We start from the raw sequence: 57,671 nt of genomic DNA on the forward strand, positions 1-57,671 counted from the left end.
TTTGTTTCTGTGCATGCACGCCATTGCGATCATACTCCGTACTATGAATGTGTACGCACAGTGGAATGCCCAGTAGCTCTTTGATCAAGACACCTGCCTGGAAAGTGACCCAGTCATGCGCATGGATTACGTCCGGTTGAGATTTCCTGGCTACCTGCACTGCTAGCAAGGCATATTTGAGCAACTCAGCATGCAGGTCTCCATGGTATTCTCCAGTAAGTTGTAGTTGTTCTAAAAGCTCAGATTCCTCAGTGGGCTCCAGTTTTTTGATTACCTGCTGTCTGGTGCGGGCAATTTCAAACGTTTCATAGCCGATGTATGGTAGCAGGCGGCTGCCTAACTCTACCTCTTGAATGCTTTTGGTATAAGCCTTTTCCTGCTTCCAGAAGTCTATATCAGGCGTGAGTGAGGAGGCGTCTATAAGTTGGATGTTTTTGCTCACCTGAGCTGAGGATTTGGTAGGGAGTAGAAAGGCTACCTGATGACCATTAGAGGCTAGCGTTTCTGCCATTTCCTGGCATGCTACTCCGAGACCACCGGAGATTCTTGGGGCATATTCCCAGCCGAGCATGAGTATTTGCATAGTGTATGCTTGCTATAAAGGTTTTGTGTCATTTGACCGTGGGGCTACGGCCTGCTTTTGGGATAAAAAGTTAGGGATAATTCCTGAAGGTAAAAGGATATCAACTGAAAAGCTTAATGGTATTTTACCCTTAGGATGTCAGCTTTGATTTTTTGTTGGTTGAGAAAGTCGATCCAGAAAAGCTGCTGAGAGGACAGGTGGTCGTTTGGAGATTTGATTTCGTAAAAATGATAAGTTTTGTCATTCCAGATAAATAAGTCTGGAAATCCCGCTCTATTGTCTTTTACATTTTTAGACATCTCTAGCAGCACGTTGAGGAGCCCTTTGAGGGGTAGGTGCCCGATGCACGCCCTGATAGTGGGTAGCAGGCTGTCATGCCAGCTGACCAGTCGGTTGTTGATGCCCTGTTTTTCAGTATATACCTCCTCCAGGTGAGTGATGATTTTCTTTTTTGTGCGAAATGCTTTGGTTTTTTTTAGAAGGGCTTCTTTTCTATTGGTATAAAAGTCTTCTGTGTGCAAATCACTAGGTGTGCGCTGGAGCGGGTGATGAAAAGTGGCGTGCTGCTGGTCATAGAGGATGTCCCAAAAAAACAGCCCAAAAAGCCCTTTCCAGAGGTGGTTTTCAGTGTGTTCTCCTTCAAATCCACGCTCCGCATAATACGCCAGCGCATGCGCCTCCACACGATGGCCTACAGGGTTGGTGATGGTGATTTCGGGGCTTTCGTTGATTCGGGCAGTGGTGGTGCGGTAGTTGCGTTTGCTTTTCTTGCCCAGGTAATCTTTGGCGAAAAGCTCTTCGGAGGCATTGTAGGGGTTGTCTAGTGCTACTTCGGCTATTTCGCGAGCAGCTTCCACTTCGCCTAGTTTTTCCAGTATTCGGATTCTACGCTCTCGGGCAGGGTGCTTCCTGGCCAGACTATAAAAATTTAGCGCATCTTCGGAGAGGCCTGCTTTTTCAAAATACTCTCCCAGCCGGAGCATAAACCGGTCTCCAATTTTCCTTGATTTGGGGTGCTGGAGAAATACACTCCAGTTGACTGCACCGGCGAGCTCCAGTATTTCTTCGGGGAGCATGACACTCATGGCGTGGCGGATGGTATAGTCCCATTTGTAGAGCTCAAATACGGAACGGGCTTCTTCCTGAGAATCAAACCACGGAGTAAAATCGTGATTGTCCAGGTTTTCGAGCTTTACGTTGCCTATGTCCCGAATCACAAACTCAGTCATCATGCCGTGTGCATGCCCAAAAAAGAGAAGTTTGAGGTATTCGATTTGCTCCTGGACCAAAAAATGAATGGTGGTGTGCTCGGAGCGAAGTAGTTCATAGTCAGCGTGCTTTTCCGCTTCGGCAAGCTCCAGGAGGATGTCATCCTTTTTCATTTTATTGTATTCCCGGTCAGGATACAACCTGTGTAGCTCTGCTTTGGTAAACAACCTGAAGAGCAGGTAATCATCCGGAGGATCGAGTGAAATAAACTCGACCTCTACCAGCTCTTCGGTAGCTTGTGGGATGCTTTCGATTTCTTCATAGCTGAGTTTTTCCATCCGGAAATATTCGCCTTTGCGGTTCATCATGCGCACAAACAAACAGCGGGCGTCTTCCGAGAGAGACTCAAAGGTAGCTATGAAGGATTCATCGTCTGGACTGAGGAGGTGAGCTGATCCGGTCCGAATAAAATCCAGCAGATACTGAAAGTAGTCCAGGTAATACTTTGGGGGTAAAATGACTTTTCCGTCTTCGGAAATGGTTTTTTCAGGCTGTTGCTTCATCTACTCGTTCAAAACACCGCATTTTTGCAAGGCGCTTACAAAGTAACACACTAGACGATGAATCTGCCCAAAATCTCTGTGATCATTCCGGTGTACAATCGGATTACTTACCTGAAAGAGGCTGTGGAGGCTGCAGTCAATCAGACGCTGGCACCGCATGAGGTCTTGATAATAGATGATGGCTCTGTGGAGGAAATAGCTGCTGATATAGATAAGTTGGCGAAGGAATATCCCTATTGTAAGGTGCTCCACCAGCCAAAAAACCTGGGCGTGTCTGCAGCCAGAAACCGAGGGCTGCGGGAAGCTACGGGAGACTATGTCCTTTTCCTGGATGATGATGACCTATTGGCCCGAAATTATTTCAATAATGCCTTAGAGCTCATGCTGGAAGATCGTTCGATAGATGTGTTTGTAGGGCTCTCCACACTCGTGGGTGATCCCGGCAGGCGCCTAAAGAAACTTCAGCAATTCAATGCTAAGCTCGCCAGGGATCACCAGGATGTAAAGGATCCGCTTTATTTTCTGAGGTATTGTCCGGCGATTCATGCCATGCTGTTCAAGCGAAGCGCATTAGCTGGTCACTATTTTCCAGAAGGCGTGGACTATGGTGAAGATCGTCTGTGGCTCTTGCAATTAAAGGCGGCAGGAGTGTCCTTTCATCCAGAAGAAATGGTCGTGGCCTTTTACCGAATCCACCGCGAGCACCATCCTGTGGGTGCTCCTGAAAAATTTGTAGAAGCTGCACGTGAAATGGTCGATCACCCTGCGCAGCGCGCACATTTGAATTTGCTGGAAGCACACTTTGCTCGGAAGGCTGGAAAGCCATTCCGTTCCCTGATTTCCATTTTTAAAGCACTTCGATATCCTTCGGTAGTGTGGCAGGCGCTCAAATTGCTCTGACTGTCTCATAACAGAACATTTTTGTTCGATTTCGAACAGTGGCTTGTAGTCAAATAGCTCTGGATGTTGATTTTAAGCCCTTTTTACACTGCGGCATAAAATTGGCATTGAGAGATCATCATCTCGTTTATAGCTTATCACCTTATGAAAAACCTACTACTTACCCTGTCCACATTGTTTGCAGCATTTTTTGCTCATGCTCAGCAAGTGACTGTAGGGGATATTTACCCGAATGATTTGGAGACGGTGGCATTCACCCTGCCGTCAGAAGCCAGAGTTTCCATCGATGGTACCGGTGGCGTATTTCGCGATGACTATAAGCTCCTAATGTTTTATGGGTGGATTCTAGATGCCAGTTCCAGAGAAGTAGTTTGGCATGTATACGATCACCTCAAGGAACATGATCTGGCACGAGAAAAGGGCTTGTATGATTTTTCTGATGAAATCACATTGCCTGCAGGAAGCTACGAGCTGTACTTCACGGGAGGCTACGATCATCGGGGTTGGGGAGATAGCTGGACCATTAGCGATTTTAACGACCTCATCGATGAAATTTTTGACACGCGCTATAGAGAGAAGTACAGAAGCAGCATGCGTGAAGACTTGTATGTGACTGTGTCCGCTCCAGGCTTGAAAAAAGCCAGTATGGAAGATTTTCTTGCCGCCAAAACCGATCAGGCAGCTATTTACTTTGTCAAAGCTCGTGATGGAGAGACTTTTAAACAGGGCTTTACGCTGAACCGTGAGGCTACCCTACAGGTGTATGCTTTGGGAGAGGGAGATCGGGACGAAATGTATGACTATGCCTATATCTATGACGTGGTAGGCAGGAAACGCGTATTTGAGATGAGCTATCGCAATACCTCACACGCTGGCGGTGCTGATAAAAACCTGAAGGTGGATGAGGAGATCACCTTGCCCAAAGGTAGTTACATGCTGGCCTATCATACGGATGGTTCGCACTCCCACGAGGAGTGGAATGCACTTCCTCCAGATGATCCCCAGTTTTGGGGTGTGGCACTCTTTCCAGAGTCAGTAAAAGACCGTGAAGCATTCGCTGAAAACTTCAACCCACCTGCATTGGCTCGGCCGGTGGCGGAGATTGTAGGTGTGAGAAACTACGAAACTCGTTCGCTGGGCATACGCCTCAGTGAGGAGGTGAAGCTCAATCTGCTGTGCATTGGTGAGCGTGGGCACAGTGATAATATGGCGGATTATGGCTGGATACTCGATGCAAACACCCGTCAGCTGGTTTGGAAAATGAAGGAATACCGCACATCGCATGCCGGTGGGGCCAGCAAAAACCGAATGGTAGAAGAAGACTTGACATTGCCAGCGGGGGATTACCTGCTGTACTACAAAACAGACGGTTCACACGCGTTTAATTCCTGGAATGCTACTCGTCCTTATGATCCAGATCGCTGGGGAATCACCCTATGGGCTGCGGATGAGCGTGGACGCAAGGCGGTGAGCACTTTTGATCCTGATGCTTACCGTTCACAAAAGGTGATAGCGGCTATCTCTGATGTGCGTGACGATGATTACTTAAAAGACGCCTTTGATATCAAAAGGACCACTGAGGTGGTGATCCACGCCATAGGAGAAGGTGATGATGATAAGATGTATGACTATGGATGGGTCCGAAATATGGATACTGGCCGTATCGTCTGGGAGATGGACTACCGCAGTACAGAGCATGCGGGTGGTGCACGAAAAAATAGAGAGATAAGAGAAAAAATTACACTGGAGCCCGGAGAGTATCGGGTGTATTACCGAACGGACGGCTCGCATTCTTCCGAAGATTGGAACGATGAGCCGCCTTCAGATCCAGAATTTTACGGCATTCAAATCTTTTTAGCTGAGTAGTAGAATTTTTAGCTAATTGCGCAGGAAAGAACGCGGGCATTTGTCCGCGTTTTTTCTTTTACTGCATCATTTCCAATATCCCCATTTCCAATCCTCTCAGCTCAGCGAGGCTTTTGAGTCGGCCTATGGCGGAGTATCCCGGGTAGGTTTTTTTCTGTAAATCATCGAGCATTTGATGACCATGATCCGGGCGCATTGGAATGGAGCGCTGCTGCTTTTGCATGATCCGCAGGGCTTGCATTACAATGCCTGCCATGTCTGCATCACCTTCCAGGTGAGGAGCTTCTTCAAAATTGCCGTATGCATCACTTTTGGTATTCCTTAGGTGTAAAAAGTGGATGTGCTCTTCGAATTGCTTCATCATACCGATGAGGTCATTGTCAGGACGAGCTCCAAACGATCCTGTGCAAAAGCATAAGCCGTTGGCCGGAGATGGGACACAGTTGATGATGTCTGCGGCATCCTCTGCCGTGCTCACAATCCGCGGAAGACCGAGGACAGGAAATGGCGGGTCATCCGGGTGGATGGCCAGCTTCAGGTTGCATGCTTCAGCTACAGGTACTACAGCTTCCAGAAATGCGAACAGGTGCTGTTTCAGCTGGTTCCGGTCGATGTTGTCATAGGTTTTGAGTGCCGCTAAGACCTGCTCAGGAGTGAATGCATCCTCACTGCCAGGTAAGCCCAGCAGGATGTTTGAGAGTAGAGAGTCTTGCTCGTCTATTGTGAGGTTGTTGAGGTAGTTTTCCGCGGCGGAAATTTCCTGTTCACTATAGTCTTTTTCAGCGTTTGGTCGCTTGAGTAAGAAAATGTCAGCAGCCGCAAAAGCATCACGCTCAAACCGCAGGGTAGTGGATCCATCAGCTCTCCGGTGGTAGGGGGCTGTGCGGACCCAGTCGAGCACTGGCATGAAATTGTAAGTGATCACCTCCAGGCCTGCAGCTGCCAGGTTTCGAAGTGACTCCTGGTAGTTGGTAATGTAGGTAGTAAAATTTCCCGTTTGCTTCTTGATGTCTTCATGCACTGGCAGGCTTTCTACTACCTTCCAGGTCATGCCCGCACCTTCCACTAGTGCTTTGCGCAGCTCAATTTCTTCAGGAGTCCAAACGTCTCCTACGGGTATGTGATGAAGAGCTGTTACTACGCCTACGCAACCAGCCTGACGGATGTGTTCCAGACTGACCGGGTCATTCGGGCCATACCAGCGCATGGTCTGAGTCATTTTGAAAATTATCATAATTGCTCGTTTACCACTTTGGGCGGATGCCCGGTGCAAAGGGAAATTTCAGGGATTGGTAATACTCCAGGTCGTGCTGTGGAGCCTCCATTGCTTCCGGGTAGGGAAGTCCCGATTTGCTCTGGAAATAGCTCATGCAGGCGTCTTTCCACCAGATGGCTTCTTGCTCCTGGATGTCCAGAAGCATAGACACACTTTGATGTCGCTCATGATCTATGTATGGTTTCAGTTGCTTCCATTGCGCTTGCATACGCCGAACTTCCGCTACGCCGTTTTGGTAGTGGTAGGCAAGCGCTTCCCATAAGGTTTTGCCAGACTTCATTTTACACGTCCAGGGAAGGTGATGAAACCACAGCAAAAACTTTTCTGGACAGGAGTCAGGATCGTTGAAGGTACTTGCTACTGGTGGAAAGTACTGCGATGTGGCATTGCTGCCAGTGGATGTGCGGTCAAATCCTATACCGCCCTGATTGGATTTGTGGTAGTAGTATGGAGTCCAGTCGGCCCGCGATAAGTTGTCTACCCATGGAGCAGGCCCATAATGATGACTAGTGCCCATCAGGTGGTGGAGTCCCAGAGGAGTCATGTAGCTGACAGCAGTTTCCCAGGAGTTGAGCATCAGCTCGCTAATGGTCTCTACTACCTTGCGTTCATTTCCGAAGGTAGCACGTATCCATTCATCAGCGATTTGTTGGGCGTCTAGCTGAGGGTTCCATGCCAGCCGTCCAAAGGCGTACCAGTTGGACTGTGCCATGGGATGGCCGGTCCAGTTGATGTCAGTACCAATATTGGCAACTCCCGCCATACCGGTAAGTTGGTAGTCGTGCAGGGTGCCATCTATTACCGAAGCTACGGTGGAGCTTTCACCTTTGGCGTAGGTGTCAGATTGCAGGCACTCTTCATACATTGGAGCGAGATACACCAGCTGTGTGGCTTGCCCGAGGTATTCCTGAGTGATTTGAAATTCCATCATTAGCGGTGTGTTTGGCATGGCGCCAAAAAGCGGGTGAAATGGTTCCCGCGGTTGAAAGTCAATGGGGCCATTTTTTACCTGTATCATCACGTTTTCATGAAACTGTCCATCGAGTGGTTTGAACTCGTTGTAGGCTTGTTTGGCTCGGTCGTCAGGTTCTTCATCGCTGTACACAAATGCTCGCCACATTACGGTGCCGCCGAAAGGCCGGAGTGCATCTGCAAGCATATTGGCGCCATCCGCGTGGTTACGCCCATAGTTTTGTGGCCCAGGTTGGCCTTCAGAGTTCGCCTTTACGAGAAAGCCTCCAAAATCTGGAATCATGCTGTAGATTTCTTCAGCTTTCTTTTGCCACCAAGTTTGTACTTCAGGGGCTAGTGGGTCAGCAGTTTTTAGCCCACCGATCTCTATAGGAGCACTAAACCGGGCGGTGAGGTACACCCGAATGCCATACGGGCGGAATACATCGGCTAGTGCTTTTACTTTTTCGAGGTACATCGGCGTGAGTACCTGGGCATTGGCATTTACGTTTGTGAGCACAGTGGCATTGATGCCAATAGAAGCATTCGCTCGGGCATAGTCGATGTAGCGCTGATCGATATATCCTGGAAGGCGGTGCCAGTCCCATATGCTAAATCCGGCATAGCCTCGCTCGGAGGAGCGGTCCAGGTTGTCCCAATGGTTGAGAATTCTAATTTTGGTTTTGGGTGCTTCTATGATGGACAAGCTGCCGAGAGGTTCACCCATTTGTGTGAGGCGTAGGAGGTGGTAGGTACCATATAGTAAACCGATGGATGTGTTGGCTGTTACGGTGACCTGGCCCCGGTTTGCCGAAATGTAATATCCTTCAGTTCCCAGTTGGTTCGTGATGTTGGCGGGGATATCGAGGTTTTCTACGGTAGCTATGACTAGTGACGCCTTAGAGCGACTGGTTTCATTTGGGATGATTCCCAGCATACTACTGGCTGCCAGCGCTAGCTCTTTGCGAATTACAACGGCAGTGGGGTCATCTGCTATACAGTGGAAGCTGGTGAAGTAGTCGAGATAATGATCTTTTAAAGAAGAATCGGTAATAGGAGCATATCTGAGCCAGAGATCATAGCCGTTTTCGGAATATCCGTCTAACGCACCTATAAGTATTAAAACGTTGAGAATTGTTGATCGAAGAATGAAGGTCATGTGAATTTATCTATTAACACAATCGATTGCGTAAATATAGTGATTAATTCGAATGTATGCTTCTGTCACATTATTCCGCTAGCCAGGTCGATAAATTGAGCGGGGATAGTCGGAGGATCTGAGTCCGGTTTTTTGCAGCTCTTTGAGCACATCTTTAGCGATCCAAATACCAGATCGGGTGCCTTGCATCAGTATGTCTTCAGCACAGGCAATAGCCGAAATTTTCAGGTCTTTGTTACGCTTTCCGATGCTGCGAAGTGCCCAGCTGATCGCTTTTCTGATGTGATCGCGATCATCCCTGGCATGTGCTTTGATGAGTGGGTAAAAGTCTTCAAAAGTCTCGTTTTCGGCTTTTTTATCGGCCATGCAATAGGCCGCCAGCGTGGCAAATGCTGCCCGTTTTTCATAGAGCGGTTTCCGGTGAGCCCACTCGCTGATTTTGGGTAATGCATGCTTGCTTTTTGCAAAAAGTCCCATGCAGAATGTGTCGCAAATCTCCCAGTTGTCAAATGTGGTGATCCAGCTATCCATCAGCTCAGGGGTGAGGTCTTTGGGCGGATACACCTTTGCGCCAAGCAACCGCGCCTCGTAGATATCTGATGCTATGAGCTGAAGCGCCAGGTCCGCATCTTTGGGGACTTTGCGTGCCAGGGCGTTGAGATCACTCATGTAGATGCCGAAGGCATTGGTAGCCACAATGCCAAACTTTTTCTGCTTGAAGGCAGCCTTCTCCGGGTTGGCCAGGGCATGTAGCTCTGCGATGATCGTTTGGTAATCCATGATATGAATTTAGTCATCTTACTTACAAATTTGAAGATAAGCTTACTACGCTTTTGTGGGCTACAGGCCTTTTCTAGCTTTGCGGCTTGCTAAAAATAATCGGAGCCAATGATCTTACAAGCGGAGCAAAAACCAATTGAAGAAATGCGGTCTACGAACATCCTGCCACAGACCTCTTACTGGGCAAGGGTGAAATACCGACAGGGACTTACGCCCGGTGGTTTTCAGGTAAAAGCCTCCAGCGAGGTGCTGAGCCCTGATGGTGGGGTGGCTGGAAGCGTGGAGGAAGACTTGCTGGTGCTGATTCAGTACGTTAGCGATACCCAGTGCTTCGCATATGTGCCTTACGGTCCTAAGCTGGAGCCGGTCTTTGAAAATCATGGGGTGTTTTTGGAAGAACTATCGGAAGTGATACGTCCGCATTTGCCACCAAACTGCGCACACATCCGCTATGATTTGCTTTGGGAAAACCAATGGGCCAGTGAGGAGGAGCACTATGATGAGGCTGGCAACTGGCTAGGTCCGCCTCCGGGACATACGCAGGAGTTTCGCCTCAATTTCAACACCCAAAACTGGAACCTTAGGAAGAGCCCGGGGGACTTGCTGCCTAAAAACACGTTTTTTCTGGATCTGAAGCAGACTGAAGAGCAGCTGCTGGCCAATATGCGACCCAATACGCGCTACAATGTGCGAAGATCGCTGTGGCGTGGGATAGAAGTGAAAGCTCATGGTATAGAAATGCTGGACACGTGGTATGCGCTCTATCAGGAGACTGCTCTGCGGCAAGGGATGGTACTGCACCCCAAAGCTTACTTTGAGCAGGTGCTGGCTGAACGCAATCAACCCGGAGTAGAAGTGAAGCTGCTTATGGCCGAATATGCAGGTCAGTACCTCGCCAGTATGCTGCTGGTGCTTTCTGGTCAGCGAGGTGTGTATCTCTTTGGTGCTTCTTCCGGGGCTAGGCGTGAGCTCATGCCTAGCTATGCGTTGCAGTGGGAAGCCATCAGGCTGGCAAAAGCCCATGGATGTGTGGAGTATGACCTCTTCGGTTGTGCGCCAAATCTGGATCCATCTCACCCATTACATGGTGTGCACTTGTATAAAAAAGGCTTTGGCGGTCAGCTGTTTCACCGAATGGGCTGCTGGGACTATCCACTGGACCTGGAGCGCTATGAATTACTCAAAGCGCAGGAGCTTCAAAGTTAATTGGCTTCATATCGCTTGCGAATGGCCTGGGGTACCTCACAGTCTTCGGTGCGGCGTGTGTCAGCAAGAGCAAAAATCTTCCATCCATTTGCTGTCTGTATGAGCTGGAAGCTGTCTACACCACAGTGGCTAAATGTATTTCCCAGATAGAAAGCATACTCTACCCACACGGAAGCCAGCTGGTCGTCTTGTTGGATTTGTATGTCCCAGATGGGCTCATGCCATTTTTCAGCTTTGGGCTTACCGATGATGCTGATGAATTTGCTGGCTGGAAATGACTTGAGTGAGGCCTGGCCGTTTTCGTTAGTTTTTACTCCATGCAACATGGCATCCGCCGTGAAGCAACTGGCGGCCAGGGTGCTGTCACACAGCGTCATTGCCTCGAAAAGGTTTCGAATAGGCTTCAGGATGGCCTCATCTTCGGATTGAGCTTTGCCGGATAGGGAGAGGGCAACTAAGCAGGTGAAAACAAACAATCTAATCATGGTGAACCTTCAGTTTTTGTAGAAAGTAACCTGATGATGGCAGCTTTTACAAGCAAAAAATGAGTGATGCCAGGTCTCACCTGTTGAGCGGCAGTTTGATGGCTACAATGCTCCCATCTGAGTCATGATGTCTGCGATCAATACATTTTTTTCTTGAATCTGGTCATTGTACTGATCGGTGCCTTCGAGTATGGATTTTTGGATTAGCCGATAGGTGTCCAGTCGCAGTTGGTTGTAAGTGGTGAGATTGGTAATGTAGCTGGCAAATTCGGGCTCCAATTCATACTCGGTTGTGAGGTCCTGGAGGATGCTTAGGTTTTCCTCCCAGTGGTTGATTCCTCCGTTGGTGATCAGTTCGAGCTGTACTTCTGGAGGCGTATTGGCATGATCAATGGAGTAGAAGCGCAAGGCTTGCTGTTCGTTTTTGTCGATCAGAGCTAATTTTTGGTTGATGTCCTGGTCTGCTTGCCCTTGTTCCGCAAAAATGTACGTCACTAGCACTCCTCCGAGTATCAGCATCCAGAGTCCGCCTATGCCGGCCGCTTTCCAGTTGGATTCAAACGGGGCGTTTTGCTCCGAAGCAGCTTTGAGTTCTTTTCCCTGAAGCCATTGTACTATGCCGTAGATGATGGCGGTATAGATCGCGGGGATGAGTTGTTGCGGGATATTGTCTACCGTGCTTTCCGGTAGGGAGAAGAGGCCTGCAAAAATGGCTGCTGTGGCTATGATGCCCAGAATGAGTGCGATTAACCCTTCGCGCTCTTTGCCCAGGCGGCGGTAGTTGAGGCGGATGAGGTGGCCAGCAGCCGCCGGTCCACCCAGAAAAGTGGCGATGGAAATGCCATTTTGTGTGTAAAGCTTTCGGTTGGTGTTTGGTTGGACCATAGGTTAAAAAAGTATATGGGAAAAATACGATATCTGGGGAAAGTAGGCAAATGTGTGGATTGACTTAATTCTTCCGAATCATACGTGTCAGTTGCTTGAATGAGAGGTGGTGTAGTCTCAGAAACGAGGTAAAATTATAATGGTTGATAACTAAACACGGTGGTTGGAAATATAATTGAGTTATATTGAATGTCATATGGAGGGATTTAGTTATAGTTTTATAACTACTTAAATATTAAATAATAACGAAATGCGTTTTATAAAAAAAAACACCACATGATTTTGATTTTAAAGTTTTCATTTACGATTTTGGTTGTAAAAAAATAATTACACCGCTTTATGGAAAGAATGATTAAAGTTATTAGCTCGGTTATCGTTATATTGTGCTTATTCAGTTGTGAATCTAATGTTGAGCCTGAGGTTTTTTGGGAAGATGAGTCTAAATCTGAAATTACCGTAAATGCATTGATTGCGGATGATGAATTAAAGGAAGTAGCAAAACTTATTGGCACATTTGTTAATAACCCTGAAGTCAAACGAGAATTGATTTCTTATGCTACTGAGAAGTCAGACTTTGAAGTATTTCAGCCATTTGCAACAATGTTCGGTGAGGAGAATGGTAAAACTTCTTCAGTTATTGGTTCTTTATTGAGAGAAAAGCTACAGCGGGAATGTTCTGGATGTCGTACGTCTACTCAAGAATTAGAAAATCTTCTTAAAGAAGGCTATGTTATTTCCGCTCCATATCTAGCAGAAGATTTTGCTCATGTGGATGAGCCTATCACTGTTTCATGGTATAATGGGGGAGAAGAGGGGGTTACACCTGGTATACTCACTTCAAAAAATGGTCGTTTGAATAATAGTGTTATAGCCGTGGATGATGAATATGCTTCTCAGAACCCTACAATTGTTATTATTCCTTGGGATCCAGTGTGTGTTCCATACCCTACTTGTCAAACTTGTACACCAACTCCAGGGAGGCCTTGTCCAGAATTATGCAGGTATTCTTGCCCTCCAGGTAATGGAAGAGATATTGATTGCAGGACAATTGGTGATGCAACACTTCAACTTAAGCTCCCTGAATTTAGGTTGAAAGATAATTTACGTGGTTGGCCTAATGGTAATTATTTATACCTTCATGTAGTTGGAGGTGAGTTTTCTCGCAACTCTCAAGGAGAGGTAATTAATACTTCTCCCCAAATAAATACAATTTGGAATAAGAAGTTGGTAAGTAGAAAAAATGTTCGAGATAAAAAGTGGGTAAGTTCAGGGGCGTCGTTTATTTGGAGTAATTGGAAACAAAGTCAACATGAACTTAGGTTTGTTGTAGATTATACAAAAGGGAGTAGAGATCAGAAAACAACCGTCAAAGTGAAAATGGATGCTAATGGTAATTTTGATGCGGATTCTGAAGTTGAAGCCACTACAGTCTCGAAAAATGCACGCAACATGTTTACTGTGGGATTTGATCGATGCTCTACTTTGGCTTCAATAGAATCTAGTGGTGATCAAGGGAAGCGTAATGGCTTGCGAATACATTATTTTGGAGAACTAATGTTTACTTTAGATACTGAGATTTATTGATCAAATGAGAGTAATTATTTGCTTGTTTTTATCTATTATCAGTCCTGCACTTGTGGCTCAATCTGATCATCTCTCCATAAGAGTCGGGGGCTTTCAGCCGGATGCCGTTTTAACGGACGAGAAGGGGTGGAATTTTGAGCTGCAGTATGAAAAGAAGGTAGTAAAGAATCTTGTTATCGGTGCGGGAGTGGGCGTGGGATTGTTCGACGACTTTCCTTCCTACATGAAGCCCACCCAGCAACTGTTTTCAGGAGTGCCACCCAAAGCGGATGAGGTGATTAGGCGCTTGACCTTTCCCGAGTATTTTAACTTTGAATTTGATCAAATCGCTACGAATTACTTGAATCTTTATTGTTCTTATCAGCTGGTGCAGGTTTTTGGATATCAGTTGAGAATAACTCCAGGGATTAATTTCCTGAATCAGCAAACTGCTTATTTTGCGTTAGATGAGGCCAAATTTAAAAATGGAACCATCGATGAGTATAAGGTGGCATATCGAGTAGAGACCTTTCGCGATTTAGCCTGGAGTGCAGAGGTAAGTATCCAAAAACAGTTTACCCAGAAAACCAGCGTATTAATTTATGGACGGTTTACTCAAATTTTTCGAGTTCAGGATTTCGCAACAGACTACACCTTATTTGGCGTAGGACTAAAAAGAGAAGTGTATTGGTAATCCTCTAGAGGTGATACGGCCCTAAATATTGGAATCCATAAAAACCATCCACTTGCCTTGAGCGTCTTTTTGCCAGCAGATCATGTATTTACCACCATAGGAGCCGCTGCACTGTCCGATTTCGAAAGCAAACGTGGTATTGACCATCTCGCGGTGGAGCGGAGCCAGGTGTAGGCTGTATTCGGGCCGATTCATGTAAGCATATTCAGCTATGAGGGCAGTGCGGTCGGTAATTGGAGGTTTGTGGTTGTAATAGATGGCCTCAGGCAGGTATAGGTTGTTGATGAGCTCGGCAGCATGGTGTGCGTTGCAAAGCCTAATCCAATCATTTCGCCGCTGATCGATGGCCGAATCCCAGGCAACCTCAGAAGCTACCAGAGTAAGTTCAAGCTCACGCTGGTTTGCCTGGTCGGTGATGAGTAGCTGTTTGTAGTGATGGTCTGCCTTACGAGCCGCTACGATGGCGTAGGTATATTTTTTATTTGCCGCCACGCTAAAGCGTGTCCAGCTTGTATCCATGTAGGTTCTCTGGTTGGAGAGGCCAGTGCTGTCCAGTAGGAGGGCGTTTTCAGTATATGAAGGTGTAGACGTGCTGTCTATGGAGGTGAGAGGCTCCATCGGGGCGGTTGTTGTTGGCAAGTCTATGGATGATGATTCTTTGTTTTTAGGCTGACAGGCCATTAAGATTAGGAGTAGAACTGGAAGCAGTGTTTTCATGACTTGGGTAGTTGGTTTTAAGTAAAAATAGGTGGTGGAACAGGGTTAAAACAAACTTCCCTGGCTGCCATTGGTAGCTTCTTTGCCAAACTGCAGTTCAGGGAAGGAGGCCTCCTGGATGCATTCAGGGTCATTTAGGGAAATGCGCTTGCGCCCACTCTGATGAAAAAGCTTTTTGACCGGGAAGGCCTTAAGCTCTGTTTCGGGGAATACTCTTACGTTTTTTTTGAGTTGATCGGCGGTCAGATCTGGCTCTAGCCATGCTTCTGCGCTTTCCTGGTCTAGTATGGCCAGCTGGCGCGGACCTTCGCTGGCTTTGGGCTTATTGTGTACGCGCCGGCAGAGCGGATTGGCATCTGTGGTCACCAGCCCTACCGTATCGCGAGTGATGTCTTCAGTTTTGCTCTGCCAGGTACGCCAGATGCCTGCGATCAGCATCGGTTCTTCAGACTTGAGGAGGATGTGGAAATTGTAGGAGTTTTTTCCCTGCCAGTGCCAGTCGTAGTAGCCATCCAGCACCACTACACAGCGCCGTTCCAGAGCAGATTTGTAAAAGGGGTTGTCCAGGTCGCGGTTGAGCTTGGCGTTGTACATTTTTTCGTCAAAAAGCGTCTCGATGCGGCAGTTCAAATACCGGCTGGCATACTTGCCAAAGTATTGCTCAGTGTCTTTCACAAAGTGGGGAATCAGGCCCCAGTGGTAAAACTGAAAGTCAGTCGGTTTGTCGCTAGTGACGACAGGCATGCGCCAGTGCTCAAATGCGGTGGTGTGATACACCGGACCTAAGGTAAATTCTTCGAGCTGTCGCTCTAGTTTGTCTATTTCGGTAGCATCCTTGCCGATATGGTCAGCATATTTCTTTTTCTTCTGCGTGAGGTAGCGTACGTCGTAGCACATTTCGGTGTTTTTTGGCCTACAGCCAAAATAAGGATTATCCTGCAAATAATTTTAGGAAACTAAATACCAATAAAATTAGTAATACTATAAATATTAGTAATTTTACCTTATGAAACTTGATCCGGGATATTACAAAGTGAAGCGAAAGTCCAGGTTTGTGGGGGGGGTGACTTGCCACTACCTGAGGGTGTATGTAGAGGGAAAGAAGAAATATATCCAGTTTGATCATGGACTGCCGCAGGAGGCGGAAGACCAGGAGGATGAAATCATCCATGGCTACATGATTGTCAAAAAGATCACTCGGCCTGTGGAGGTGAAGAAAATACAGGTAAGCGTGGAGTGGCAAGATGAAGACGGGGACAGTTTTGTGATGCGAGCGAAAAATAGCTATGTCCTCAAGCGCATTTTTGAGTACTTCCCCAGAGTTTTAAAAGCTTTTAAAGTGTAATGCTCTGGCAGCATTTGCTGCCAGAGCGTGTTGCATTTATTGGATCACCACTTTATGCGTACTGATGGTGTCTTGCTCATTGAGCAGCTCCAGCAGGTAGGTGCCTGCAGGTTGATTGATTTCCAGTTCTAGTGCTCGAGGGTTTTCTGTAAGGGTGTAAACCTTCAAGAGCTGACCTCCTATGTCGTACAGATTGGCAGAGGTTAGCGGTCTTTGAGTTGAAAGGCTTAGTTTTCCGTTAGTTACCGGGTTTGGGAAAAGCTGTATTTCTGCAGATTCAGCATTGAGGACATTTGGATCTACAGGTTCCCAGGCGGTCACATAGTTGCGGAGCCACTGCAAGGCTGGGCGTTCGTTGGTCGCATCGTCTACCAAATACGCTTTTTGTTCGTTTCGCCACAGGCCAGGCCTCCAGCCCCAGAGCGTGACGCCTATGACCGCTTCATGTTCCCAAAAAATGGGGAATATGCGTTTGTACTCGTCAAGCTGTACCTGATCTGATGGTCCATCTATATCCATTTCGGTAACCATGATGGGCAGGCCTGTATCGGCCAGTTTGTCCAGTATGCTGCTCATCACGGAGCTCTCCGCAGTGGTTGTGAATGCATGGGCTTGCACACCGATCACGTCAATTAGTCCTTTGGACTGGAGTAATTCCACGATCACTTTGTATTGTGATGATCTACTGGAGCTGTTCATGATGTTGTACTCATTGATCATGAGTTTTGCATTCGGAAATCGCTCTTTGGCCAGCTCAAAAGCTGTAACGATCCAGTCATAGCCAGTAATGCCTTTGCCTCCGAGTGCTTCCATGTAATTTCCTCCACCACTGCCTTTTTTGTTTGGAGGGTCGTTGATTGGTTCATTGGCTACTTCCAGGTAGGCGATATTAGGATAGCGAGCGGCTATGGTGTCCATCCATTCTTTGATTTCCTCTAGCTGCTCTTCTCGCGGCAAGTCTTCGATCCAGCCGGGCTGTTGGTTGCCCCAAACGAGTACATGAAACCTAAATGGCCAGCCGTTTTCTTCGGCCAGTGCATAGGCATTGTCCAGTTCTGTGAAATTGTAGGAGTCACGATTTCGCTCTACGCTGCCCCATTTTCCGGCATTTTCCGGCGTGACCTGATTCCAGTAGTTTTCAAACTGCTCTATTTGATTGCTGCTGTAGATATTTCCCAAAAACTTAGGCTTGTCTTTGGCTATTTGTCCGATCGCCGGAGCCAAAAGGCATATACCGATGATGGTGAGCAGAGCTTTCATTTTTTGTGGTTTGTTTGTCATGTGTGTTAAATCGATAAAATAGGTACGTTACATTGTTGATTATTCTTTCCAATTGTCAGTACGAAAAGGGGAAGCCGGCAGCCCAGCTTCATTGTACAGGTTGGTCTGGTTGGGGTTGTGTGCCCAGGCATAGCGTACTGCCACGGGTTTAGGGACTTTGTCACTCCATACGGTGATTTGGTTGCCTTTTATTTGGGCTTCAGCCCAAACGAATTGTCGGTTGGCACCTGCAATGGCAAATGCACGCAGTGGTCCACCACGAGCGACTAGCTTGTCCTGATCAAAGGTGAGAATGATTTTACCTTTTTTGACTTGCATTTGCTGGTATACAGGACCGGATGCGATGATGTCTTCATCATAGCTAAGCTTACGAGCTGCACGCGCAAGCCGTTCACCTACGGGCTTTTTCCGCAAAGGGTGGACGTCATTCCATTCGCCCAGGTCGATGGTCACAGTCAGGGCTGTGTTGGGCGTGTTTTGAGCGGTGAGTAGTTGTGCCTCCCGAAGCATTGCCCAGTTACTGGGTCCGGGCGCGTCCGCAGGCTCCATGTAGTTGGCCAGTTGTACGATTAGAAACGGAAACTCATAGCCCCACTGGCTACGCCAGTCCTCAATCATGGCTGGTAGCAGTTTTCGATATTCCTGGGGATTACTGGTATTGGATTCTCCCTGATACCAGATGGCTCCACGTATGGTGTAGGAGGTAAGTGGAGCTATCATCGCGTTGTACAGCCCTAGCGGTTTCCATCGAATGAAAGTAGGTCTGGCCAGTGGTTGCATCTCTGCACCTAATTGGTAGTGCCAGGTTCCGCTGAGGTCTATCGTTTGGTCCTGACAGCTAATCTGATAGTTTTTGTCTGGCACAAATCCTCCACGTCCAGAGGTGTTTACCACTCTCACTGTAAGGGTATTTTCTCCAGCCGTAAGCACCCCAGCAGGAATTTGGTAGCGCCTGGGAGGGTAGCGATACGTGGTGTTGCCCACAAAATGCCCATTTACAAAAGTGCTATCAGCATCTACAATGCAGCCGAGTTCCAGATATGCAGCTTGTCCAGTGCAATCAGCTGGTAGAGTGAAGTTTCTTTTGAACCAGACCACACCATTTTTAAAGTTTACATTTTGATCTGTCCAATAACCAGGTACCATCATAGTGGGCCAGTTATTTGCTTTTACTTCATTACTGTGCCAGTCGGGGGATGATTGGAGCCACCGATCTTTGGCCGTAGAGGTGGCATACCAGTTATTTTTCCTTGTTGCATCGGCCTGTTTTAGGGAGTCTATTACGCTTTGATCTTTAAATATTTGGGCTTCCTCGAAGTGTGATGGGAAGGCTTTGAGCGCATCCTCACTCATCCAGGCCTGGGCTGGCGATCCTCCCAGACTGCTTTTGATGATGCCTATGGGTACTCCCTGTGATTGGTGCAGCGCCTGAGCAAAAAAGTAAGCAACCGCTGAAAATTTCAGTACGTTTTCGGGAGTAGTACTAGTCCACTGGCCACCCTCCAGATCAGAGAGGGGTTCATTGAAATGGTATTTGTTAGGAACCTGAAAGTATCTGATCTGCGAAAAATCAGCATTTTCAATTTCTGTTTGATAAATGGGGCTCACTCGCTCTATGGTGAGGTCCATATTACTCTGGCCAGAAGCCAACCATACATCTCCAATCCATACATCTTCTAGCAGGATCGTTTGCGATCCCGTAATTTTCGTAGTGTACGGCCCTCCAGCTTTCTGTGGGGGAAGCTGTATTCGCCAGGAGCTATCAGATTTGGTTTTGCCCAGGTAAACCACTCCATCGAGCTCTACACTTACAGGGTGTCCGGGAGTATCCCAGCCCCATAGGGTGAGTGGAGTGTCTCGCTGCAGTACCATTCCATTGCTGATGAGCTGGGGTAGTTTCAGCTGTGAGGTACTCGCCAGACTCAGTAATAAGAAGAATATAGATGATACAATGCGTAGCATGTGTTGTATGATTTCAGGTTGAAAATTAGACGTAAAACTTACTAGTAGAGTAGGTGTAATGTCATTATTGTGGGTTGCATTTGGCTAAAGTGAGTAGAAAATGCTTCGATAGGGTGTTTGATAAGTACAGAATGAGGTGTGATAGCGTCCATATTTCATTAGGAAGAGCAATAAAAAACCCGGGCCACTGCAGTAGTCCGGGTTTTGGTTCGTAAAGCCTGGTGCTCTTAGTCTAGCAGGTAGGCTTTGAATTTTTCGTAATCATTGTCGATAAGGGTGGCTACTTTTTCTTTAGCCATCAGGTCACCAACAAAGTCCGGCATATCGATTTTTTGGTCCAGCGCCTGCTCTACAGTGCTCATAAACTTGCTGTAGTGTGCTGTTTCCAGAAATACGCCTGTTTCTTTTTTCTTGAGTTGTCCTTTCAATGAAGCATAGCCAATCGCTCCATGTGGGTCTAGAATGTATCCATTGGTATCATAGCAGGCCTTCATGACACTGAGGGTCTCCTCATCGTTGAGTGAGAATCCAGACACATGGTCGATGATGTCCTTAAATGCTTTTTCGTGAAGCTCCAACATGCGCGGGTGATTACTCGGGTCGCTTACATCCATGGCATTGCTAAGTGTAGCTACAGTAGGCTTCACTTCGAACTTCCCGTCTTTTAGGTAGCGAGGGATGATGTCGTTGGCATTGGATGCTGCCACAAAGCGCTCAATCTCCAGCCCCATTTTCTTGGCAAGCATACCTGCGGTGATGTTGCCATAGTTTCCTGAAGGCACCGAAAACACCAGTTTGCGTTTGTCTTTGAGCTGCTTATATGCTTCGAAATAGTAAATCGACTGTGGCAGCCAGCGAGCGATATTGATTGAGTTGGCAGAGCTCAGGTTCAATTTGGCATTGATCTCATCATCCAGAAATGCTTGCTTTACCATGGCCTGACAGTCGTCAAAGTTGCCCTTTACTTCCAGTGCACGGATGTTTTTGCCCAGAGTGGTGAGTTGTTTTTCTTGCAAGTCACTCACTTTTCCGCTAGGGTAGAGGATCACTACGTTTACGCCCGGAACATCATAAAAACCACTGGCTACAGCGCCTCCGGTATCACCTGATGTGGCTACCAGGATGGTCACTTCATTGTTTTCAGACTCATTGAAGTAGCCCAGACACCTGGCCAAAAAGCGTGCTCCCACATCTTTGAATGCGTAGGTAGGGCCGTGAAACAGCTCCAGGGTATGGATGTCTTTTTCTACTTCTACTACGGGTATTTCAAAATTGAGCGCATCGTGCACGATCTCCTGAAGCTTTTCAGCAGGAATATCGTCACTGGTAAACTGGCGGAGCACTTCATTGCCAATCTCTGGCAGCGAATAGTGGTCTAGCGTTTCTAAAAACAAAAAATCCAGTTCGGGAACTTCTTCCGGGAAGTATAGTCCTTTGTCGGCGGGGAAGCTTTTGATCACTGCTTCCTTAAATGACACTCGTGATGATGGATTGTTGGTAGAGTAAAACTTCATGATCGTTTATAATACCTTACACCCTGTAGGGTTGATTTGTGATAAGTGTAGCAGTACGTTGAGGTCCTGCTTTTCATAAATTTCTTTGATGGAGCTTTGGCAGCCCTGCGCATCCTCTGCATTTTTAAACAGTGCAAACATACTAGGCCCTGATCCAGAGATATTGAACCCTACTGCTCCTTTTTCCATAACGGCCTTTTTGACCGTATCATATGCAGGGATCAGCTTTTTCCTGACTGGCTCGGCTATGCGGTCTGTAATGGCAGAGCGCATCAGGTCATAGTCGGAGGTATGCATGGCATGGATCAGCGCGCCTATATTGCCCCATTGCTCACGGGCCTCAGCTACTGAAAGCTCTTTGGGTACGAGCCCCTTGGCTTCAGCTGTTTTCACCTGCACATCCGGAAATATGATCAAAACGCTCAGGTTTTCTGGAGTAGGTATGCAAAACAACTCTAGCGGATCATAGCTTCGTACGGCCTGAAACCCACCCAAAAGGGCAGGAGCTACATTGTCGGCATGGTACGATTTAGATGCCAGGGCTTCACCTTCCAGTGCAAAGGGAAGCAATGCTTCTACTGCAAGCGGTCGGCCTAGCAATTCATTGGCGGCAAAGACGGCACCAGAAGCACTGGAAGCACTACTGCCTAACCCACTGCCCGGTTTGAAAAGCTTCTTGATGTGAATGTCCATTCCCTGCTTGCTACCCAGATGGTCTAGCAATGCCTGTATGGCCACCGTGGCTACATTGTTTTTTGGGTCTGTAGGCAGATCGGCGCCTTCAGCAGGCAGGATGTGGAGTTGCTCATCGTCACGCGCGGTGAGGGTGATTACATCTCCCAGTCCGTCTATGGCAAAGCCAAAGGTGTCATATCCCGGGCCTACGTTGGCCACAGATGCCGGTGAAAATATTTTTACACTTTTCAATTTCAATGATTTAATCAGTGAGGTGGTTTTTCTTGTTTGTTTGAAAAAAGACTTAGTAATTCTACTGTATTATCTACTATTCTGTAATAGAGCGATGTTTGTTTGGTCAAAACGAGCTTACGTATCTCAGGATTTCGATCAGAAGATTTGCCGATAAATGGGTGGAGGCTCAGTAATTCTATTTTGGAAATGAGCTTCGAGCGAAACAAATCCGCCGATTTCGCAGACCATCTTTCCTGTAAGTATTCGATGATCTCATTTGCGTCTTCCAGGGCTTCCTCAGTCCACCTTATCTTCATTTTAGACGATTGAGAGCTTCTTCATGGTCGATCAAACGCTTAGCATTTGCACTGTCGATCGCATTATTAAGTCTCGCAGACTGAGTCTGGGAAAGTTCATCGAGTACATCTTTACTCGATTGATCCTGAACATAAAGATCATGAATCAACTCATAGTAGTTCTCCAAATTCTCATTAGAGATTTGATCGATGAGGTGATGAAACTTTTCCTTGATTGTATTGCTCATAGTAGTCTACTTTAAAAATAGCCAAAATCTACTACATATCACTCTGTCCCAGTCTGAGCACATCCGCAAAGATTCCTGAAGCGGTCACTTCGGCGCCTGCACCGGCTCCTTTGATCACCATTGGGTGATCATCATAGCGCTTGGTGTAGAAGAGCACGATGTTGTCTTTGCCTTCCAGGTTGTAAAACGGATGCGTGGCATCTACTGCTTCCAGTCCTACTGATCCATGTCCGTCTTTGTACTTCGCTACTACTTTCAGGCGCGCACCCTTGGCTTTGGCATCTTCATAGAGTTTCTTAAAGTGTGCTTCTTCTTTTTCTACTTTTTCGTAGAAGTCTTCCACGGAGCTACTTTCCATACAGCTTTCTGGTAAGAACGAGTTGAGTTCTATATCATCGTACTCACAGGTGTAGCCACTTTCTCTGATCAGGATGAGAATCTTACGTTTCACATCTGAACCGAACAGATCCAGACGTGGATCTGGCTCTGTAAAGCCTAGTTCTTTCGCCTTTTTGATAACGTCCACAAACTTGGTGGTGCCATCGTACTCGTTGAAAAGGAATACGAGTGTACCTGACAGTACAGCCTCGATCTGATGTACCTGATCTCCACTGCGTACCAAATCATTGAGCGTACTCAGTACCGGCAGGCCTGCACATACATTGGTCTCAAACAAGAATTGGCTGCCATAACGCTTGCTCATGCTCTTGAGGTTCAGATAGTCCGTCTGTGGTCCAGTGGCTGCTATCTTGTTTGGTGTTACCACCGAGATGCTCTTCTTCAGGATATCTGCGTACAATGCAGCGATATCTTCGGAAGCTGTGATGTCAATGAAAATACTGTTTCGCAGGTTGACATCATACATGTTTTGGATGAAGTCTTCTTTCGTAAACGCTACGCCTTCTGCCAGGTAGCTCTCCCATTTAGAAAGTGGGATGCCATCTTTTTCAAAGTGCATCTGGCGCGAGTTGGCCAGCCCGATGATCTTAATGTTGAGCTGGTGGTTTTTCTTAAGGAAAGTAAACTGCTGCGCCAGCTGGTTGATAAATGCTTTGCCTACGTTTCCGGTACCGATGATAAACAGGTTGATGCGTTTGGTCAGCGATAGGAAGAAGCTCTCATGCAGTACATTGAGTGCTTTGTGTAGGTCTTCTTTAGATATTACTGCCGAGATGTTGCGCTCAGACGATCCTTGAGCTATGGCATGGATGCTCACGCCGTTTTTGCCCAGTACATTAAACATCTGTCCGCTGACACCCACCTGGTTGCGCATGTTGGAGCCTACCAGTGCGATGATCGAGAAGTTATCTTCGATTTCGATTGGATTGATGCGGTTAGTAGCAATCATTTCCTCAAATTCGGTGTTGAGCGCTCGCAGTGCTCTGCCAGACTCTTTGCCATCGATACCCACGGTAATAGAGTGCTCTGAACTCGCTTGTGTGATAAGGATCACATTGACATTTGCCGTGCTCAGAGCGCGGAAAAAGCGGTAAGAAAACTTAGGAATCCCTACCATGCTACTACCACTGAGAGTTACCAGTGCTATGTCTTTGATGCTGGAAATACCTCTGATGAGCTGCTTGTCTTCATCCCACTCTTTGGTGATGAGCGTGCCTTTTTGCTCTGGGTTAAAAGTGTTTTTGATGGTGATCGGAATGCCTTTTTCCAGCGCTGGCTGGATACTTGGCGGATAGATCACTTTAGCACCAAAGTGCGAAAGCTCCAGGGCTTCTTCATAACTCACATGCTCTATGAAGTGTGCCTTCTTTACAATGCGTGGATCAGCCGTCATGAGGCCGTCTACATCAGTCCACACCTCAAAATGATCTGCAGCCAGTAGTCCTGCGAGGATTGCAGCTGTATAGTCTGACCCACCACGCCCGAGTGTTGTGGTTTCGTTTTCTTCTGTAGCGGCTACAAATCCCGGGAAGAGGTTCACTTTGGTAAATGACTTTTTCGCTTCCTGCAGGCGCTCGTTGGTGAGCTTGAAGTTGACATTGGCATTGCCAAACTGATCGTCGGTGACGATGTATTTGCGGCTATCGTAAAGTGTAATATCGATGCCTTGAGTGCGGAAAAAGTCTGTAATAATGAGCGTAGACAGGCGCTCACCAATACTATGGATAAAATCTGCACTGCGAGGAGTAAGTTCTCTCAGAAGCCATACCCCACGGCAGATATCTTCAAACTCCTCGATGATGTCATAAAAGTTGGTGTCTGGTTTGTTTTCTACCAGGTTGTAGTACATCTGCTCATGGCGTAGCTTTACCGCTTCTAGCAGGCTTTCGTATTCTTTTTTGCCTCTGGCTGCTGTATCGCCAATTTCTACCAGCTGATCAGTGACACCACCTACAGCGGAACTCACCATGACAATCTGGTCTACATTGCCCTGAACGATTTTAGCTACTTGTCTGATGGCTTCTTCACTGCCTACTGAAGTGCCTCCAAATTTTAGTACTTTCATGCTTGTCGTGTTTTGCCTCTTTTGCCACTGGTTTTGGCAGCGGCTTGAGATTATTTGTCAGGTCATCGGTGGGGTTACCAACTCCCGGATTTGTTTGATTATTAAAAATAATGTCGAAACTAAGGGCTAATATGTTGCGACCAAAATATCAGATGATATAACTGAACAAATCTGGCTTTTCATTGAGGTATTCGCCTAGAAAATTACGCTCTTTCATTCTGCGAAGGAGCGGTTCAAAGTCTTCCTGGTTTTTGAGTTCTATACCTACTACCGCAGGACCTTTTTCACGCGAAGTTTTCTTGGTATACTCAAAGTGGATGATGTCGTCATCGGGTCCGAGTACCTCAGCTACAAATTCTTTAAGTGCACCGGCCCGCTGCGGAAAGCGCACAATGAAAAAGTGCATGAGCTTTTGGTAAAGCAATGAACGCTCGCGAATTTCTTCGGTGCGTGTGATGTCGTTGTTGCTACCCGAAAGCAAGCACACTACGTTTTTACCTTTGATTTCCTCTTTGTAGTGCTCCAGTACAGCGACTGACAGTGCTCCTGCAGGCTCTAATACTATACCACTTTCATTGTACATTTTGATCAGTGCAGTGCAGAGCTCTCCTTCATCTACCAGCTCTATCTCCTGCATGTTTTCCTTACACAGCGGGTAGGTGAGATCACCCACACGCTTTACGGCAGCACCATCTACAAACTTGTCAATTTTGTCTAGTGACACCACTTTGCCTTTTTGGAAGCTGTCATACATGGCCGGCGCTCCTGCTGGCTCCACACCGATGATCTTGGTGTTGGGGCTGAGGAGCTTCATCACGCTGGATACACCCGAGGAAAGTCCGCCACCACCTACTGGTAGAAACAGGTAGTCGATCCCGAAATCGGCATCTTTGAAAAGCTCAAGTCCTACTGTGGCCTGTCCTTCGATGACTTTTGGGTCATCAAACGGATGCACAAAGGTGCTGTTGTTTTCAGCGCAGTAGGCTTTGGCGTAGTTGTAGGCGTCATCAAAGGTGTCACCTTTGAGTACTACTTCTACATACTCTTTGCCAAACATTTTGACTTGCTGTACCTTCTGCTTGGGAGTAGGTGCAGGCATGAAAATCACTCCTTTTACTTTGAGTTTATTGCAAGAAAGTGCTACACCTTGCGAGTGATTCCCGGCACTAGCACAGACCACACCATTTTTCAGCTCTTCTTCTGAGAGTGAAGTGATTTTGTTGTAAGCTCCACGAATTTTGTACGACCGCACTATTTGAGTGTCCTCACGCTTGAGGTATACTTCGGCACCGTATCGCTCGCTGAGGTTAAAGCTATACTGTAGCGGTGTCTGGTAGATCACCTCCTTCAGCTTGTTGTGGGCCTTTTTTACTTCTTCTATTTCCGGTCTGTACGCTATCTCTGTGGTCTTCATAAAGCAATGAAAGGGTAGAAGGGAGCCAGAGCTCCCTGCTGTGATATTATAGTGTTCTACTTTTGACTATCAGAAGTCTTTGATACTTAAATAGTTTGACGGAGCTTCTTCCAGTTGCTTGATATAAGCCTCTGTTTTACGCTTTGATTTGGAAATGGCCACACGTCCGGATCTTACAAACTCTAACAGCCCATAAGGCTCCAGTTTTTTATAGAGTTCGTGTGTTTCTGACTTATGACCTGTTTTCTCAATAATGATATGGTCCTGCTCGATTACCAGGATTCGCGCACCATTGTTTCTTACCAGGTCTTCTGTGTCATTGCCGTTCAGAAAGGCCTGCGTAGGCACTTTGTAGAGGGCAATCTCCTGATAGTAAACCTCATCTTCTTCGTATACGAATGCTCCCAGCACATCTATGAGCTTCCTGATTTGCTTTACCACTTTTTCGATTTTTTCACGAGTGGTGGTCAAGACTATAGTAAATCTGGAAACGCCATCTACCTCGGTGGTAGAGACGTTTAAGCTCGTAATGTTCATCTTTCTTCTGGTGAAGATGATGGTGATGTGATTGAGCAAGCCGGCTTTGTCTTCCGTAAGTACGGAAAGTGTAAATTCTTTTTCCACGTTGTCCGAATGATCTTCGCTATATATGTTGTTCGTAGACATTTTCTTTAGCTTGTTTTAGTTACTCCAAACGGATGTCTGATACAGAAGCTCCAGATGGTACCATCGGGAATACATTCTCTTCTTTTTCTACTACCACTTCTAGAAGTGAAGGGCCTTCGTCGCTGAGCCACTGGTCTATGGCTGCATCGATGTTTGCTCTTTCCACCACTTTTTGTGTTTTGATCCCGTAGCCTTCAGCGATCTTCTGGAAGTCAGGATTGGTAAGTTCCGTAAATGAGTAGCGCTTATCCATAAACAGCTGCTGCCACTGACGTACCATGCCCAGGAAATTGTTGTTGAGGATCAGGATCTTTACACCAATATTGCTTTGGAAGATGGTGCCAAGCTCCTGAATGGTCATCTGGAAGCCACCATCACCGATTACGGCGATCACTGTACGATCCTCACGGCCCATTTTCGCACCCATAGCTGCCGGGAGGGCAAAGCCCATGGTACCCAGACCACCAGAGGTTACGTTGGAGTCTGTATCCGAAAATTCGTAATAGCGAGAGGCCACCATTTGGTGCTGTCCTACATCAGTAACCAGCACGGCTTTTCCTTCGGTTTTGTCCGAAATCATGCGGATAACTTCCGCCATCAGGAGTGGTCCTTCGGTAGGAAACTTCTCCTTTGCCACTACTTTGTCATACTCCTGCTTTTCACAAGCTTTAAACTCTGCGATCCACTCGTCGTGCGATTGCTGGTCTACCTGCTTATACAGCGACTGTAGCGCTTGCTTCGCATCGGCATTGATGGCTACAGCTGTTTTTACGTTTTTATCGATCTCAGCCGGGTCTATCTCTATGTGGATGACCTTAGCTTGTTTGGCATAAGTATTTAAGTCGCCTGTTACCCGGTCATCAAAGCGCATACCTACCGCGATGAGTACATCGCATTCATTGGTTTTCACGTTGGGGCCATAGTTGCCATGCATACCCAAATAGCCCACGTAAAGCGGATGGCTGGTAGGCACTGCAGAGAGCCCCATCAGCGTAGAAGCCATTGGGATACCCGCTTTTTCGGCAAGAGCAATCAATTCCTTTTGAGCACCGGATAGCAATACGCCATGTCCTACTAAAAGGAAAGGTTTTTTAGCTTCATTGATGAGTTTTGCAGCAGCTTCCACTTCTTTTTCTTCTAGTGAAGGGTAAGGATGGTAGCTTCTGATTTTGGTACACTTTTTATAAGTGAATTTCATCTTCTCAAACTGAGCGTCCTTGGTGATGTCAATCAAGACAGGACCCGGACGGCCCGTTTTTGCGATGTAGAAAGCACGTGCAATGGCATCAGGGATTTCTTCAGCACGAGTTACCTGATAGTTCCATTTGGTAACGGGCATAGAGATGCCTACCACGTCAGTTTCCTGAAAAGCATCTGTGCCTAGCAGGTGCGAAGGCACCTGTCCGGTAATCGCCACCATAGGGGTGGAGTCTATCTGTGCATCGGCTATGCCGGTAATCAGGTTAGTGGCACCGGGCCCGGATGTGGCAAAGCAGACCCCTGTACGACCCGTGACTCGCGCATATCCTTGAGCTGCGTGTGCAGCACCCTGCTCATGGCGTGTGAGGATGTGGTTGAGTCGATCGGTATAGCGGTACAACTCATCATAGATCGGCATAATGGCTCCTCCAGGGTAGCCAAAGATGACGTCTACACCTTCCTCTATCAGACACAACAATACCGCCTCAGCACCCGATACCTCGATCGTTGCTTTTTTGGGCTTCTTCGCTACCTCCAGTGATGGTGTATTCATGCTTGATTGTTTATTCATCGGTTACACAGCCAAGTGAAGCCGATTTTACTGCTTTAACGTATTTTCTTAATATGCCTTTTGGCGCTTTTGATGCTGGTTGTTTCCAGTTTTTGCGACGCTCTTCCATTTCTTCGTCGCTGATTTTTACTTCCAGCTTATTGTTTACCGCATCTATGCGGATGATGTCTCCATTTTGGATGAGTCCTATTGGTCCTCCGTCCTGAGCTTCCGGTGTGATGTGCCCTACTACAAATCCGTGTGATCCTCCAGAGAATCTACCATCAGTAATCAGTGCCACGTCTTTACCTAATCCAGCACCCATTACAGCTCCTGTAGGCTTGAGCATCTCCGGCATACCCGGACCACCTTTCGGGCCAGAGTATCTGATCACGATCACTTCTCCCTTTTGCACTTCGTTTTGGATACCTTTTATAGCTGCAAACTCGTCATCGTAGCAACGTGCAGGGCCTTCAAATAGCTCTCCCTCTTTACCGGTGATTTTGGCTACAGCTCCTTCAGGTGCCAGGTTACCGTAGAGGATCTGTAAGTGGCCTTGTGATTTGATTGGTTTGTCAAAGCTGTACATCAGTCCTTTGTCATCCTTCAAATCAGGTATTTCGGCGAGGTTTTCAGCGAGTGTTTTTCCTGTTACAGTCATACAGTCGCCGTGCAGGTATCCTTCTTTGAGCATGATCTTGAGCACACCTGGCACACCGCCAATGTTGTGCAGGTCTTCCATCAGGAATCTGCCACTTGGCTTGAGGTCTGCGATAAACGGTGTCTTGTCGCTGATGCGCTGGAAATCGTCCAGTGTGATGTCTACATCTACCGCACGAGCCATGGCTATGAGGTGCAAGACCGCATTGGTAGATCCTCCCAGTACCATGATCGTGCTGATGGCATTTTCGAATGCCTTTTTGGTCATGATGTCTCTTGGGAGAATGTTTTTCTCCATGAGGTTTCTCACGGCTAACCCTACTTTGCGTGTTTCGGATTGTTTGTTTTCGCTCTCAGCAGGATTTGAAGAACTAAAAGGCAAGCTCATACCCATGGCTTCAATAGCTGATGCCATGGTGTTGGCGGTGTACATTCCACCACATGCGCCGGGTCCTGGTATGGAATTTTTGATGATTCCCTGGTAGTCTTCATCGGAGATGTTGCCTCCCATTTTGGCTCCATAAGCTTCGAACGCCGATACGATGTTGAGGTCTTCGCCTTTCCATTTTCCGGGTTTCACGGTGCCGCCATATACCATGAGGCCAGGTCTGTTTAGTCTGCCTAGTGCCATGATAGCAGCAGGCATGTTTTTGTCGCAGCCTACTACGGGTACCACAGCATCATAAAACTGAGCCTGAACTACGGTTTCTATAGAGTCAGCAATGATGTCTCTCGATATCAGGGAGTATTTCATACCCGTGGTACCATTGGAGATGCCGTCACTTACACCTATGGTGTGAAAGATCAACCCGACAAGGTCTGCTTCTTTTACTCCTTTCTTTACTTGATGAGCGAGGATGTTGAGGTGCATGTTACAGGGATTGCCTTCAAATCCTGTAGATACGATGCCCACCTGGGCCTTCTTCATTTCCTCTTCTGTGAGGCCAGTAGCATAAAGCTGTGCCTGTGAAGCAGGCTGTGAAGGGTCCTGCGTGATGGTCTTGCTGTACTTGTTCAGTTCTTGTGCCATTAATTTTATACGATGGTCAGTCCTTGATATTCGTCAAACATTACTTTTTGCTGGTAGACCATGTGGATGTTGTATCCTACAGAGTCTTCCCATTTCTTTTTGAATTTTTCACCATTTACTGAGCTGATATGGGTGATTTCCGTGGCTGTACCACAGAAAAATGCATGATCTGCTCCATACAGTTCTTCTGGTGTGATGTCTTTTTCGGTGACTTTCACTTTGAGTTCTTTGCAGATGTCCATGACCGTGCTGCGTGTGATGCCCGGTAGGATGTTGCCTTCTTTTGGAGTGAAAAGCTCACCGTCTTTTTCATAGAATATGTTGCTGCCGGGGCCCTCAGAGATATGTCCCTGGTGGTCGAGCAGGATGGCTTCATCGAAGCCTAGTTTTTTTGCCTCCGCTGATGCCAGGGTGTTGGCGGAGTAGTTGCCTACTACTTTGGCATCCACGGGAGTGGACTTGGGGCTTGGCTTTAGGTATGAAGAGATCATACAGTTGAGCGGTTCAAAACCCGGGTATTTGGCCCACTTCCAGGCAGTCATAAAAACGTGTGTCTCCTTAGCAGGGGCCAGTATCATGTTCGGACCAGCAAATACAAGGGGGCGGATGTATGCGTTGGTCAGGTTGTTGCGATCGATCAGCTCATAGGCGATTTTAATGAGTTCTTCTACGGTATAGGGGACTTTAAGAAAAACCTTTTCTGCCGAGCTGTGCAGGCGCTTAAAGTGCTCAAATGGCTTAAAGATATTGAAGCCATTGCCGCTGTTGTAAGAGCGGAGGCCATCAAATACTCCAGTGCCATAATGGAGCGTCTGGTCGAAGAGACTGGCCTTGGCATCTTTGGCCTTGATCCACTCACCGTCCAGGAATACCTCGGTTCGATCGTCGTAATACATATATTTTGTCGTTTGGGTTAAAAAAAAGCGCCATCCCTCAGGAATGGCGCTTTATGTTTATTTTTCATTTTCAGCTAAACATAGCCATTCCCCTTCTTGGTCAATCGAATGACCAGAATAATAATTGGTGTAATGACAATATTTGAGATGAATGTTTTCATAACGCTTTTCAAAGCTAATGTATAAGGATAAAAATCAATAAGCCCAGCACGCTATTTTTTCACAGAAATGATAATAATTACGATTCTTAAGGTGATAGTATTGGTTTAAATTGTCGTATAGGTCTTCTAAGGGTGGTTTTCATTACGACTTGAAAGAGGGTGTTTGCGGTGAGTAGTGGTTTGCTGAAGTCAGGATGCAGGTAAAAAAGGCATAAAAAAAAGCCGAACCACAAATGATTCGGCTTTTGTTATCATTAGAAGGAGTAAGGCTTACGCCAAAACTTCTTTTACTTTTTCGGCTGCATCTTTGAGTACTACTGCAGACACTACCTTGAGTCCTGACTCGTCGATGATTTTCGCGCCTTCTTCAGCATTGGTACCTTGAAGTCTTACAATGATTGGCACATCGATATCGCCGATAGACTTGTAGGCTTCTACTACGCCGTTAGCTACACGATCACAACGTACAATACCACCGAAGATGTTGATAAGGATGGCTTTTACGTTAGGGTCTTTCAGGATAATTCGGAAACCAGCCTCTACGGTTTGTGCGTTTGCTCCACCTCCTACATCCAGGAAGTTGGCAGGCTCACCGCCAGAGAGCTTAATGATGTCCATGGTAGCCATGGCCAGTCCGGCACCATTTACCATACATCCTACGTTTCCGTCTAGTTTTACGTAGTTCAATCCGTTTTGCCCAGCCTCTACTTCCAACGGATCTTCTTCAGAGAGGTCACGCATCTCAGCGATATCCTTGTGACGGTAGAGGGCATTGTCGTCAAGGTTTACCTTGGCATCTACTGCCAATATTTTGTTGTCTGAAGTTTTAAGCACCGGGTTGATCTCAAATTGGGAGCTGTCAGTAGCTTCATATGCTTTGTAGAGGGAGAAGATAAACTTCACCATTTCTTTGAATGCCTGACCTTCCAGCCCTAATGCGAAAGCTACTTTGCGTGCCTGAAATCCCTGAAGACCAACAGCTGGGTCTATCCACTCTTTTACGATTTTTTCAGGAGTTTCTTCTGCTACAGTTTCAATGTCCATACCACCTTCGGTAGAGGCCATGATTACGTTGCAGCCTTTTGCTCGATCCAAAAGGATCGACAGGTAATATTCTTTAGGCTCAGACTCACCCGGATAGTATACATCCTGAGCAATGAGCACCTTATTTACTTTTTTGCCTTCGGCGCCCGTCTGGTGAGTGACCAGTGTGCCTCCGAGGATGGCTTCTGATTTAGGTTTTACTTCATCCAGGCTTTTGGCCAAAACCACACCATTAGAGCCGGTTTCCTGTACTTTACCTTTTCCTCTACCTCCAGCGTGAATCTGGGCTTTTACCACGTACCATTCGGTGCCGGTCTCGCGGTTGAGTTCTTTAGCAGCTTCTACGGCTTTTTCGGGGGTGTCAGCGACGATTCCTTCCTGAATCGTAACACCGTAGCTTTTGAGTATGTCTTTGGCTTGATATTCGTGGATGTTCATGCTGTTGAAATTTTCTTGCGAATCTAGGGTATACCGCTTGTTTATTCAACTAAATCCTGTGAAGGCTTCAAGGTTTTTTGTGGATTTTGTAAGATCAGGAGTGAAAAATGGAGCTGATCTGGACAAGAATCGCATTCTGATTCATTACTTGCGATCAACGCCTATATTTGCGGCATGCTAAAAGCTCAGGGGATTTTAAAGGCATACGGCAAGCTGCCAGTACTGAAGGGTATCGATTTACATATCAAAGAATCGGAGGTGGTCTCGGTGGTGGGCGCCTCGGGTGCGGGTAAAAGCACGCTCCTACATATAGTAGGTACACTGGATACGCCTGACTCGGGTAAAATCTTCATCAATGATACAGATGTATTTGCACTCAATCAGCAACAGTTGGCGGCATTCCGAAACCAGCACATCGGCTTTATTTTTCAGTTTCATAATTTACTGCCTGAGTTTACGGCACTGGAGAATGTGATGATTCCCGGATTGATAGGGGGGAGGTCTTCGTCGAAAGTACAAAAGCGTGCGCTAGAACTTCTGGGTATGTTGGGCCTGGATCAGCGCAAAGATCACAAACCCTCTGAGCTTTCGGGTGGTGAGCAGCAGCGCGTTTCAGTAGCTCGTGCGCTGATCAATGATCCGTCCATCGTCTTTGCAGATGAGCCTAGCGGAAATCTAGACTCTAAAAATGCAGATGAACTCCATCAATTGTTTTTTCAACTCAGAAAAGATTTAAATCAAACCTTCGTAATCGTCACCCACAATAAGGAGTTGGCGGAGATGGCTGACCGAAAGCTAGAGATAGCGGATGGCGTAATCCTCACCGACTGATGTCAAAGGGAGTACGCTACATGCTGGTGGCTACTTTCATGTTTACCCTCATGAAAGTCTGTGTAAAGCTAGTGCCGCACATTCCGGCGATCGAGGTGATTTTGTTTCGTTCGTTGATATCGCTGGTCATCAGTGTGTATTATTTGCGAAAGCAGCGCGTAAGTGTGTGGGGTAACAATAAACCCATACTGGTGTTGCGTGGAGCTACTGGAGCGGTGGCATTGATTACGTATTTTAGCTTGATCCAGCAGATTCCATTGGCTACCATGTCTACGCTACAGTATTTGGCGCCGATCTTTACGGCTATCCTCGGGATATTTCTGGTGAAAGAAAAGGTGCGGCCCTGGCAGTGGGTGTTTTTTGCGGTCAGCTTTGCAGGGGTACTGGTGGTGCGAGGGTTTGATGATCGTATCTCGCTATTGCATTTAGGGATGGGGATAGGTGCCTCGCTTTTTATGGGGCTGGCTTACAATTTCATTCGAATGCTCAAGACTTCAGAGCATCCACTCGTTATTATATTCTACTTTCCGCTGGTGTTGTTGCCCATAGCAGGGGTGTGGTCCGCAATGGTGTGGGTGCAGCCACAGGGTTGGGACTGGCTGGTATTGCTGGCGGTTGGCTTGTGCACTCAAATTGCACAGTTTTTTATGACCAAGTCTTACCAAAGTGAGGAGCTCTCCAAAGTCTCCATTTTAAACTACATCGGGCTGATTTATGCTTTATTGTTTGGCTGGGTGCTGTTTGACGAGACGTTTAACCTGATGACCTACCTGGGTATGGCTTTGGTGATCGCAGGTGTGGCTCTGAATGTAGTGCTGAAGAAGAAGGCTTGAGTTTTAGTTCGTTCAGGTTTGATTCGCCGATTGGCATTTTAAGTATACCTGGACCAACATTTTATAAGTTGGTTATTTTTGTCAGGTAACCAATTTATATTCATGGTGCATTTCAGCTTATGGTCTTATCTTTTGGCAACAAGTGCTTTGCCGTTCTAATTAGTTTTTTGTTCCTGTTTCTGGCGGGTATTTCTGACTTAAAATCTCAAGTAAGGGAAGGTCGTGTTTTCTACCAGGGAGAAAAAGAACTCTCTCTAGCGGGCGAATGGGAGTTTTACTTTGATACTTTGTTTGTCACAGTGCCTGAAGGCCTGTCACCTTCTAGCCCTATCACAGTTCCGGGTAATTGGTCTTCGTTTGGGTATCCCTCTAAGGGCAAGGCGTGCTATAGGCTGGTGATCACCGCTGATGATGAGTATACCCGGCTGGCGGCAAATGTGCCTGAGACGCATGGAGCGTCAGAGCTTTACTTGAATGGAAGAAAAATAAGCAGTAGTGGTGAGGTACATGCTGATCCTCAAAAAACAAAACACAGGTGGGTCCCTGAGGTGGTGCCATTGATGCTGCGAAAAGGGGAGAACGAACTGGTATGGCAAGTAGCTAACTATAAGCACAGCAAAAGTGGGATGAACAAGGCCATACGTATCGGCCACTTTGATGGGCTTTTTGATGAGCGGGAACTGCAGGTGATTTCTACTATTTTTTTGATGGGAAGTGTGTTTGCGTTAAGCCTGTTTTTCTTTGGGATGCATCTCTACTGGAAAAAGGATCCACCTACTTTGTATCTGTCATTAGCGTTTTTGAGTTATGGTCTGAGGTTTGGCTTGTACGACCTTCATTTGATCAATAAGGCATTGGCGGATGTGCCATGGATATATCTGGTGAGAGCTGAGTATCTGACGACCTATTTGTCTTTTTTCTTCTTTATCCTGTTCTTCCGCTCCATGTTTCCAGAGGAAATTAGACGTAGGCTATACCTGACTTTGCTAACGTATTTCGGGGTGGGGATGGTGGTCATTCTTCTTGCTCCGGTTTATTACTTCTCTACTATGCATAAACTTACAATCGTAGTTATGCTGGCCACTTTGATCATCCTATTGTGGATTGTCTTTTTGGCCTACCGAAGAAATAAAATTAAATCTCACCTGGCGCTTTCGTTTGTAGGGTTTTTTCTGTTTGCTCCAGTGCCAGCTATATTGTTTTACTTGAACTGGATACCGTATGTTCCTTTTGTAGAAAACCTCAGTACGCTGGGTATTATGTTGACACTTGCTTTTATGATGGCGGTGAGGTTTGTGGGCTTATTCAATCAGGTGGAGGGGCTTCAGATACAGGCCGAAAACCAACGTGAGGTGATTGCCAAATCTCTGCAGGAAAAGGAAGTGCTTCTGGGTGAAATTCATCATAGGGTCAAGAATAATTTACAGACCATCAATAGTCTATTATTGTTACAGTCCAAGTCGATCAAAGATGAGGGAGCTGTAACGGCCATACAGGAGAGTCAGTATCGTATTCAGACGATGGCACTGGTCCATCAGAAGCTTTACCAAACCAACGACAAGGGGATGGGAGTGAATGTGCAGACTTATTTCAAAGACCTGGTGAAGTCCATAGTGCATTCGCTGGACACCACTCGCCAGGTTAAAGTTTGGCAAGAAGTGGATGATTTTGTGCTGGATCTTGATACGATTATCAATATTGGTTTAATTACTAATGAGCTGATAGTCAATTGTTTGAAATATGCATTTGATGATACTATTGCTGAACCGGAGATACGCTTGAAGCTGTCAAAATCGGAGGACCATCTTTATTTAGAAATCAAAGACAATGGTCTTGGGTTTGACATAAATAATTCTGATAAGGATGGTAACTTTGGATTGAAGCTAGTGAGTTCGCTCAGTCGCAAGCTAAAATGCAAGCCAGAGACAAGGTCATCTTCCGGGGGTGGAACTAAAACATCATTTGTGATAAAACAATATACAGTAATAGGCTGATGGAATACAAAATACTTATTGTAGAGGATGATCCGCTGATAGCAGATTCACTGGAAGTAATTGTAGAAGATGCTAATTATAGATGTTGTGGTAAGGCAGAGAGCATTACTGAGGCATTGAACCTGATATCCGACACCCAGCCGGATCTTTTATTGTTAGACATCAACCTGGAAGGGAAAAATGAAGGTATAGAACTGGCGGAGATCGTACGAAAACGCGAAAAAATCCCGCTGGTCTTCATCACTGCCTACTCAGATGAAAAGACAGTAGATCGTGCCTCCAAAACCAATCCTTTGGGGTATTTGATAAAACCTTTTCGCGAGGCTGAGGTGCGTGTGGCATTGAAGCTGGCTTTTGCTGCTATAGAGCGGGAGCAGTCCGACATGGAGAATTTGATGGATGCAGATGGTACTGTGTATGTGAAAGATCGCAATGGCTATCTACGGGTAAATATCCCGGAGATCATGTTTATCCAAGCCAATGACGTGTACTCCCATGTGATCACGAATAATATCCGATGCATGATCAGCAAACCACTCAAGCAGGTGGAAGAAATTGTCAGATCTTATGGTTTCATGCGAGTACATAAATCCTATGTGGTCAATAAAAAGGCGATCAAACAGATCAAGGACCAACACTTGATTCTCGGGGAGCATGCCATACCAATAGGTCGGGTATACAGGGAGGAGCTGATGCAGCAGTTGAGGCTCCTTTAGTTTTTCCTTTGAAAAAGTACCTTCCAATGAAGCCAGCGACCACCGTTGGCTTTTTTTCTGTCGTTTACCTAGTTTCTGATGTCGTTCACTGATTAGCGATTGTGGTCACCAGTTGACATGGATACTTTCGGTTATTCCTTTTTAAAGATAATCTAAAGTCAACATGAAAAAACTATTACCACTTATCCTGTCATGTGTGCTCACTGGGTCGCTGTATGCTCAAAGGGCATTTATAACAACCTGGCAGACCACTACGGAAAATGAGTCCATTACCATCCCCACGAGAGGTAGCGGATATGCTTACACTGTAGACTGGGGAGATGGAAGTACTGATACCACCACTTATCAGGGAAGTGCCATCCATGTGTATACAGATCCGGGTATATATTCAGTGAGTATCATCGGAGTTTTTCCACGCATCTATTTCAACAACGGAAGAGATAAAGACAAAATACTCACCATAGAGCAATGGGGTGATATCCAGTGGACAAACATGAACCGTGCCTTTAAGGGTTGCTCTAACCTGACGATACCAGCCACAGATGCTCCGAATCTTAGTGCGGTATACGACATGTACGACATGTTTTTCGGTGCTACGAGTATGAATGCTGATATCGGTCACTGGGATGTGAGTAATGTGAGAGTTATGCGTGGAGTGTTTTTGCTCGCATCCTCATTTAACCAGGATATCAGTAGCTGGGATGTGAGTAACGTGAATTTCATGGAGTACATGTTTGATAAAGCGACTTCTTTTAATCAGGACATTAGTGGCTGGGATGTAAGTAAAGTAACTTCTATGAAAGGTATGTTTCAGCTTAGTTCCGCTTTTGATCAAGATTTGGGTGCATGGAATATTGAGAAGGTAGAGAATATGAGTTTGATGTTTAATGAAAGTGGGATGTCTGGATACAGCTACGATCAAACCTTGCAGGGGTGGGCTGAAAAAGCAGTGCAAAATAACGTAACAGTTGGGGTGAAGGATATGCTTTATTGTTTTGGCGAATCGGCCAGGGAAAGCCTGAAATCCAATGCAGGGTGGTCTTTTGATGGAGATCAAAAGCAATGTACGAGTATCCTTCAGTTTCAGTTGGATGAGGCTGTCTCAGAGCCGGTAATCAACCAATCAAATCAGACAGTGTATTGTGAGGTGGATTTTGATACATCCCTTGTTGATTTGGTACCAGAATTGTCCGTTACAGAGGGGGCTAGCCTATCTCCACAGAGTGGAGTGGCGTTGGACTTTACTACACCTCAGGTATATACGGTAACCTCAGAAGACGGTACTACAACACAAGATTGGACAGTCACCATAACATACCCATCTGAATCTGCCACGGCTATTAGCAGTTTTGCTCTGCCAGGGCAGTTGGCTGAAGCTGTCATTGATACGGGTGCCCATACCATAGAGGCCATTATGCCAGTAGAAGTTGATTTAACTTCCATTGCCCCAAGTATTACTACATCCTATGGAGCCACAGTATCTCCTGACTCAGGTATGGTTAATGATTTTGCCAACCCCACGATATATACGGTTACGGCTTATGATGGTATCACCCGGCAAGATTGGGAAGTATCTGTGGTCCAACCGCCAGTAATAGCACACGTTGCTGACCAGTCAGTTTTAGGATATTCGGAATTCGCAATTACCATAGAGGCTACAGATGCAGATGGTGATGATCTTGTTTTTTCTTTGGATGATACCTCGAAGAGCAAAGGGATGCTCATAGACGAAAACCAGGTTTTGCGATGGACGCCCACGTTCATTCATCAAGGGAGCCATGCAGTGGAAGTAGTCGTGATGGAGGAAACGGAGCATGAGTTAACCGATACGCTGAGGTTTACTGTAGATGTGGAAGAGATGAAGGTGTGGGATGGGAATGCCTGGAGTACTGTGAGCTACAATAGAGTGCACGTGATAGCGAGTGCATACGATACAGATGCACATGGTGCACTAGAGGTTGGAAAGGATCTTATCGTTGAGGCATCAGGTAGTTTGCATATTGACGCAGGCTCTCCGGTGGCTGTGTTTTCTGCAGATGTTTATAACTATGGCGAAGTTCGTATAGCCCCCGGTGGTGAGCTGATTCCTTTGGGCGGGACGTTATATGGTGATAACTATACCGTAGAACGAAATACTACATTTGATCAGTCTACAGGAAGGTATAGCATGATTGGTTCGCCAGTGAAGGATGCTTCCTTTGATGTGCTTGGTGAAAACGCATTGGTTTATTTCTATGACGAGTCAGAGACTTATGATCCTGGGGGTACGGATGGTCTCAATCGATTTAAAGATCCGCTGGCAAATGGAATGTCAGAAATGGAGGCTGGAGCTGGCTATTTCAGTGCGTTTACCGGAGATGAAGATGGACTGGTTACGTTTGTGGGGACTCCACACAATAGCGAGATCACGCGATCATTGACGGCTACCGATCATGCTGCAGTTGAAGATGTCTATGAGGGCTATCACATTCTGTCCAATCCATATCCCATGTCATTATCCATATCTGAGTTTTTATCAGAAAATGAAGACCTGGAAGGAGCTGTCTATGTATGGGATGATAATGGCTCTGACACGGGCCGAGGTACTAATGCTGACTACCTCGTCCACAATGGAGATGTGGCTGTCCAAACCACGCCTGGGGGGCGCAGTTCTGAGCTGGAGGGTCTTTCTTCGGGGCAGGGATTTTTTGTGAAAATGAAAGAAGGTGTTCGGGAAACAGAGGTTGTTTTGAGTCCCGAGATGTTCGGTGATGGAGATAACGGAACATTTTTCCGCCAAACACCTCAAGCGATAGCACGCGTGAATCTTACAAGCGCTAATGGCTTTTTTAGACAAACAGTAGTGGGCTTGCAGGAAGGTCATGGCTTAAAAAATTCCTTCAATGCTCCCGTTTTTGATCCGGCTTCAGCGAATCTATTGTACACAATCTGTGAGGGCAAAGCCCTGGCGATTCAGGGGGTAAATCAGGCGGTGGAGCGAATTCCTCTAGGGGTAAACGTATCCGAATCTGGTAGCTATACCTTGTCTTCGGAACTGGAAGGATCACGTGGGCAGGCGCTATATCTTCATGACCTACACACGGGTGTTTATCACCATTTAAATGACTAGCCGTATTCGTTTACAACCTCTGCTGGCCAGTTTGTCGATAGGTTTGAACTGATGATTACATCCAATATTCTGGAAGTGCCTGAAACCTCTGATTTGGTCTATGCTCATGGCAAAACCCTAACCATTCGTAGGGGACATGAGGGAAGAGCAAGTGATGCTGATAAAAGAATTTACCGTTTGATGAGCGTGGATGGCCATCAGGTGTGGAGCGGAGAGGTGGCTAATGAGCTATCAGTGACCTTCGATCATCTACAGTCAGGAGTTTATATTATCAATGACGGATCAATCTCCAAAAAAGTAGTATTCAAGTAACAACCATTTAAGAGCTATGGTCTTATGACATGGCTAATGATTCCTATAAACTAAGAGAAATTATGAAAGCATTAATCGAACGAACAATTTTGGTGGTAGTGGTTTTACTCGTGGCATTGCCTGTGATGGCTCAGGGCGCGCCTCCTGCTACTCCCATAGATGGAGGGTTGTCGCTCTTGCTAGCGGCTGGAGGGGTGTACGGGATCAAGAAGATCCGGGATAGTCTGTGATCTTGATAAGGTGTTAATCGCTGGTTGGGAAAGGGGAGTCCGTTTGGGCTCCTTTTTTGTATTGAATGACCAGCTGTTACTATTTACTTCTAGCCTCATAAACCATCCCCGATTAAGTGGTTTTCAATAAAAAGAACGGGACTTACCCTCGCGCAAACTGAAGTGTGAATGTAGTGCCCTTGCCCAGTTCGCTCTTGCAGGTGATTTGTCCGTACATCGCTTCTACATATTTTTTTACGATAGAGAGCCCAAGACCTGTAGACTTTTCATTGGCCGTGGCTTTAGCCGTCAGCTGGCGAAACTCATCAAAAAGCCTGGCCTGATCCTCAGGACTGATGCCCGGGCCGTCATCAGTTATTGAGATAAGTACCTCTTGATTTTTGTGCTCCAGGGCAAGTTGTACCTGCGTATTCGGTTCTGAAAACTTCAATGCATTGGAAATCAAATTTTCGAGGATTCGAATGAGGTAGTTGGGGTCAGCGTCAATGATGAGTTCCTGTTTTGGTAGCTCGGCGGTTACCTTTTGGTTCTTTTCTGCAGCGGATAAGGAAAAGTTGATCGCCAGCTGGCGGAGTAGGTCGTTGATGATCACAGGTTTTAGCCGGACATCCACACTTTTGGATTCCATGGCACTTACGTCCAATAGCTCCGCAATCATGTTCGAAAGTCTGTCTGTAGCCTCCAGGGAATAATCTACAAATTCCATTTCGGCCCCCAGTCTGTCGGATGCGCGAGTTTTTACCATAGAAATGAAACCCTTTATGAGCTGGACCGGATTCCTCAGGTCGTGCGCCACTACAGCCAGTATTTTTTTCTTTTCTTCGTTGAGCTCGGTGAGTTTCTTATTGGCCAGGTCTAGCTGATTTCTTTGTTGAGTGATTTCTTCATTGCGTATGGTGATCGACTCATTGAGTTCCTGCAGTTTTTTGTTGGTGCGGATTCTGTTTTGATAAAAAAAGTACAGCAGGAAGAGCAAAGCAGTAACTACTGCCAGCACGATGGCAACTATCAGCGTATTGGTGCGCTCCGTTTGAATTTTTTGATCGAGCATTAGTTTTTCCTTTTCGTTGGCAAATCGGATGGAATCTTTGGCCATTTCGAAAGCGTACGAGGCTTCCAGTCGCATGATTTTTCGGGTATTGTTATCGTTGAAAATGCTGTCTTGCAGCTGTGCGATGGCTAACTGGTGAGCAAGTGCGGGTTTATATTCACCTCGCTTTTGATGCAGTCTCACCAGTGCTGCTCGTCCTTCTTTCTCTAATTGTTGATTCGAAATCTCTTGGGCCAGACCCACACCCTTTTCAAGGAAGGATAAGCTTTGTTGGGGTTTGTTTTGTTTGAACGCTAGTTCACCGAGTGCTAATAGCGCGGTGGCTTCCTGCCCTTGAAGTCCGTTTTGCTGGCTGATTTGGAGACTTTTGCGGAGGTGGTTTTCTGCTTCTGATGTCTGGTTCAGGAGCGTGAGGCTTAGCCCCAAATTAAGGTGATTTTCGCAGATGCCATATGGGTAATTGGTTTCCTGGTTGATCGCCAGTGCTCGTTCCTGGTAAAAAATGCTAGAATCAAGTTGCTCCAGGTTGTGGTGCAGCATGCCGATATTGGTCAAAGCCTCAGCGATGTTGTATTGATCACCAACTGCCTCGCTGATGGCTGCTGCCTGGCGATAGTGTTGGAGGGCTGTTTCGGTTTGTCCTTGTACTTCATGGACCTTGCCGATGGCATTTAAAAACTCCCCTTCGAGGAGTTTAGCCTCAATGGTGCGAGCGTAGCGCAAAGCGATCAGGTAATACTCCAACGCTTGTGGATAGTTGGATCTGTTGTAATAATCGTGCCCTAAATTTCGGTAAGCAATGCCAGCGTTGTATTTATCCTCAATTTCTTCATATAGTTGGATGGCCTTCAGTGCATAGTAGTCTGACGAGTCGTATTCATTTCGATCCGAGTAGACCGCACCGATGTTGCTGTAGTTTTGAATAATGCGACCCTTAAGCCCTTGCTCCAGGTTGAGCTTCATGGATTGGCGGTAGTAGTAGAGTGCACTATCGGCGTTGCCCAGGTTTTTGTGAGCTACACCGATGTTGTTTAAGGTACCGGCCATGTTGTTCTTCTGGTTGTACTTTTTCTGAATTCCAAGTGCTTTTCGGTAGTAGTTCAGGCCAATCTCCGGCAATTCTTTTTCGATGTACATCACGCCGGTATTCATGTAAACTCTTCCGAGTTTGGAGTCAGTTCCTTGCTGCAAGCAGATGGCTATGCACTTTTCGAATTGCTCAATAGCTTTATCCAGGTTTCCCAATAAGTAGAAATTGAGCGCCGTGTTGTTATAGACGGGCACATAATCTCGTGGCTCCTCACTTTGATTCAGTGCTGCAAGCGCTTCATCTAGTAGGCCTAGCGCTTCTTTGTATTTCCCTTTGGAGCGCTTAATTCGGGCTAGCCCCAGTTTGGCGTCAGTTATTCCTTTGTAATAGTTGAGGTCGGTAGCAAGGTTTAGCGCTTCTTCCAATTGCACGCTGGCTCTGGTATAGGCTGCAAGCTCTATCAGCATGCTACCGCGTATATTGAGTATGTCAGTTTTGGCAATGTTGTTTTGAGCACTGGCTGCCAGCTCCCAGGCCTGTTCTGTGTATTCAAGGACTTTGGCCGTATCTGTATTGATATGTAGTCTGCCAAGTTTGACATAGGTGTCTAGTTTCTCCTGATCGCTAATGGGGCTGGCAATCCTGCGAAGTAAAGAATCCACTTGCGCTTGATCTTGCGCTATGGTGTCGAAATGAGCAATAAGTAAGAATAGGGCACAGCAGCATACTGGCCAAAAAATGGGGCGCTTCATGTAGTGTATGACGAATGAAAAACCCTAAACTACCGAAAATAATCAGTACAATTGCCTAACTAAGGGTAAAATGAATTTCTTCAATAACGGGAGCTATTCGCGGCTTCTGAGCATTGCAAATAGTGTCCTGGTTAGGCTAAAAGCTCAGTGCCAAGTGTCAGGTTATAAAATGAGTCGATTTCCGGGCTGCTACAGGCTATTTTGGTTGCTCATCTATTTTGTTAATCAAAAAACCTAATTCACTATGAGACTAAACTTACTCGGACTTTTTGCTCTACTGCTGTGCTGCACTGTCACCGCGCAGGTGGCCAATGATGGGAGAGTCCTGCTGCAGGGCTTTTACTGGGAGTCATCACATGATTACCAGAATGACTGGTACCAATATGTAGAAGCCAAAGCCGCTGATATGGATGCTGCGGGCATTGACCTGATTTGGCTTCCACCTCCAAGCGATGCTGGATCATGGGAGGGGTACCTACCTAGAGAACTCAATAATTTTGCAAACTCGTATGGATCACTCAGTGAGCACCAAAGTTTGCTGAGCACACTGGATGGTTATGGTATTGATGCTATTGCTGATATTGTGGTCAATCACCGCGTGGGTTCCACCAACTGGGTGGATTTCACCAACCCTACCTGGGGAACCAATTCCATCACCGCCGATGATGAGGTATGGAGTGAGCCAGCTTACAGTGGTATTGGCCTTCGTGGCAACTATGATACGGGTACACCGTATGCGGCGGCTCGTGACGTAGATCATACCCAGACTTTTGTCCAAAATGACATCAAGGCATTTTTGGATAACCTAAAAGCACTGGGCTACGATGGCTGGAGGTATGATTTCGTGCATGGATTTTCCACACAATACATTAGTATGTACAACAATCACACGAGTCCGACCTATTCTGTGGGTGAAAACTGGAACAGCGACAAGCAGGTCATTCAGGACTGGATAGATGCTTCAGGTTCTGCGGCATTTGATTTTCCTACTTACTATGCGCTCAAAGGAGTGATTCGAGACAATAATTATTCTTATCTCGCTTATCAGGGAGCTCCGGCTGGGGGTATTGGTTGGGATCCCAAAAACTACTCCACGTTTATTGAAAATCATGATACCCCGGATTATGACCCGAATAATAATGTGCTCAATGCCAGCAATGTTGGGCAGGCCTACGCTTACCTGCTTACGCACCCCGGTGTGCCTTGTATCTTTTGGTCGCACATGTATGAGTGGGGCACTGCGGTGACCAATGAGTTGAAAACACTCATTCAGCTACGAAAAGCTGCGGGCATTCATAGCCAAAGCCCTGTTACCATCCATCGCAGTGAAAGTGGCCTCTATGTAGCTTCTATAGCTGGAGACAACCATACGGTTTTCCTGAAGATGGGCTATACCAACTGGGGAGATCCTGCTAATGAGGGAATGGGTGGAAGTTGGAGTCTGGCTGCTTCCGGTACCAACTACGCTATATGGTCTGAGGCAACTTCCGGAGGTGGTGGCGGAGGTGGTACGTCCATGACCGTCTATGCTCAAAACTACACGCATGCTTACGCTTGGGATGATAACCAAAATGCACTGCTAGGAGCATGGCCAGGGTCGGCCATGTCGGCTGGTGCTAATGGATGGAATGAGATTACTGTGCCAGCGACCTGTACCAACATCATCTTTAGCTACAATGGTGGCAGTCAGACTGCAGATCTGAGTACGTGTGACAATCAGCCGTACTATTATAATGGTACGTGGCACGCTACGGACCCTACTTCGGGAGGAGGGAACAATACACTGACCGTTTATGCTCAGGGATATACGCACTGCTATGCCTGGGATGACAACCTTAACCCACTCCTGGGAAGCTGGCCAGGCAGTGCTATGAACTCAGGTAATCCCTGGAACTCCATCACCATACCGGCTAGTTGCTCCAATGTGATCTTTAGCTACAATGGTGGAGGGCAAACGGCTGACCTCTATACCTGTGGTCCGGATGCCTACTGGAATGGCGGGAGCTGGTCGAGTAGTGGGCGAACAGGAACGGTATTGAGCGCTGATGTTGCCGTGCACCCGAATCCGTTTTTTGATCATGCCAATGTCAGCTTTACGCTAAAAGAGCAAGCAGAAGTACGCATTCAGGTGTTTAGTTCCGCAGGTAAGCAAATGAAGGCTTTTGATCAGAAGCTTTCTCCTGGAAGCTATCAGGTGCAGCTTAGTGCAGAGGATTTACCTCCTTCCGAGGCGCTTTACATCTTGCGCATGCAGATCGGTGAGGAGCAGTTGACTAGAAAATTAATCATGAAGTGACCAGATTTTAATATCCCTCATTAAACCCAGAGAAGCCTCCATGCCAGTATCGGAAACGAGACAGGATGGAGGCTTTTTTATTGGTCACTTTTGGTCCTATCACCTATCCGTATTTTTTAGGATTCAAAAATGCGGGTATATGAGGAGGTGTGCTTTGTGGAATATGAGGTTTCTTCCATAGAAGAACAACATGAACCTATAATGGGCAAAACAGGAAATATTTGGAACCGGGTAAAAGCAGTGGTGGTTTTGGTGCTGGTTTTTTTATTGGTGCTTGCGACCAACCTGATGGATAATCATCATTTTGACGTGGTAAAGCGCTCGCTCACTTCTGTATATGAAGATCGACTTCTGGTCAAGGATTACTTGTACAAAATGAGCAGGCAGCTTCAGCTAAAGGAAAAACACCTGAAAGAGCGTTCGGCCCATCTTTCCAGGCAGTTGGGCGTTCAGTCTACGGATTCTATCCAAACCTTGATCAATAAATATTCTGCCACCAAAATGACGGCTTTGGAAGCATCCATATATGAAAACCTTTATGCTCAGTGGCAAACACTAAAAGGAAAGGAAGCCAGTTTTCTGCAAGGAGGAGCGGAGCTTTCGGAATCGCAGATTGATGAGCTGTGGGGGCTCAACTGGCAATTGCGTGAAACCATTGATCATTTGTTTGAAATCCAGAAGAATGAGGGAAAGCGACAGATTGCTTTTTCGAATAGGGCGATAGCGAAAAGTGATCTGATGGCTAAGCTGGAGATCGGAGCATTGATCGTTATCGGTCTGATCATACAGGTGATCGTTTTTTACAGACCTGATTGAATCTTTGCCAGCGGGAGATAAAAAAACCCTGACGAATAGTGTCAGGGTTCTTTAGGAATTTTACGAGGAGTAAAATATTAACCTTTCGCAGCGATGAACTCAAGAAGCTCAACCACTTTAGTGGAGTAACCCCACTCATTGTCATACCATGAAACTACCTTCACGAAAGAAGGAGTCAGCTGGATACCAGCGCCAGCGTCGAAGATGGATGTTCTGCTGTCACCGATGAAGTCATTAGATACTACTGCATCTTCAGTGTAGCCAAGCACACCTTTCAGTTCGCCTTCAGATGCTTCTTTCATAGCTGCACAGATTTCTTCGTAAGAAGTTTCTTTCTTCAGCTGCACCGTAAGGTCTACTACAGATACGTCAGGAGTAGGCACTCGGAAGGCCATACCTGTAAGTTTGCCATTCAGCTCAGGGATCACTTTTCCTACGGCTTTAGCAGCACCTGTAGAAGAAGGGATGATGTTTTGGCCAGCGCCACGTCCACCTCTCCAGTCTTTCATAGAAGGACCGTCTACTGTTTTCTGAGTAGCAGTAGTAGCGTGTACGGTAGTCATCAGGCCGCTTTCGATACCAAACTTGTCATTCAATACTTTAGCTACTGGAGCCAGACAGTTGGTAGTACAAGAGGCATTAGACACAAACTGCATGTCTGAAGTGTACTTGTCCTGGTTTACACCCATTACGAACATAGGCGTGTCGTCCTTAGAAGGAGCAGACATGATTACCTTTTTGGCGCCAGCTTCGATGTGACCTTGTGCTTTCTCTTTAGTAAGGAAAAGACCTGTAGATTCTACTACATACTCAGCACCTACAGCGTCCCACTTCAGGTCAGCAGGGTTTTTCTCTGAAGTCACACGGATTTCAGATCCATTTACTACCAGCTTGCCGTCTTTTACTTCTACCGTCCCTTTAAACTGTCCGTGCGTAGAGTCGTACTTTAGCATGTATGCGATGTACTCTACATCTAGCAGGTCATTGATACCTACTACTTCGATGTTCTCTTTTTCAGCAGCTACGCGGAATACCAATCGACCGATACGTCCGAATCCATTGATTCCGATTTTTACTTTTGACATAAATTATATGGTTTGTGTGAGTTTCTGAATTTTGCTACAAAAGTATAACTAGATTTTACAGAAACAAATTTCCTAAAAAGATCAGTTTAGGAGCTTTTCATGGGTCAGTTAGCAGACAAATGCGGTCTACTTCCAAATTTTGTTTTGTTTGAGCGAGTTGTCGAAAGGCAGAATGGTGAATTTGATGGTGGAGGGTGTGTTTTTTTGAAAAAGATTCAAATGAATATCAGGTAGTTATCCAGACGGGTGAAAAATATTTTGATTTTTTTTCGTGGAGTATTTGCAGTTATGCAGACCTTTTTTACTTTTGCACCACCGAAACAAAACGAGCAAGGCAAACGGCCACAAACGCTCGGAAGATTGACCCACAAAAGCAGGGTATAAATGCTTCACTCGGTCCCTTCGTCTAGGGGGTATGGGCGGACGGCTAGTCACGCCAGGTTTTCATACTGAGAGGAAAACCACACAGACAAAAACCTTTAAAGAAAGGTAAAAAAACAACAACACTCGGTCCCTTCGTCTAGGGGTTAGGACGCCAGGTTTTCATCCTGGAAACAGGGGTTCGATTCCCCTAGGGACTGCTGTAGTTGAATAAACCAGATTTACACCATTTGTAAGTCTGGTTTTTTCTTTTGTAGGGCTATGAATAACCGCGAAAATGGAGTGTATACGTGGGGTTCGATATTCTTCTTTTTTCTTACTATACATTAAACCTTCTGGGAAGATCAATTTCTGAAGTTCCCTCTGGGCTGAAATATTGCTATCACGCCATATTTTGGAGGGTTTTGTAACAAGTTTGAGGCTGTTGTTAATGAACTGGGTGGGGTTCGATAATTGTACCTGGCTTCTGAGTGCGCTCTCAAGTTTGTGGATTTCATTTAGTGTGGATTCTTTATGCTTTTTATACGTCTCTGTATCTAATCCATCGTTTATATACTTCTTCTCCAGTTTTTCCAGAAACTGAGACTGCTCAGTGATTCGCTTTTTCAATAATGCCTGGGATTCTCTTGCTTCTTCCTGCATTGAGTTGAATACAATCTCGAGCTCTTCTCTGAGTATGTCTACATCGTTGTGATTGAGCGAGAAGGAGCTAAGCATATCGCTGAAGGTTTCGTGAAGCTTTTTGCCGGAGATATCACCGCAAGCACACTTGTAATAGATTGGCTTAGACTTCTTTTCTCGATATGAGCCGTCTGGCTTTTGCTTGGTTTTGCGTTGGTAGGCAGTGTGGGATTTGCCACAGTCTGGGCATTGTAGAAACTTCTTTAACGGGAAAAGATCTTCATTCTTCCCGGACTTCTTGTTGCCTGATAGAATATCCTGGACAAGCTGCCAGGTGGTAGGGTCTACGAGGGGTGGTTGATTCCCTTTTACTATTTCAGATCCTAATAGACGATGAGAAATGTAGCCCTTGTAAAAGACGTTTCGGAGCATTTTGCTCAGCGCCTTAAAAGTTACGTTAACACCTCTTAGGTTTAGAAATGTCTGTGCCTCGCGAATATTGTATCCATGATGAGCTATTTTGTCATAAGCTGCAGCGATCAGTTTGCCTTCATCAGTGATCTGAACTTCGCCGGTGTTCTTATCTTTCCAGAAGCCTCGAGGATACTTTCCCGCACACCAGTTACCTGCACGTAGTGATTGGATCATGCCGCGCTTCACTTTTTTAGATCTCCACAGATTGTCCACCGCAGGCATGGTGATGTAATTGCCGCGCATAATCAACGACTCAGGTACTTCGTAGTTTAACAGTTGATCAATGGCCTGTAGTTCTATTCCCCATTGATCCAGTTGATTGATGGATACATAGGCAAGAACGTCATTACGGCTGAATCTGGAGTAATCGATGATCAATACCAGGGAAATAGAGGTGTGATGTTTCTTGAGGTAGTCCATCAGATCGACCCATCCTGGTCGCTTGAAATCCTTGGCTGAATGATCATCGATGAAATACTTTTCGGTGATCACGCCAAAGTTTGAGGACCACATCTCCATCTGTTCGCGCTGAGCCTGGATGCTGTACTTCTGTCTATAGGCATCATCAGTGGATTTTCGTAGGTAGCATACTGCTCTTTTGCCTTCAAACGAACTTTTATCAAGATACATTCTTTGCTTCTGTTTGTTTCTGCGTCTTAATATGGTGAGAATATAGGATTTGAGCTAGTTTTTTCAACGCCTTTCTGCGATCATCGATATGTTGATGATCTCTACTTTGCATCTCTGGCTTTCCAACTGGCTAGTGTGATTTCATGATCGACTTTCTTCATGAAAATCAATCCCATGTCAATAGCTTTCTGGATCCACTTTGGGTCTGTCTCATTGGTGACCGTTTGTTCGATAAGAACTGATCCATTCTCATCCTGGTAAAGTACATAGTAATTAAGGCCATTTCGGCGTGAAAGATCTTCACGCCGGAACTGCTCTATGTTTTCTGCCTGGCACCAGGTTTTGTCAAATACCGATATGGAGGAGATAGAGGATGCCATCATCATTTCCTTTTCAGTTCTTTAGCTACCTGGAATTGAAGTCTCTTTAAATTCAATATTGAATTGACATTGTTGGTGACCGCTTTCGCCTGGTTTATGTACTCAGGATTCTCCCGTACTTTCTCAATATTATCGAGCAGCGTTTGTGTGAGATCATTGATGTCGAGATTGGAATTCTTGACAATGGCCATGGCGAGCTCTGTGTTTTCATCCTTCGCCTTTTCCACTACTGTGGGAGTCATGTCCACAATAAGGCAGTCTTTGACGAATTGCTTCACGTCCTGAGCATGTAGATCTATGTCTTCATTGGTCCCTTCAGGTGACTCAGCTTTGATTCGAAATATTTCATCTCTCTGGAATACACCTAGTATTCGGATGTTTTTGCTGTGATACAACCAGTCTTTGCCGATCATATCAAATAGTTTTTCTTCTGGACTTTTCATCATTGATTTGTTTGTTGAGTTGAAATTGAGTTCTTTTTAATTCCAGGAGCTCTGGAGCTTCTTTAATGACCATGCTCTGCATCTCAGTGTCAGCGCCTACTATATAGCTGGCGACTCTTTTATCAGATCCTCCTTCTTCCCAGTTGAGCTTGTTGGTCTGGCCGGCTTTTTCGGAGTTTCTGTTTCTTCGGGCATTTTCTGCCATAGAAATGCATTCCAGATTGCTGATGTCACAGTTTAGTGGATTGCCATCTACGAAGGATATGATATGCTTAGGAGGAATGGGACCATGTTCTTTTTCCCAGACATATCGGTTTAGCTGAATCCATTTTCCTTTGGAGATTCTTATATGCCAGGATTTGTATTGCTGACCTGTGCGATAGTTGATGTGAGTCCTCAGGGAGATGGCTCCATCGTGCAGTGTGTTGGCGGGTTGCTGGCCTTTTTTGAATTCAGATTTTGGAGATACTCGCACTCCTTTCTTACCGGCATTTGCTGGGTTGTGCCCTTTCTTAAAGTAGGATTCTTGTCTGATACGTGCTTTGACCTCATCCGGGACTACTATTCCGAGTTGACGCATTCGGGTTCTTACTGCAGTGTCACTTTTCCCAATCTTTCGCGCTATTGTTTTGGATCCAATTTTATCATAGTTGGCTTTGATGAACTGATCCTGCTCAGCAGTAAGAGAGGTTTTGCCTTTCAATTTCTCAGCAGCCCATTTGCGACTCTGGGCCTTTGATACTTTAAGGCCTTTTTCATTCATGAATCTTTTGACAACCGAGGCGCTCACTCCGAGCACTCTGGCCATATCACTACTGGACTCTCGGCGATAATTGGCGTAGATGTAGTTGATTTTCTCCTGGTCTAATACTCTAAATCCCATGATTAAAAATTTTGAGGTGAATGCGGAAGTCAGTGAAATCACTTCGGACAGATCGGACAAGCTTGTTTTTTGATCTAAGTGTCTGATATTCAAAAAGATGAGTTTCGGACAAGAGCTCAAAAACTGGCCGATTCTGTCCGAAAGTGTCCGAACTACAAACCCACTTCGGACAAGATCGGACAAGATCGGACAGGGGTTCGGATAGCTTATTAATACTTAAATACTTATTAATCAGATACTTATAATTTGTCCGAAGTTGTCCGATCTGAAAACACCCCTTTCTTTTTCTTTCCTGATAATTTTTAAAAAAGGGTGGCAGGGAAATTCTAAAATGGAAGGTCTTTTTCATCTTTTGGTTCGTTAAACATTTTGCCCTGTACGGGTTTTGGTTGATCTGACATCTGTCTGCTGCCTATCTCTGGTTTGAGGTCCTGGTTGGCCCTTATCTGCCAGTCTACAGCCTCGTAGAGGTCATCGTATATGCTGAGCTTTTTGAGGTCTATGACCCACACGCTACTTTTCTTCTCGGGCATGCGGTGGCTGTTTTTTTCCTCGATAAACGAGGTGTCTTTTTTGATTACATCTGTGAGCTTGGATTTGGAAGGTGTCTGCTCGTGGTACTGTGCCCACCACTGTGCTATGACCTTGTTGTAACAGTGCGTGAAATTGAAGTAGAGCTTGTCATCCTTAAGCTCAAACTCACGGCCATGACGCAGGGGATCTGTCTGTGTCCGGACGCTGGCCAGGAAGCAATCCCACCACTTCATAATTACCGAGGCAGTGTTGAGCTTGCGGACCTGTGTTTCCAGTGCTGCTTTGTTGTGCTCGAGGAAATCGGCAAAACTGAAAGGGAACTGGAGGACGTCCTTCATGAGCTCATAGGTAGCTCCCAGTACTGCGATGTTACCTATCATGCGGTCATGGCCACTGGTGAGTGTGAAGTCTTTTTTCAGGTTACTCTCTACGCGCCGGTAGATTTCCTTGAATTTTTCTTTCCACAACTGTCGGTGCTCGAGCATCTGAGCTGTAAATCCTGATATGCCTTTTTTGGTCATATCCTTGAGCTCCTGGTAGGCTTTCTTTTCATCCAGGGAAAATTCCGTCTTGGTCATTTCTTCACAGATGATCCTGGTGATCAGGGCGTCTGCCTCCGGGTAGTGATTTCCAGTGAATATGACTGAGCTGGTAATAGGGATGGTGTCTGTGCCATACATGCTGTCAATGTTGCCCCTCTCATAGCCCCGCCGATCCCAGAAGCCTTTAAGTAGTCCGGTGATCTGCGGGTCATTGACAAACTCGGAGAGGTGGACGATGATATTTCGGAACTGGGCAAACTTGCGGATCTGTGCTTTGGCTGTACTGGTTTTGTTTTCCAGGTGAATGGGAGACTGAGGAGCCCCGTAGAAGCTTTGGCAGCACTCTATCAGCTGATCCTTACCAGATGAGGGTGGTCCATATAGGAATAGGAGAGGAAAGTTGCCAAGCTTGTCTTCGACAATATCCAGGAATGTAGTGGCCACGGTGAACAGAATGCCGTTGATAGCATGTGATCTGTGAACAGCCATCATCTTGCTGCAGTATGCTGAGAAGCTAAATGGAGGATCCTGGTCCAGGTGAACCTTCTTTTGAGGAGCGTATTTGAAGGAGTTGTTTTTGTAGATCTTATTGGCTGAGGGGATATAATACGATACCTCTGCATCATTTTGGGAATATTTGAATACTCCATTGTTATCGATAGGAATGGTGCCCTTGCCGGGAATGGTAACGCCATTGTTCCAGACCCAAAAATTATCAGGTTGCCAGCCCATGACTTCTATCTTTTGGCCCGTGCCCATGCGATCGTATAAGTACTGACGGAGACGCTGAAATTCGTTTCGACCTCCTGTCCACAGGAAGTTGCCATGGTTGGTCATGGCATTGTCAAATGCCTGGGGTGTGTTGAGGTTCTCCGAAGGCACATCGAAGATTCGTTCCTCATTGTATATATTTCTGATCCGGACGAGCTTCATCGGGAAGCGCTCATCCTGCATGTGCTGGATGATTTCTATACTAAAGTTGGATACGTGAAAGAACGTGTATGGGCGCTCTTCTCCCTTCATCATCCAGATGCGGTTGTTGGCGATGAACATCTGGTACCGCTCTATGTCTTTGATGAGCTCACTGAGTGGGGTTTTGACCTCTGTGGGCAGCTGGTAGCGTTTGAATGTTACCTTTTCAGCTTCCTGATTGTCCTGCTCGGTTTTTACCCATCTGGAGATTGCCGCTGCTTTGAGGCCTGATTCTTTGGTAAGCCATCCCTGATAGATCTCTTTGAGGGCTTCGTCCGGAACGGAGGCTACTACCTCTGCCAGCTTGCGAGCGCCGATGGCTTTCTCTGTCTCGGTGACGCCATCACCCAGGTAGTGATCCAGCAGTATTCTAAACCCTTCCTGTAGTGGGGAGTGCTGCAGAAGGCTGTGCATGGCCTGATATCCTGCTGAGGTATACAGCGCCCGGGAGAAGTCATCCGGATCCAGGAACTTACCATTCACGGGTGGCAGGGTGCATACTTCTGTTTGGAAGCCAGCTGCCAGGAATAGTGGGATCTGCTTGATAGTAGCTTTGATCCCCGCCGCATCTCCATCCAGGCAGAATATGACCTTGCTGCAGTAGCGCTTCAGTATCCTGACTTGTGTCTCCGTGATGCTGGTGCCACAGCTGGCAATGGTATTGGTGATGCCTTGTTTGTGCCAGGCGATGACATCATTGTAGCCTTCCATGAGCCAGGCTTCACCGGATTTGCGAATCTCGTCTTTGGCTCTATGCAGTGCAAACCAGGCTTTGTCTTTTTTGTACAGGGGAGTGTCTTTGGGGTTGATCCATTTGGCTGTGCGCTGTACCGACTCACCGCTGGCCAGCTTCTCTTTAAGCTCCTGGGATGACAAGGGTTTGGATACATCGCGGCCTGCAAAGCCGATGAGAAGGCCATTTTCATCGTGGATGGGAATGATGAGTCTGTTCCAGTACTTGTCTGCCTTTTCACCCGCTAAAAACAAGTCCTGGCCTTCTTTCAATTTGCCGCGTTTGACCAGGTCACTGAAGATCAGTCTGCCACCAGGTGCATAGCCCAGCTCCCAGTCGGTGATGTCGTGATCTGTGTATCCTCTTTTTTGCAACTCATTCAATACACCGTGATCTGTCTGGTTTTTCCTGATCTCTCTAAGTTCCTGTACATAGAGTTTTTGGGCCACTTTGAGCAATGGTCTGAGCTCTTCTTTTTTCTGGATTTGAACCGCTTTTTCTTTTGCCCAGGCTTCATCCTCATACTCCACAGGCATGCCTAACATACCTGCGAGGTGTTCTATGGCCTGAGGGTAGGGAAGAGACTCTTTCTCCATGATAAAGGAGATGACATCTCCTGACCTGTCTGAATGGTAGTCGACAAAGCGCTGCTTGTCCGGATCTACACAGAATGAAGGAGTGCGCTCGGTACCGAAAGGCGACAGGCAGAAGAAGTTTTTTCCCTGACGCTTGAGGTCTGCATAGCGGCCAATGATGTCTGTGATTTCCGCCTGGTCTTTGATGCGGTCTATAAACGATTGTTTGATGTACACGCTTTAGTTCCTTGAGTTTAATGATGATTAGAAAATGGGTGAGGGGAGATCAGTCCCTTTTTGATAGTTTGCCGGAGTACCAGTCAATTTGCAGTCCCATGGATCGGGCTATTTTTTCTGCTTCGAGGCGCTGCTTGTTTAGCCGCTTTTCTTCTTCCACGAGACTGTCCATCAGTGAGCGGAGCTGGCCTTGTACCTTTAGCGTACTCATGATTCTACCTCCTGTTCTATTTTAATGGTGTAGCATCCTTCCAGGCCGATAAACTCCCTGCGTACATTGGTGAAAATGGAGCCAATGTGTGAGTGAGGGATTGCGCTATCTTCTAGTGTGGCCATGAGTTCGCTGCCTCGAGCATGGCCTCCCTGGTCGGTTTCTACCTGCCAGAGTATGCGGCCGGTGGCAGGATTAAATATGGTATTTACTTCTACTTTCATATTATGAGTGATTTAGTTTGTGGGGTCTAATTTGACGGCATCTTCGAAGAATGGATCCTTAAGTGCCTTGGGATGGTATTCTATTTCTACATATCCATTTGCCTGAAGGATCATGCTTTTGATGTCAAATGTGTCTTGATTTTTGAGTACTTCACAGGCATCCTGATGACGCTTCTTATTTGCCTGTAATCTGATGAGCTGGTAGATGAAGACTGCGATGGTGATACCTAGTAAAATCCAGTCGCCTTGGAGGTTTATGTTCATAGTATTTCGTAGTTGTAGCCAATGGATGACATGGCGGTGATGAGATCCTGTATATCATTGTTTAGGTACTGGTTTTTGATGATCGGTATCCGGACTACTCGCTGTGATTCTTTGTGTACCCAGACACTGAAAAAGTCACGAACCTTTGTCCGGCGCTATCGGATATAAGTCTTTTCATGGTGTGGCTTCTTTGAATATGCTCATGTGAAATAGTCCGGGGATATAGACCATGTAGCATGTATGGCTGTCTCCGGGTGTGTAGATTGTGAGCTCCTCAGGCTTGCATCTGGGATGGTGTGCGTTGGCCAGGGCTACGTGTTCTTTGAGGTTTTCAAGGTATTGCTCTAGCTCATCTGTCCCTTCCAGGATTTTGGCATCTTTGGTTTTTGCGATGTTTGCGAGCTCCTGGCATAGCTTGTTTTTGGCTACATAGGTGGCCGTGATCTTTGCGAAATATCTGGTCATTTGCTATCTGAATTTTGTTTACACTTTGACATATGGGAGGTGATGCTCTTCTCTGGCCAGTAGACCTGCTGGCAATGCGGACAGGTAAACTGGTCGATCAGGTCTGCGAGCTCCTTTTTTCTGCTGGTTAGTTGGTTTATCTCTTGTTGTAGGTTGGTGTGTGTTTGTCTCAAGCTGGTGAGCTCTTCCTCCTTGCTGGTGAGCTGCTGGTCTAAGCTGGTGAGCTCCTGCTGTGCAGTGGTCTGCGCTTGCTTCTCTTTGAACAGGTGAGCAAAACCAAAATCCATGGAGCTGAGCATGATGCAGCTAAACCAAAGGAAGTAGTACTCGGCCTGGGTGTCTGCTTTCCAGGGCTTCCAAAAGAAGATGTTGATGATGAGGGCATAGAGCACCAGTATCACCTTAGACCAATGAAGCTGGGAGGTGACTTTTCCTTCGTCATCTTTGACCGGGATGGGGGCGAGATAGGAGCTATTGACCATGAAGATGAGGGTAGTGAGCACGGCTACCACGGCAATGACATGAGAGGGCCAGGGGTCATCGAGCAGGTCATGGAATATTTGCTGTGATTCATAGTACCGATAGGCCATAAATCCCATGAATGCCAGTAGGAAGAGTGCTTTGCTGGTGAGAAACTCGGCGAACTTGTCGTCAAGTGTGTGGTACCAGTACTCCTCAGTCTGCTTATCTTTTGTGTCTATAGTGCCCATTTGAAAAAACAGATTAGTGTGGCACCTACGGCCCCAGAGATGAGTCCGAAAGCCAGGAAGATAAAGGCAATGAATACTTCACGATCTATACCGGGTTTTCTGCCCAGCTTGTCTGGTTTGTATGTGGCGTTGTATTTCATGATGCTTGCTTGTTGGTGAGGTATTGATATTCTACCACTGTGAGCTGGCGAAGGAAGTCTGGCACTTCCCATTTGTCATCGTATCCTACTGCTTCTGTGACCCACTTTTCATTGGCTGTGATGATGATATCTCTCTTGTGGACTTCCAAGCCTGGACATGCGAAAATTGAGTCGAAATTGAGAATGGCCTTAAACTCTGTCTTACGGATCTTGGGCAGGGCGGCGATTCTCTCTAGTAGCTCTTTATTGGCTTTGATCTTTTTTGGGAAATAGAGGTTGGTG

At 46.4% G+C, this 57,671-nt stretch carries 51 protein-coding genes and 1 tRNA gene (2 of these 52 cut by a window edge); 16 read left to right on the plus strand and 36 right to left on the minus strand.

Annotation, left to right across the window (positions count from 1 at the left end):
* On the minus strand, positions 1-583 hold the start of the coding sequence (locus C7460_RS05715; RefSeq protein WP_115867129.1) for a glycosyltransferase family 4 protein. It extends 698 nt beyond the left edge of the window; the window shows 583 of its 1,281 coding nt (coding positions 1-583); its start codon is at positions 581-583; its stop codon lies beyond the left edge, outside the window.
* Positions 584-696: 113 nt separating this feature from the next.
* Positions 697-2,355 (minus strand): VRR-NUC domain-containing protein, encoded by a 1,659-nt coding sequence (locus C7460_RS05720; RefSeq protein WP_115867130.1) that lies wholly within the window; start codon positions 2,353-2,355, stop codon positions 697-699.
* A gap of 57 nt (positions 2,356-2,412) precedes the next feature.
* On the opposite strand from C7460_RS05720, the gene C7460_RS05725 reads away from it, so the two are divergent.
* Positions 2,413-3,255 (plus strand): glycosyltransferase family 2 protein, encoded by an 843-nt coding sequence (locus C7460_RS05725; RefSeq protein ID WP_115867131.1) that lies wholly within the window; start codon positions 2,413-2,415, stop codon positions 3,253-3,255.
* Positions 3,256-3,399: 144 nt separating this feature from the next.
* Positions 3,400-5,121, plus strand: coding sequence for a hypothetical protein (locus tag C7460_RS05730; protein ID WP_115867132.1), 1,722 nt, complete (start codon positions 3,400-3,402; stop codon positions 5,119-5,121).
* Positions 5,122-5,179: 58 nt separating this feature from the next.
* Here the strand turns inward: C7460_RS05730 and uxuA are convergent, their stop codons facing one another.
* From uxuA to C7460_RS05745, 3 genes are all read right to left on the minus strand, one after another.
* Positions 5,180-6,355 carry a mannonate dehydratase gene (uxuA, locus tag C7460_RS05735; protein WP_245986192.1) on the minus strand — a complete coding sequence of 392 codons (1,176 nt, stop codon included), beginning with the start codon at positions 6,353-6,355 and terminating at the stop codon, positions 5,180-5,182.
* A 10-nt stretch (positions 6,356-6,365) separates the two neighbouring features.
* Positions 6,366-8,507 (minus strand): alpha-glucuronidase family glycosyl hydrolase, encoded by a 2,142-nt coding sequence (locus C7460_RS05740; protein WP_115867133.1) that lies wholly within the window; start codon positions 8,505-8,507, stop codon positions 6,366-6,368.
* A gap of 78 nt (positions 8,508-8,585) precedes the next feature.
* Entirely contained in the window at positions 8,586-9,287 is a 702-nt protein-coding gene (locus tag C7460_RS05745; RefSeq protein WP_115867134.1) for a DNA alkylation repair protein, read from the minus strand.
* 144 nt (positions 9,288-9,431) lie between these two features.
* On the opposite strand from C7460_RS05745, the gene C7460_RS05750 reads away from it, so the two are divergent.
* Entirely contained in the window at positions 9,432-10,493 is a 1,062-nt protein-coding gene (locus C7460_RS05750; RefSeq protein ID WP_245986197.1) for a lipid II:glycine glycyltransferase FemX, read from the plus strand.
* On the opposite strand, the gene C7460_RS05755 is transcribed toward C7460_RS05750, so the two are convergent.
* Together C7460_RS05755 and C7460_RS05760 are read right to left on the minus strand one after the other, a co-directional pair.
* Entirely contained in the window at positions 10,490-10,978 is a 489-nt protein-coding gene (locus C7460_RS05755) for a nuclear transport factor 2 family protein (protein ID WP_115867136.1), read from the minus strand. The two genes, C7460_RS05750 and C7460_RS05755, sit on opposite strands and share 4 nt — an antisense overlap.
* A 102-nt stretch (positions 10,979-11,080) precedes the next feature.
* Positions 11,081-11,863 (minus strand): hypothetical protein, encoded by a 783-nt coding sequence (locus C7460_RS05760; protein ID WP_115867137.1) that lies wholly within the window; start codon positions 11,861-11,863, stop codon positions 11,081-11,083.
* Positions 11,864-12,202: 339 nt separating this feature from the next.
* On the opposite strand from C7460_RS05760, the gene C7460_RS05765 reads away from it, so the two are divergent.
* Positions 12,203-13,447 carry a hypothetical protein gene (locus tag C7460_RS05765; protein ID WP_115867138.1) on the plus strand — a complete coding sequence of 415 codons (1,245 nt, stop codon included), beginning with the start codon at positions 12,203-12,205 and terminating at the stop codon, positions 13,445-13,447.
* A gap of 4 nt (positions 13,448-13,451) precedes the next feature.
* A complete protein-coding gene (locus C7460_RS05770) occupies positions 13,452-14,120 on the plus strand; it encodes a hypothetical protein (protein WP_147302865.1) in 669 nt (222 codons plus the stop codon).
* Between the two features lie 21 nt (positions 14,121-14,141).
* On the opposite strand, the gene C7460_RS05775 is transcribed toward C7460_RS05770, so the two are convergent.
* Both C7460_RS05775 and C7460_RS05780 read right to left on the minus strand, forming a co-directional pair.
* Positions 14,142-14,837 (minus strand): nuclear transport factor 2 family protein, encoded by a 696-nt coding sequence (locus tag C7460_RS05775; RefSeq protein WP_115867140.1) that lies wholly within the window; start codon positions 14,835-14,837, stop codon positions 14,142-14,144.
* Positions 14,838-14,882: 45 nt separating this feature from the next.
* Positions 14,883-15,734, minus strand: a complete 852-nt coding sequence (locus C7460_RS05780; protein ID WP_115867141.1) for an SOS response-associated peptidase — start codon at positions 15,732-15,734, stop codon at positions 14,883-14,885.
* 109 nt (positions 15,735-15,843) lie between these two features.
* Between C7460_RS05780 and C7460_RS05785 the strand changes: the two genes are divergently transcribed.
* On the plus strand, positions 15,844-16,182 hold the full coding sequence (locus C7460_RS05785; RefSeq protein WP_115867142.1) for a hypothetical protein: 339 nt from the start codon (positions 15,844-15,846) through the stop codon (positions 16,180-16,182).
* 36 nt (positions 16,183-16,218) lie between these two features.
* Here C7460_RS05785 and C7460_RS05790 read toward each other — a convergent pair whose 3' ends face one another.
* The 13 genes from C7460_RS05790 to sucC all read right to left on the minus strand — a co-directional run bounded on the left by C7460_RS05790 (position 16,219) and on the right by sucC (position 32,915).
* Positions 16,219-17,442, minus strand: coding sequence for an endo-1,4-beta-xylanase (locus C7460_RS05790; RefSeq protein WP_147302866.1), 1,224 nt, complete (start codon positions 17,440-17,442; stop codon positions 16,219-16,221).
* Between the two features lie 60 nt (positions 17,443-17,502).
* Positions 17,503-19,425 carry a sialate O-acetylesterase gene (locus C7460_RS05795; RefSeq protein WP_115867144.1) on the minus strand — a complete coding sequence of 641 codons (1,923 nt, stop codon included), beginning with the start codon at positions 19,423-19,425 and terminating at the stop codon, positions 17,503-17,505.
* Positions 19,426-19,652: 227 nt separating this feature from the next.
* Positions 19,653-20,939 (minus strand): threonine synthase, encoded by a 1,287-nt coding sequence (thrC, locus tag C7460_RS05800; RefSeq protein WP_115867145.1) that lies wholly within the window; start codon positions 20,937-20,939, stop codon positions 19,653-19,655.
* 6 nt (positions 20,940-20,945) lie between these two features.
* On the minus strand, positions 20,946-21,866 hold the full coding sequence (locus C7460_RS05805; RefSeq protein WP_170147903.1) for a homoserine kinase: 921 nt from the start codon (positions 21,864-21,866) through the stop codon (positions 20,946-20,948).
* 14 nt (positions 21,867-21,880) lie between these two features.
* Positions 21,881-22,165: a type II toxin-antitoxin system RelE/ParE family toxin gene (locus tag C7460_RS05810; protein WP_115867147.1), complete on the minus strand. Its 285-nt coding sequence runs from the start codon at positions 22,163-22,165 to the stop codon at positions 21,881-21,883.
* Entirely contained in the window at positions 22,162-22,392 is a 231-nt protein-coding gene (locus tag C7460_RS05815) for a hypothetical protein (RefSeq protein WP_115867148.1), read from the minus strand. Before C7460_RS05815 ends, C7460_RS05810 begins: the two co-directional genes overlap by 4 nt.
* A gap of 31 nt (positions 22,393-22,423) precedes the next feature.
* Complete coding sequence (gene thrA, locus C7460_RS05820) at positions 22,424-24,856, minus strand: bifunctional aspartate kinase/homoserine dehydrogenase I (RefSeq protein ID WP_115867149.1); 2,433 nt, start codon at positions 24,854-24,856, stop codon at positions 22,424-22,426.
* Positions 24,857-25,004: 148 nt separating this feature from the next.
* Positions 25,005-26,270, minus strand: coding sequence for a threonine ammonia-lyase (gene ilvA / locus C7460_RS05825; protein ID WP_115867150.1), 1,266 nt, complete (start codon positions 26,268-26,270; stop codon positions 25,005-25,007).
* 69 nt (positions 26,271-26,339) lie between these two features.
* Complete coding sequence (gene ilvN, locus C7460_RS05830; RefSeq protein ID WP_115867151.1) at positions 26,340-26,936, minus strand: acetolactate synthase small subunit; 597 nt, start codon at positions 26,934-26,936, stop codon at positions 26,340-26,342.
* A gap of 19 nt (positions 26,937-26,955) precedes the next feature.
* A complete protein-coding gene (gene ilvB / locus C7460_RS05835) occupies positions 26,956-28,689 on the minus strand; it encodes a biosynthetic-type acetolactate synthase large subunit (protein ID WP_245986198.1) in 1,734 nt (577 codons plus the stop codon).
* Between the two features lie 10 nt (positions 28,690-28,699).
* On the minus strand, positions 28,700-30,376 hold the full coding sequence (gene ilvD, locus C7460_RS05840) for a dihydroxy-acid dehydratase (protein WP_115867153.1): 1,677 nt from the start codon (positions 30,374-30,376) through the stop codon (positions 28,700-28,702).
* A gap of 5 nt (positions 30,377-30,381) precedes the next feature.
* On the minus strand, positions 30,382-31,272 hold the full coding sequence (locus C7460_RS05845; protein WP_115867154.1) for a branched-chain amino acid transaminase: 891 nt from the start codon (positions 31,270-31,272) through the stop codon (positions 30,382-30,384).
* Positions 31,273-31,703: 431 nt separating this feature from the next.
* Positions 31,704-32,915, minus strand: coding sequence for an ADP-forming succinate--CoA ligase subunit beta (sucC, locus tag C7460_RS05850; protein WP_115867155.1), 1,212 nt, complete (start codon positions 32,913-32,915; stop codon positions 31,704-31,706).
* 174 nt (positions 32,916-33,089) lie between these two features.
* On the opposite strand from sucC, the gene C7460_RS05860 reads away from it, so the two are divergent.
* The 7 genes from C7460_RS05860 (at position 33,090) to C7460_RS23640 (ending at position 40,940) form a co-directional block, all read left to right on the plus strand.
* A complete protein-coding gene (locus C7460_RS05860) occupies positions 33,090-33,746 on the plus strand; it encodes an ABC transporter ATP-binding protein (RefSeq protein WP_115867157.1) in 657 nt (218 codons plus the stop codon).
* Positions 33,746-34,579 (plus strand): DMT family transporter, encoded by an 834-nt coding sequence (locus tag C7460_RS05865; protein ID WP_245986200.1) that lies wholly within the window; start codon positions 33,746-33,748, stop codon positions 34,577-34,579. Before C7460_RS05860 ends, C7460_RS05865 begins: the two co-directional genes overlap by 1 nt.
* A gap of 119 nt (positions 34,580-34,698) precedes the next feature.
* Positions 34,699-36,573: a sensor histidine kinase gene (locus C7460_RS05870; RefSeq protein WP_115867158.1), complete on the plus strand. Its 1,875-nt coding sequence runs from the start codon at positions 34,699-34,701 to the stop codon at positions 36,571-36,573.
* Entirely contained in the window at positions 36,573-37,289 is a 717-nt protein-coding gene (locus C7460_RS05875; RefSeq protein ID WP_115867159.1) for a LytR/AlgR family response regulator transcription factor, read from the plus strand. The genes C7460_RS05870 and C7460_RS05875 overlap by 1 nt, the downstream gene beginning before the upstream one ends.
* A 163-nt stretch (positions 37,290-37,452) precedes the next feature.
* On the plus strand, positions 37,453-40,398 hold the full coding sequence (locus C7460_RS05880) for a BspA family leucine-rich repeat surface protein (RefSeq protein ID WP_115867160.1): 2,946 nt from the start codon (positions 37,453-37,455) through the stop codon (positions 40,396-40,398).
* A 51-nt stretch (positions 40,399-40,449) separates the two neighbouring features.
* Positions 40,450-40,710, plus strand: a complete 261-nt coding sequence (locus C7460_RS05885; RefSeq protein WP_115867161.1) for a T9SS type A sorting domain-containing protein — start codon at positions 40,450-40,452, stop codon at positions 40,708-40,710.
* A 62-nt stretch (positions 40,711-40,772) separates the two neighbouring features.
* A complete protein-coding gene (locus C7460_RS23640) occupies positions 40,773-40,940 on the plus strand; it encodes a PID-CTERM protein-sorting domain-containing protein (protein WP_170147904.1) in 168 nt (55 codons plus the stop codon).
* Positions 40,941-41,082: 142 nt separating this feature from the next.
* On the opposite strand, the gene C7460_RS05895 is transcribed toward C7460_RS23640, so the two are convergent.
* Positions 41,083-43,773, minus strand: a complete 2,691-nt coding sequence (locus C7460_RS05895) for a tetratricopeptide repeat protein (RefSeq protein ID WP_115867163.1) — start codon at positions 43,771-43,773, stop codon at positions 41,083-41,085.
* A gap of 244 nt (positions 43,774-44,017) precedes the next feature.
* Here C7460_RS05895 and C7460_RS05900 point away from each other — a divergent pair, with 244 nt between their 5' ends.
* Both C7460_RS05900 and C7460_RS05905 read left to right on the plus strand, forming a co-directional pair.
* Positions 44,018-46,069, plus strand: a complete 2,052-nt coding sequence (locus C7460_RS05900) for a glucan 1,4-alpha-maltotetraohydrolase domain-containing protein (RefSeq protein WP_115867164.1) — start codon at positions 44,018-44,020, stop codon at positions 46,067-46,069.
* Positions 46,070-46,198: 129 nt separating this feature from the next.
* Positions 46,199-46,885 carry an MCP four helix bundle domain-containing protein gene (locus C7460_RS05905; RefSeq protein WP_115867165.1) on the plus strand — a complete coding sequence of 229 codons (687 nt, stop codon included), beginning with the start codon at positions 46,199-46,201 and terminating at the stop codon, positions 46,883-46,885.
* A gap of 77 nt (positions 46,886-46,962) precedes the next feature.
* Here C7460_RS05905 and gap read toward each other — a convergent pair whose 3' ends face one another.
* A complete protein-coding gene (gene gap / locus C7460_RS05910; RefSeq protein ID WP_115867166.1) occupies positions 46,963-47,970 on the minus strand; it encodes a type I glyceraldehyde-3-phosphate dehydrogenase in 1,008 nt (335 codons plus the stop codon).
* Between the two features lie 509 nt (positions 47,971-48,479).
* Here gap and C7460_RS05915 point away from each other — a divergent pair.
* Positions 48,480-48,551: transfer RNA gene (locus C7460_RS05915), tRNA-Glu, on the plus strand.
* On the opposite strand, the gene C7460_RS24515 is transcribed toward C7460_RS05915, so the two are convergent.
* The 12 genes from C7460_RS24515 to C7460_RS05970 form a co-directional block, all read right to left on the minus strand.
* Positions 48,514-50,076: a recombinase family protein gene (locus C7460_RS24515; RefSeq protein ID WP_115867382.1), complete on the minus strand. Its 1,563-nt coding sequence runs from the start codon at positions 50,074-50,076 to the stop codon at positions 48,514-48,516. The genes C7460_RS05915 and C7460_RS24515 overlap by 38 nt on opposite strands.
* A 101-nt stretch (positions 50,077-50,177) precedes the next feature.
* Positions 50,178-50,462 (minus strand): hypothetical protein, encoded by a 285-nt coding sequence (locus C7460_RS05925; RefSeq protein WP_115867167.1) that lies wholly within the window; start codon positions 50,460-50,462, stop codon positions 50,178-50,180.
* Positions 50,459-50,902 carry a hypothetical protein gene (locus C7460_RS05930; RefSeq protein ID WP_147302867.1) on the minus strand — a complete coding sequence of 148 codons (444 nt, stop codon included), beginning with the start codon at positions 50,900-50,902 and terminating at the stop codon, positions 50,459-50,461. The genes C7460_RS05925 and C7460_RS05930 overlap by 4 nt, the downstream gene beginning before the upstream one ends.
* Positions 50,871-51,782: an HNH endonuclease signature motif containing protein gene (locus C7460_RS05935; RefSeq protein ID WP_115867169.1), complete on the minus strand. Its 912-nt coding sequence runs from the start codon at positions 51,780-51,782 to the stop codon at positions 50,871-50,873. Before C7460_RS05935 ends, C7460_RS05930 begins: the two co-directional genes overlap by 32 nt.
* A gap of 326 nt (positions 51,783-52,108) precedes the next feature.
* A complete protein-coding gene (dnaG, locus tag C7460_RS05945) occupies positions 52,109-55,375 on the minus strand; it encodes a DNA primase (protein WP_115867171.1) in 3,267 nt (1,088 codons plus the stop codon).
* A 49-nt stretch (positions 55,376-55,424) separates the two neighbouring features.
* A complete protein-coding gene (locus tag C7460_RS23645) occupies positions 55,425-55,586 on the minus strand; it encodes a hypothetical protein (protein WP_170147906.1) in 162 nt (53 codons plus the stop codon).
* Positions 55,583-55,810 carry a hypothetical protein gene (locus tag C7460_RS05950; protein WP_115867172.1) on the minus strand — a complete coding sequence of 76 codons (228 nt, stop codon included), beginning with the start codon at positions 55,808-55,810 and terminating at the stop codon, positions 55,583-55,585. Before C7460_RS05950 ends, C7460_RS23645 begins: the two co-directional genes overlap by 4 nt.
* Before the next feature lie 12 nt (positions 55,811-55,822).
* Positions 55,823-56,074: a hypothetical protein gene (locus tag C7460_RS05955; protein WP_115867173.1), complete on the minus strand. Its 252-nt coding sequence runs from the start codon at positions 56,072-56,074 to the stop codon at positions 55,823-55,825.
* A 174-nt stretch (positions 56,075-56,248) separates the two neighbouring features.
* Entirely contained in the window at positions 56,249-56,539 is a 291-nt protein-coding gene (locus tag C7460_RS05960) for a hypothetical protein (protein WP_115867174.1), read from the minus strand.
* Complete coding sequence (locus tag C7460_RS05965) at positions 56,536-57,249, minus strand: hypothetical protein (RefSeq protein ID WP_115867175.1); 714 nt, start codon at positions 57,247-57,249, stop codon at positions 56,536-56,538. Before C7460_RS05965 ends, C7460_RS05960 begins: the two co-directional genes overlap by 4 nt.
* Entirely contained in the window at positions 57,237-57,389 is a 153-nt protein-coding gene (locus tag C7460_RS23650) for a hypothetical protein (RefSeq protein WP_170147907.1), read from the minus strand. Before C7460_RS23650 ends, C7460_RS05965 begins: the two co-directional genes overlap by 13 nt.
* A protein-coding gene (locus tag C7460_RS05970) for a hypothetical protein (RefSeq protein WP_115867176.1) crosses the window boundary here: on the minus strand, positions 57,386-57,671 show its 3' portion. It continues 215 nt past the right edge of the window; the window shows 286 of its 501 coding nt (coding positions 216-501); its start codon lies beyond the right edge, outside the window — the gene reads right to left on this strand; it ends in the stop codon at positions 57,386-57,388. The genes C7460_RS23650 and C7460_RS05970 overlap by 4 nt, the downstream gene beginning before the upstream one ends.

Origin of the sequence: Marinoscillum furvescens DSM 4134 (assembly GCF_003386095.1) — a bacterium.
GTDB lineage: Bacteria > Bacteroidota > Bacteroidia > Cytophagales > Cyclobacteriaceae > Marinoscillum > Marinoscillum furvescens.

Bases quoted from the DNA above. Each gene is read 5' to 3' on its own strand.
- C7460_RS05720 (WP_115867130.1), bottom strand. From the start codon at position 2,355: ATGAAGCAACAGCCTGAAAAAACCATTTCCGAAGACGGAAAAGTCATT.
- C7460_RS05725 (WP_115867131.1), top strand. From the start codon at position 2,413: ATGAATCTGCCCAAAATCTCTGTGATCATTCCGGTGTACAATCGGATT.
- C7460_RS05730 (WP_115867132.1), top strand. From the start codon at position 3,400: ATGAAAAACCTACTACTTACCCTGTCCACATTGTTTGCAGCATTTTTT.
- uxuA (WP_245986192.1), bottom strand. From the start codon at position 6,355: ATGATAATTTTCAAAATGACTCAGACCATGCGCTGGTATGGCCCGAAT.
- C7460_RS05740 (WP_115867133.1), bottom strand. From the start codon at position 8,507: ATGACCTTCATTCTTCGATCAACAATTCTCAACGTTTTAATACTTATA.
- C7460_RS05745 (WP_115867134.1), bottom strand. From the start codon at position 9,287: ATGGATTACCAAACGATCATCGCAGAGCTACATGCCCTGGCCAACCCG.
- C7460_RS05750 (WP_245986197.1), top strand. From the start codon at position 9,432: ATGCGGTCTACGAACATCCTGCCACAGACCTCTTACTGGGCAAGGGTG.
- C7460_RS05755 (WP_115867136.1), bottom strand. From the start codon at position 10,978: ATGATTAGATTGTTTGTTTTCACCTGCTTAGTTGCCCTCTCCCTATCC.
- C7460_RS05760 (WP_115867137.1), bottom strand. From the start codon at position 11,863: ATGGTCCAACCAAACACCAACCGAAAGCTTTACACACAAAATGGCATT.
- C7460_RS05765 (WP_115867138.1), top strand. From the start codon at position 12,203: ATGGAAAGAATGATTAAAGTTATTAGCTCGGTTATCGTTATATTGTGC.
- C7460_RS05770 (WP_147302865.1), top strand. From the start codon at position 13,452: ATGAGAGTAATTATTTGCTTGTTTTTATCTATTATCAGTCCTGCACTT.
- C7460_RS05775 (WP_115867140.1), bottom strand. From the start codon at position 14,837: ATGAAAACACTGCTTCCAGTTCTACTCCTAATCTTAATGGCCTGTCAG.
- C7460_RS05780 (WP_115867141.1), bottom strand. From the start codon at position 15,734: ATGTGCTACGACGTACGCTACCTCACGCAGAAGAAAAAGAAATATGCT.
- C7460_RS05785 (WP_115867142.1), top strand. From the start codon at position 15,844: ATGAAACTTGATCCGGGATATTACAAAGTGAAGCGAAAGTCCAGGTTT.
- C7460_RS05790 (WP_147302866.1), bottom strand. From the start codon at position 17,442: ATGAAAGCTCTGCTCACCATCATCGGTATATGCCTTTTGGCTCCGGCG.
- C7460_RS05795 (WP_115867144.1), bottom strand. From the start codon at position 19,425: ATGCTACGCATTGTATCATCTATATTCTTCTTATTACTGAGTCTGGCG.
- thrC (WP_115867145.1), bottom strand. From the start codon at position 20,939: ATGAAGTTTTACTCTACCAACAATCCATCATCACGAGTGTCATTTAAG.
- C7460_RS05810 (WP_115867147.1), bottom strand. From the start codon at position 22,165: ATGAAGATAAGGTGGACTGAGGAAGCCCTGGAAGACGCAAATGAGATC.
- C7460_RS05815 (WP_115867148.1), bottom strand. From the start codon at position 22,392: ATGAGCAATACAATCAAGGAAAAGTTTCATCACCTCATCGATCAAATC.
- thrA (WP_115867149.1), bottom strand. From the start codon at position 24,856: ATGAAAGTACTAAAATTTGGAGGCACTTCAGTAGGCAGTGAAGAAGCC.
- ilvA (WP_115867150.1), bottom strand. From the start codon at position 26,270: ATGAAGACCACAGAGATAGCGTACAGACCGGAAATAGAAGAAGTAAAA.
- ilvN (WP_115867151.1), bottom strand. From the start codon at position 26,936: ATGTCTACGAACAACATATATAGCGAAGATCATTCGGACAACGTGGAA.
- ilvB (WP_245986198.1), bottom strand. From the start codon at position 28,689: ATGAATACACCATCACTGGAGGTAGCGAAGAAGCCCAAAAAAGCAACG.
- ilvD (WP_115867153.1), bottom strand. From the start codon at position 30,376: ATGGCACAAGAACTGAACAAGTACAGCAAGACCATCACGCAGGACCCT.
- C7460_RS05845 (WP_115867154.1), bottom strand. From the start codon at position 31,272: ATGTATTACGACGATCGAACCGAGGTATTCCTGGACGGTGAGTGGATC.
- sucC (WP_115867155.1), bottom strand. From the start codon at position 32,915: ATGAACATCCACGAATATCAAGCCAAAGACATACTCAAAAGCTACGGT.
- C7460_RS05860 (WP_115867157.1), top strand. From the start codon at position 33,090: ATGCTAAAAGCTCAGGGGATTTTAAAGGCATACGGCAAGCTGCCAGTA.
- C7460_RS05865 (WP_245986200.1), top strand. From the start codon at position 33,746: ATGTCAAAGGGAGTACGCTACATGCTGGTGGCTACTTTCATGTTTACC.
- C7460_RS05870 (WP_115867158.1), top strand. From the start codon at position 34,699: ATGGTCTTATCTTTTGGCAACAAGTGCTTTGCCGTTCTAATTAGTTTT.
- C7460_RS05875 (WP_115867159.1), top strand. From the start codon at position 36,573: ATGGAATACAAAATACTTATTGTAGAGGATGATCCGCTGATAGCAGAT.
- C7460_RS05880 (WP_115867160.1), top strand. From the start codon at position 37,453: ATGAAAAAACTATTACCACTTATCCTGTCATGTGTGCTCACTGGGTCG.
- C7460_RS05885 (WP_115867161.1), top strand. From the start codon at position 40,450: ATGATTACATCCAATATTCTGGAAGTGCCTGAAACCTCTGATTTGGTC.
- C7460_RS23640 (WP_170147904.1), top strand. From the start codon at position 40,773: ATGAAAGCATTAATCGAACGAACAATTTTGGTGGTAGTGGTTTTACTC.
- C7460_RS05895 (WP_115867163.1), bottom strand. From the start codon at position 43,773: ATGAAGCGCCCCATTTTTTGGCCAGTATGCTGCTGTGCCCTATTCTTA.
- C7460_RS05900 (WP_115867164.1), top strand. From the start codon at position 44,018: ATGAGACTAAACTTACTCGGACTTTTTGCTCTACTGCTGTGCTGCACT.
- C7460_RS05905 (WP_115867165.1), top strand. From the start codon at position 46,199: ATGCGGGTATATGAGGAGGTGTGCTTTGTGGAATATGAGGTTTCTTCC.
- gap (WP_115867166.1), bottom strand. From the start codon at position 47,970: ATGTCAAAAGTAAAAATCGGAATCAATGGATTCGGACGTATCGGTCGA.
- C7460_RS24515 (WP_115867382.1), bottom strand. From the start codon at position 50,076: ATGTATCTTGATAAAAGTTCGTTTGAAGGCAAAAGAGCAGTATGCTAC.
- C7460_RS05925 (WP_115867167.1), bottom strand. From the start codon at position 50,462: ATGATGATGGCATCCTCTATCTCCTCCATATCGGTATTTGACAAAACC.
- C7460_RS05930 (WP_147302867.1), bottom strand. From the start codon at position 50,902: ATGATGAAAAGTCCAGAAGAAAAACTATTTGATATGATCGGCAAAGAC.
- C7460_RS05935 (WP_115867169.1), bottom strand. From the start codon at position 51,782: ATGGGATTTAGAGTATTAGACCAGGAGAAAATCAACTACATCTACGCC.
- C7460_RS23645 (WP_170147906.1), bottom strand. From the start codon at position 55,586: ATGAGTACGCTAAAGGTACAAGGCCAGCTCCGCTCACTGATGGACAGT.
- C7460_RS05950 (WP_115867172.1), bottom strand. From the start codon at position 55,810: ATGAAAGTAGAAGTAAATACCATATTTAATCCTGCCACCGGCCGCATA.
- C7460_RS05955 (WP_115867173.1), bottom strand. From the start codon at position 56,074: ATGAACATAAACCTCCAAGGCGACTGGATTTTACTAGGTATCACCATC.
- C7460_RS05960 (WP_115867174.1), bottom strand. From the start codon at position 56,539: ATGACCAGATATTTCGCAAAGATCACGGCCACCTATGTAGCCAAAAAC.
- C7460_RS05965 (WP_115867175.1), bottom strand. From the start codon at position 57,249: ATGGGCACTATAGACACAAAAGATAAGCAGACTGAGGAGTACTGGTAC.
- C7460_RS23650 (WP_170147907.1), bottom strand. From the start codon at position 57,389: ATGAAATACAACGCCACATACAAACCAGACAAGCTGGGCAGAAAACCC.